At 63.6% G+C, this 54,025-nt stretch carries 61 protein-coding genes (2 of these 61 cut by a window edge); 39 read left to right on the top strand and 22 right to left on the bottom strand.

The annotated features are described in order from the left end of the window. A protein-coding gene (locus GSQ75_RS06640) for a hypothetical protein (protein ID WP_158753665.1) crosses the window boundary here: on the bottom strand, positions 1-367 show its 5' portion. The gene continues 80 nt to the left of window position 1, outside the view; only the first 367 of its 447 coding nucleotides appear in the window; its start codon is at positions 365-367; the stop codon falls past the left edge of the window. A gap of 66 nt (positions 368-433) precedes the next feature. Here GSQ75_RS06640 and GSQ75_RS06635 point away from each other — a divergent pair, with 66 nt between their 5' ends. From GSQ75_RS06635 to GSQ75_RS06615, 5 genes are all read left to right on the top strand, one after another. After that, positions 434-1,504, top strand: a complete 1,071-nt coding sequence (locus GSQ75_RS06635) for a nitronate monooxygenase (RefSeq protein ID WP_158753664.1) — start codon at positions 434-436, stop codon at positions 1,502-1,504. A gap of 86 nt (positions 1,505-1,590) precedes the next feature. Further along, positions 1,591-1,977 carry a ribosome silencing factor gene (gene rsfS / locus GSQ75_RS06630; protein WP_158753663.1) on the top strand — a complete coding sequence of 129 codons (387 nt, stop codon included), beginning with the start codon at positions 1,591-1,593 and terminating at the stop codon, positions 1,975-1,977. Between the two features lie 14 nt (positions 1,978-1,991). After that, on the top strand, positions 1,992-2,462 hold the full coding sequence (gene rlmH, locus GSQ75_RS06625) for a 23S rRNA (pseudouridine(1915)-N(3))-methyltransferase RlmH (protein ID WP_158753662.1): 471 nt from the start codon (positions 1,992-1,994) through the stop codon (positions 2,460-2,462). 30 nt (positions 2,463-2,492) lie between these two features. Continuing rightward, positions 2,493-2,942 (top strand): GNAT family N-acetyltransferase, encoded by a 450-nt coding sequence (locus GSQ75_RS06620; protein ID WP_158753661.1) that lies wholly within the window; start codon positions 2,493-2,495, stop codon positions 2,940-2,942. Between the two features lie 42 nt (positions 2,943-2,984). Continuing rightward, the gene (locus GSQ75_RS06615) at positions 2,985-3,602 is read left to right on the top strand and encodes a Maf family protein (protein WP_158753660.1); all 618 of its coding nucleotides are present in this window, start codon (positions 2,985-2,987) and stop codon (positions 3,600-3,602) included. 3 nt (positions 3,603-3,605) lie between these two features. On the opposite strand, the gene GSQ75_RS06610 is transcribed toward GSQ75_RS06615, so the two are convergent. Further along, complete coding sequence (locus tag GSQ75_RS06610) at positions 3,606-4,448, bottom strand: CPBP family intramembrane glutamic endopeptidase (protein ID WP_158753659.1); 843 nt, start codon at positions 4,446-4,448, stop codon at positions 3,606-3,608. 205 nt (positions 4,449-4,653) lie between these two features. Here GSQ75_RS06610 and GSQ75_RS06605 point away from each other — a divergent pair, with 205 nt between their 5' ends. Next, entirely contained in the window at positions 4,654-5,430 is a 777-nt protein-coding gene (locus tag GSQ75_RS06605; RefSeq protein ID WP_158753658.1) for a class I SAM-dependent methyltransferase, read from the top strand. 18 nt (positions 5,431-5,448) lie between these two features. Here GSQ75_RS06605 and GSQ75_RS06600 read toward each other — a convergent pair whose 3' ends face one another. Next, on the bottom strand, positions 5,449-5,841 hold the full coding sequence (locus GSQ75_RS06600) for an MAPEG family protein (protein WP_158753657.1): 393 nt from the start codon (positions 5,839-5,841) through the stop codon (positions 5,449-5,451). Positions 5,842-5,961: 120 nt separating this feature from the next. Between GSQ75_RS06600 and GSQ75_RS06595 the strand changes: the two genes are divergently transcribed. Both GSQ75_RS06595 and GSQ75_RS06590 read left to right on the top strand, forming a co-directional pair. Further along, the gene (locus GSQ75_RS06595) at positions 5,962-6,822 is read left to right on the top strand and encodes a neutral zinc metallopeptidase (protein ID WP_158753656.1); all 861 of its coding nucleotides are present in this window, start codon (positions 5,962-5,964) and stop codon (positions 6,820-6,822) included. Positions 6,823-6,923: 101 nt separating this feature from the next. Then, positions 6,924-7,307, top strand: a complete 384-nt coding sequence (locus GSQ75_RS06590) for a YkgJ family cysteine cluster protein (protein ID WP_158753655.1) — start codon at positions 6,924-6,926, stop codon at positions 7,305-7,307. A 25-nt stretch (positions 7,308-7,332) separates the two neighbouring features. Here GSQ75_RS06590 and GSQ75_RS06585 read toward each other — a convergent pair whose 3' ends face one another. Continuing rightward, a complete protein-coding gene (locus GSQ75_RS06585) occupies positions 7,333-8,115 on the bottom strand; it encodes a class III extradiol ring-cleavage dioxygenase (RefSeq protein WP_158753654.1) in 783 nt (260 codons plus the stop codon). A gap of 126 nt (positions 8,116-8,241) precedes the next feature. Further along, positions 8,242-10,185, bottom strand: a complete 1,944-nt coding sequence (locus GSQ75_RS06580) for a DEAD/DEAH box helicase (RefSeq protein ID WP_158753653.1) — start codon at positions 10,183-10,185, stop codon at positions 8,242-8,244. A 154-nt stretch (positions 10,186-10,339) separates the two neighbouring features. Here GSQ75_RS06580 and fghA point away from each other — a divergent pair, with 154 nt between their 5' ends. Next, the gene (fghA, locus tag GSQ75_RS06575; protein WP_216840618.1) at positions 10,340-11,182 is read left to right on the top strand and encodes an S-formylglutathione hydrolase; all 843 of its coding nucleotides are present in this window, start codon (positions 10,340-10,342) and stop codon (positions 11,180-11,182) included. 114 nt (positions 11,183-11,296) lie between these two features. Here the strand turns inward: fghA and GSQ75_RS06570 are convergent, their stop codons facing one another. Both GSQ75_RS06570 and GSQ75_RS06565 read right to left on the bottom strand, forming a co-directional pair. Further along, positions 11,297-12,634: a DEAD/DEAH box helicase gene (locus GSQ75_RS06570; protein ID WP_158753651.1), complete on the bottom strand. Its 1,338-nt coding sequence runs from the start codon at positions 12,632-12,634 to the stop codon at positions 11,297-11,299. A 178-nt stretch (positions 12,635-12,812) separates the two neighbouring features. Further along, positions 12,813-13,469: a class I SAM-dependent methyltransferase gene (locus GSQ75_RS06565; protein ID WP_158753650.1), complete on the bottom strand. Its 657-nt coding sequence runs from the start codon at positions 13,467-13,469 to the stop codon at positions 12,813-12,815. 138 nt (positions 13,470-13,607) lie between these two features. Here GSQ75_RS06565 and GSQ75_RS06560 point away from each other — a divergent pair, with 138 nt between their 5' ends. The 4 genes from GSQ75_RS06560 (at position 13,608) to GSQ75_RS06545 (ending at position 18,180) form a co-directional block, all read left to right on the top strand. Then, the gene (locus GSQ75_RS06560; RefSeq protein WP_158753649.1) at positions 13,608-14,840 is read left to right on the top strand and encodes an MFS transporter; all 1,233 of its coding nucleotides are present in this window, start codon (positions 13,608-13,610) and stop codon (positions 14,838-14,840) included. Positions 14,841-14,890: 50 nt separating this feature from the next. Beyond that, positions 14,891-15,376 (top strand): peptidylprolyl isomerase, encoded by a 486-nt coding sequence (locus tag GSQ75_RS06555; RefSeq protein WP_158753648.1) that lies wholly within the window; start codon positions 14,891-14,893, stop codon positions 15,374-15,376. Positions 15,377-15,608: 232 nt separating this feature from the next. Then, positions 15,609-16,931, top strand: a complete 1,323-nt coding sequence (locus GSQ75_RS06550; RefSeq protein WP_158753647.1) for an ABC transporter permease — start codon at positions 15,609-15,611, stop codon at positions 16,929-16,931. A gap of 10 nt (positions 16,932-16,941) precedes the next feature. Then, a complete protein-coding gene (locus GSQ75_RS06545; RefSeq protein WP_158753646.1) occupies positions 16,942-18,180 on the top strand; it encodes an FtsX-like permease family protein in 1,239 nt (412 codons plus the stop codon). Positions 18,181-18,247: 67 nt separating this feature from the next. Here the strand turns inward: GSQ75_RS06545 and GSQ75_RS06540 are convergent, their stop codons facing one another. Beyond that, entirely contained in the window at positions 18,248-18,823 is a 576-nt protein-coding gene (locus GSQ75_RS06540) for a C40 family peptidase (protein ID WP_158753645.1), read from the bottom strand. Positions 18,824-19,015: 192 nt separating this feature from the next. On the opposite strand from GSQ75_RS06540, the gene GSQ75_RS06535 reads away from it, so the two are divergent. From GSQ75_RS06535 to GSQ75_RS06520, 4 genes are all read left to right on the top strand, one after another. Beyond that, entirely contained in the window at positions 19,016-20,275 is a 1,260-nt protein-coding gene (locus GSQ75_RS06535; RefSeq protein ID WP_158753644.1) for an FAD-dependent oxidoreductase, read from the top strand. Between the two features lie 112 nt (positions 20,276-20,387). Continuing rightward, positions 20,388-21,734 carry a glutathione-disulfide reductase gene (gene gorA / locus GSQ75_RS06530; RefSeq protein ID WP_158753643.1) on the top strand — a complete coding sequence of 449 codons (1,347 nt, stop codon included), beginning with the start codon at positions 20,388-20,390 and terminating at the stop codon, positions 21,732-21,734. Between the two features lie 30 nt (positions 21,735-21,764). Next, on the top strand, positions 21,765-22,544 hold the full coding sequence (gene hutG / locus GSQ75_RS06525; protein WP_158753642.1) for an N-formylglutamate deformylase: 780 nt from the start codon (positions 21,765-21,767) through the stop codon (positions 22,542-22,544). Positions 22,545-22,732: 188 nt separating this feature from the next. Next, positions 22,733-22,969, top strand: coding sequence for a hypothetical protein (locus GSQ75_RS06520; protein ID WP_216840617.1), 237 nt, complete (start codon positions 22,733-22,735; stop codon positions 22,967-22,969). Between the two features lie 93 nt (positions 22,970-23,062). Here the strand turns inward: GSQ75_RS06520 and GSQ75_RS06515 are convergent, their stop codons facing one another. The 7 genes from GSQ75_RS06515 to asnS all read right to left on the bottom strand — a co-directional run bounded on the left by GSQ75_RS06515 (position 23,063) and on the right by asnS (position 29,222). Further along, positions 23,063-23,491 carry a Rid family hydrolase gene (locus GSQ75_RS06515; RefSeq protein WP_158753641.1) on the bottom strand — a complete coding sequence of 143 codons (429 nt, stop codon included), beginning with the start codon at positions 23,489-23,491 and terminating at the stop codon, positions 23,063-23,065. After that, positions 23,488-24,147, bottom strand: coding sequence for a carbonate dehydratase (can, locus tag GSQ75_RS06510; RefSeq protein ID WP_254058485.1), 660 nt, complete (start codon positions 24,145-24,147; stop codon positions 23,488-23,490). The genes GSQ75_RS06515 and can overlap by 4 nt, the downstream gene beginning before the upstream one ends. Before the next feature lie 81 nt (positions 24,148-24,228). After that, the gene (locus GSQ75_RS06505; RefSeq protein WP_158753639.1) at positions 24,229-25,695 is read right to left on the bottom strand and encodes an aldehyde dehydrogenase; all 1,467 of its coding nucleotides are present in this window, start codon (positions 25,693-25,695) and stop codon (positions 24,229-24,231) included. Between the two features lie 78 nt (positions 25,696-25,773). Then, entirely contained in the window at positions 25,774-26,565 is a 792-nt protein-coding gene (locus tag GSQ75_RS06500; protein ID WP_158753638.1) for an SDR family NAD(P)-dependent oxidoreductase, read from the bottom strand. A gap of 22 nt (positions 26,566-26,587) precedes the next feature. Further along, positions 26,588-26,902, bottom strand: coding sequence for a hypothetical protein (locus GSQ75_RS06495; protein ID WP_158753637.1), 315 nt, complete (start codon positions 26,900-26,902; stop codon positions 26,588-26,590). Continuing rightward, the gene (locus tag GSQ75_RS06490) at positions 26,902-27,807 is read right to left on the bottom strand and encodes a MalM family protein (RefSeq protein ID WP_158753636.1); all 906 of its coding nucleotides are present in this window, start codon (positions 27,805-27,807) and stop codon (positions 26,902-26,904) included. Before GSQ75_RS06490 ends, GSQ75_RS06495 begins: the two co-directional genes overlap by 1 nt. Positions 27,808-27,821: 14 nt before the next feature. Beyond that, positions 27,822-29,222, bottom strand: coding sequence for an asparagine--tRNA ligase (gene asnS / locus GSQ75_RS06485; RefSeq protein ID WP_158753635.1), 1,401 nt, complete (start codon positions 29,220-29,222; stop codon positions 27,822-27,824). Positions 29,223-29,378: 156 nt separating this feature from the next. On the opposite strand from asnS, the gene GSQ75_RS06480 reads away from it, so the two are divergent. The 7 genes from GSQ75_RS06480 to radA all read left to right on the top strand — a co-directional run bounded on the left by GSQ75_RS06480 (position 29,379) and on the right by radA (position 35,403). Beyond that, positions 29,379-29,705, top strand: a complete 327-nt coding sequence (locus GSQ75_RS06480) for an iron-sulfur cluster assembly accessory protein (RefSeq protein ID WP_158753634.1) — start codon at positions 29,379-29,381, stop codon at positions 29,703-29,705. 159 nt (positions 29,706-29,864) lie between these two features. Further along, positions 29,865-30,308 carry a 30S ribosomal protein S6 gene (rpsF, locus tag GSQ75_RS06475; RefSeq protein ID WP_254058484.1) on the top strand — a complete coding sequence of 148 codons (444 nt, stop codon included), beginning with the start codon at positions 29,865-29,867 and terminating at the stop codon, positions 30,306-30,308. A 12-nt stretch (positions 30,309-30,320) separates the two neighbouring features. Beyond that, complete coding sequence (rpsR, locus tag GSQ75_RS06470) at positions 30,321-30,551, top strand: 30S ribosomal protein S18 (protein WP_007081973.1); 231 nt, start codon at positions 30,321-30,323, stop codon at positions 30,549-30,551. A 134-nt stretch (positions 30,552-30,685) separates the two neighbouring features. Further along, positions 30,686-31,144, top strand: coding sequence for a 50S ribosomal protein L9 (gene rplI / locus GSQ75_RS06465; RefSeq protein WP_158753632.1), 459 nt, complete (start codon positions 30,686-30,688; stop codon positions 31,142-31,144). 256 nt (positions 31,145-31,400) lie between these two features. Further along, complete coding sequence (locus GSQ75_RS06460) at positions 31,401-32,795, top strand: replicative DNA helicase (protein WP_158753631.1); 1,395 nt, start codon at positions 31,401-31,403, stop codon at positions 32,793-32,795. Between the two features lie 19 nt (positions 32,796-32,814). Further along, positions 32,815-33,903 (top strand): alanine racemase, encoded by a 1,089-nt coding sequence (gene alr, locus GSQ75_RS06455; protein WP_158753630.1) that lies wholly within the window; start codon positions 32,815-32,817, stop codon positions 33,901-33,903. Positions 33,904-34,017: 114 nt separating this feature from the next. Next, positions 34,018-35,403, top strand: coding sequence for a DNA repair protein RadA (gene radA, locus GSQ75_RS06450; protein WP_158753629.1), 1,386 nt, complete (start codon positions 34,018-34,020; stop codon positions 35,401-35,403). A 15-nt stretch (positions 35,404-35,418) separates the two neighbouring features. On the opposite strand, the gene ccsA is transcribed toward radA, so the two are convergent. After that, a complete protein-coding gene (ccsA, locus tag GSQ75_RS06445) occupies positions 35,419-36,219 on the bottom strand; it encodes a cytochrome c biogenesis protein CcsA (protein ID WP_158753628.1) in 801 nt (266 codons plus the stop codon). A 96-nt stretch (positions 36,220-36,315) separates the two neighbouring features. Between ccsA and ffh the strand changes: the two genes are divergently transcribed. From ffh to rplS, 5 genes are all read left to right on the top strand, one after another. After that, the gene (ffh, locus tag GSQ75_RS06440) at positions 36,316-37,704 is read left to right on the top strand and encodes a signal recognition particle protein (RefSeq protein WP_158753627.1); all 1,389 of its coding nucleotides are present in this window, start codon (positions 36,316-36,318) and stop codon (positions 37,702-37,704) included. A 194-nt stretch (positions 37,705-37,898) separates the two neighbouring features. Further along, entirely contained in the window at positions 37,899-38,153 is a 255-nt protein-coding gene (rpsP, locus tag GSQ75_RS06435) for a 30S ribosomal protein S16 (RefSeq protein WP_158753626.1), read from the top strand. An 11-nt stretch (positions 38,154-38,164) separates the two neighbouring features. Continuing rightward, positions 38,165-38,686: a ribosome maturation factor RimM gene (gene rimM, locus GSQ75_RS06430; protein ID WP_158753625.1), complete on the top strand. Its 522-nt coding sequence runs from the start codon at positions 38,165-38,167 to the stop codon at positions 38,684-38,686. 35 nt (positions 38,687-38,721) lie between these two features. After that, positions 38,722-39,480, top strand: coding sequence for a tRNA (guanosine(37)-N1)-methyltransferase TrmD (gene trmD / locus GSQ75_RS06425; protein WP_158753624.1), 759 nt, complete (start codon positions 38,722-38,724; stop codon positions 39,478-39,480). A gap of 51 nt (positions 39,481-39,531) precedes the next feature. Then, a complete protein-coding gene (rplS, locus tag GSQ75_RS06420) occupies positions 39,532-39,939 on the top strand; it encodes a 50S ribosomal protein L19 (protein ID WP_158753623.1) in 408 nt (135 codons plus the stop codon). Positions 39,940-40,040: 101 nt separating this feature from the next. Here the strand turns inward: rplS and GSQ75_RS06415 are convergent, their stop codons facing one another. Together GSQ75_RS06415 and epmB are read right to left on the bottom strand one after the other, a co-directional pair. Continuing rightward, entirely contained in the window at positions 40,041-42,083 is a 2,043-nt protein-coding gene (locus GSQ75_RS06415; protein ID WP_158753622.1) for a GGDEF domain-containing phosphodiesterase, read from the bottom strand. Positions 42,084-42,217: 134 nt separating this feature from the next. Beyond that, positions 42,218-43,228 carry an EF-P beta-lysylation protein EpmB gene (gene epmB, locus GSQ75_RS06410; protein WP_158753621.1) on the bottom strand — a complete coding sequence of 337 codons (1,011 nt, stop codon included), beginning with the start codon at positions 43,226-43,228 and terminating at the stop codon, positions 42,218-42,220. Between the two features lie 88 nt (positions 43,229-43,316). On the opposite strand from epmB, the gene efp reads away from it, so the two are divergent. The 7 genes from efp (at position 43,317) to folE2 (ending at position 48,970) form a co-directional block, all read left to right on the top strand. After that, positions 43,317-43,895 (top strand): elongation factor P, encoded by a 579-nt coding sequence (gene efp / locus GSQ75_RS06405; protein WP_158753620.1) that lies wholly within the window; start codon positions 43,317-43,319, stop codon positions 43,893-43,895. Positions 43,896-44,047: 152 nt separating this feature from the next. Continuing rightward, on the top strand, positions 44,048-45,379 hold the full coding sequence (locus GSQ75_RS06400) for a TRZ/ATZ family hydrolase (RefSeq protein WP_158753619.1): 1,332 nt from the start codon (positions 44,048-44,050) through the stop codon (positions 45,377-45,379). A gap of 15 nt (positions 45,380-45,394) precedes the next feature. Further along, complete coding sequence (locus GSQ75_RS06395; RefSeq protein ID WP_158753618.1) at positions 45,395-45,649, top strand: YciI family protein; 255 nt, start codon at positions 45,395-45,397, stop codon at positions 45,647-45,649. 29 nt (positions 45,650-45,678) lie between these two features. After that, positions 45,679-46,386 carry a bifunctional 2-polyprenyl-6-hydroxyphenol methylase/3-demethylubiquinol 3-O-methyltransferase UbiG gene (ubiG, locus tag GSQ75_RS06390; RefSeq protein WP_158753617.1) on the top strand — a complete coding sequence of 236 codons (708 nt, stop codon included), beginning with the start codon at positions 45,679-45,681 and terminating at the stop codon, positions 46,384-46,386. Then, positions 46,383-47,063: a phosphoglycolate phosphatase gene (gene gph, locus GSQ75_RS06385; protein ID WP_158753616.1), complete on the top strand. Its 681-nt coding sequence runs from the start codon at positions 46,383-46,385 to the stop codon at positions 47,061-47,063. The genes ubiG and gph overlap by 4 nt, the downstream gene beginning before the upstream one ends. Next, positions 47,060-47,914, top strand: coding sequence for a squalene/phytoene synthase family protein (locus GSQ75_RS06380; RefSeq protein ID WP_158753615.1), 855 nt, complete (start codon positions 47,060-47,062; stop codon positions 47,912-47,914). Before gph ends, GSQ75_RS06380 begins: the two co-directional genes overlap by 4 nt. A 108-nt stretch (positions 47,915-48,022) precedes the next feature. Beyond that, positions 48,023-48,970, top strand: coding sequence for a GTP cyclohydrolase FolE2 (gene folE2, locus GSQ75_RS06375; protein WP_158753614.1), 948 nt, complete (start codon positions 48,023-48,025; stop codon positions 48,968-48,970). Positions 48,971-49,055: 85 nt separating this feature from the next. Here folE2 and GSQ75_RS06370 read toward each other — a convergent pair whose 3' ends face one another. Beyond that, complete coding sequence (locus tag GSQ75_RS06370; protein WP_158753613.1) at positions 49,056-49,244, bottom strand: hypothetical protein; 189 nt, start codon at positions 49,242-49,244, stop codon at positions 49,056-49,058. After that, positions 49,225-49,497 (bottom strand): membrane protein insertion efficiency factor YidD, encoded by a 273-nt coding sequence (yidD, locus tag GSQ75_RS06365; protein WP_254058483.1) that lies wholly within the window; start codon positions 49,495-49,497, stop codon positions 49,225-49,227. Before yidD ends, GSQ75_RS06370 begins: the two co-directional genes overlap by 20 nt. A gap of 115 nt (positions 49,498-49,612) precedes the next feature. Here yidD and dksA point away from each other — a divergent pair, with 115 nt between their 5' ends. Next, positions 49,613-50,809, top strand: coding sequence for an RNA polymerase-binding protein DksA (dksA, locus tag GSQ75_RS19160; RefSeq protein ID WP_254058458.1), 1,197 nt, complete (start codon positions 49,613-49,615; stop codon positions 50,807-50,809). An 89-nt stretch (positions 50,810-50,898) separates the two neighbouring features. Here dksA and GSQ75_RS06355 read toward each other — a convergent pair whose 3' ends face one another. After that, on the bottom strand, positions 50,899-51,330 hold the full coding sequence (locus GSQ75_RS06355; RefSeq protein WP_158753612.1) for a SufE family protein: 432 nt from the start codon (positions 51,328-51,330) through the stop codon (positions 50,899-50,901). 53 nt (positions 51,331-51,383) lie between these two features. Then, positions 51,384-52,757 (bottom strand): cysteine--tRNA ligase, encoded by a 1,374-nt coding sequence (cysS, locus tag GSQ75_RS06350; RefSeq protein WP_158753611.1) that lies wholly within the window; start codon positions 52,755-52,757, stop codon positions 51,384-51,386. A 180-nt stretch (positions 52,758-52,937) separates the two neighbouring features. Between cysS and GSQ75_RS06345 the strand changes: the two genes are divergently transcribed. After that, positions 52,938-53,453 (top strand): glycine zipper 2TM domain-containing protein, encoded by a 516-nt coding sequence (locus GSQ75_RS06345; protein ID WP_158753610.1) that lies wholly within the window; start codon positions 52,938-52,940, stop codon positions 53,451-53,453. A 340-nt stretch (positions 53,454-53,793) separates the two neighbouring features. Continuing rightward, positions 53,794-54,025: the start of an N-acetylornithine carbamoyltransferase gene (locus GSQ75_RS06340; protein ID WP_158753609.1), read on the top strand. Its footprint extends 776 nt past the window's final position; the window shows 232 of its 1,008 coding nt (coding positions 1-232); the start codon lies at positions 53,794-53,796; its stop codon lies beyond the right edge, outside the window.

Genomic DNA, 54,025 nt, shown 5'->3' with positions numbered 1-54,025 from the left:
TTTCAAGGGCCACTCCGATGAACGCACCCGCTGCCTTTCTTCTCGCTACTGCCATGACCTGCGGCCTGGCTACCACGGCCGTGTTTGCCCAGGACGCGATGCCCGCCAGTGCCAGCACGACGATGTCGCACGACGCCATGCAGAAGGCGCCCATGAAATCTGATTCGATGAAGTCCGGCTCGATGAAGATGGACGCATCGAAGTCGAACATGATGCACACGGACGCCATGAAGCCCGCCGCCATGAAGTCCGATGCGATGAAAAAAGACTCGATGAAGAAGGACGACAGTGCGATGAGCTCCGGCGGCTGAGAAGTCCCATGGCCGCTGGCGAAGGTGTCGCTATGGCGGCGCTCCGCCGGCGGCACTGCTTCACTTCTTCCAGACCCGGCGACAGCGGATACTTGGCATCCATCCGTTGCAGGCCATCACGCATGAACTCGCCCTTCGCCAGTCGCATCGGCATCGAGCATCCGCTGATCCAGGCGCCGATGTCCGGCTCGACGCCACCAGCCCTGGTAGCGTCCGTATCGAATGCGGGCGGACTGGGTTCGCTGGGTGCCGGTTATCTCGAGCCGCAGGCGATCCTCGATCAGGCGGCGCAGATACGCGCACTGGGCGACCAGCCTTACGCGATCGGCCTGTTCGTGCTGCCGGATGAATTCGAGGCCGACATGGCGGCCGTGGCGAAGGCGCGCGAGCAACTCGATGCGCTGATGGCGCAGGAAGGTCTCGATGTCCGCACCAACCTGCCGACACGCTGGGCGCCGCGTTTTTCCGATCAATTCGCCGCCCTGTGCGAGGCACGCCCGGCGGTGGCGAGTTTTGCATTCGGCGTGATCAGTCCGGCGCAGTTGCGCGAGCTGCGCCAGCGCGACATTTACGTGATCGGCACCGCCACCACGGTGGCCGAAGCGCGCGCCTGGGCCGAAGGCGGCGCGGATGCCGTCTGCGTGCAGGGCGCCGAGGCTGGTGGCCATCGCGGCACCTTCCTGCACGAGGCCGAGGACGCCATGATCGGCCTGTTCGCCCTGCTGCCGCTTACCGTGCGCGCGCTGGGGGATGTTCCGGTGATTGCCGCCGGCGGCATCATGGATGGCCGCGGCATGCTTGCAGCGGAAATCCTCGGTGCGGCGGCCAGCCAGCTGGGTACCGCTTTCCTTGCCTGCCCGGAATCTTCGGCGGCCGAGGCGTGGAAGCAGGATCTGCCTCGGGTCGAGGAACACCAGGTCACCACCATCCGGGGTTTCTCCGGGCGCGCCGCCCGGGGCTTGCGCAACCGTTTTGTCCAGGCCATGCCGGAAGCCGCGCAGGGACTGCCGTATCCAGTGCTGAACGCGCTCACCGCACCATTGCGCCGGGCTGCTGCTGCCGCCGGGCGGAGCGACCTGCTGTCCGAATGGTGCGGGCAGGCCGCTGGCTTGGTACGCCCTCAGCCGGCGGCCGAGCTGGTGGCGCGCCTGATGCACGAGTACCGGCTGGCCAGACGGATGCCGGCGCCCTGAGGAGCGCCCGAAGCACCCTTGACGGCAGGCGGTTATACTGCGCCCGCGCCATTTTGCGCTGCGATCACGCATTGAGGCTCCCCCTCTTGAGTACTGCCCGTACGAACAAGTCCGTCACCACGGCCACCCTGCGCAAGTCCGTCATCGACGCGCTGGAAGAATTGAAAGCCAAGGACGTTCGCGAGATCGACGTTCGCGGCAAGACCTCCATCGCCGATCTGCTGGTCATCGCCTCCGGCACCTCGGCACGCCACGTCAAATCCATCGCCGACGAAGTCAGCAAGTTCGCCAAGAAGGCGGGCGTGATGCCGCTGGGCGTGGAAGGCGAGCTGGAAGGCGAATGGGTACTGGTGGATCTGGGCGACGTGATCGTCCACGTGATGCTGCCGCGCATCCGCGAGTTCTATGGCCTGGAACGGTTGTGGACGGTGGGCGACCACGGGCACGAAGTCGATACCATGCAAGCCGGCTGAGCTGAACCTTCGGCATGCGCGCACGCCTGATCGCCGTCGGCGAACGCATGCCTGGCTGGGTCGCCGAGGGCTTCGCCGAATACCGCAAGCGGCTCTCGCACGAGCTGCCGCTGGAACTGATCGAACTGAAACCCGGTATTCGCGGCAAAGGTCGCGACGATGCGCGGGCGATCCAGGACGAAGGCGCGGCGATCCTCGCCGCCTTGCCACACGACATCCACGTGGTCGCGCTCGATGGGCGCGGCAAGACCTGGTCCAGCGAAGAGCTGGCCGAACAACTGGCGCGCTGGCGCATGGCTGGACGTGATCTGGCGTTCCTGATCGGTGGTCCGGACGGCCACGCAGCCGACGTGCTGGCGCGTGCCGACCAGCGCTGGTCACTCGGCCCGCTGACCCTGCCGCACATGCTGGTGCGGCTGGTACTGGCCGAGCAGTTGTATCGTGCTACCACGATCATGGCCGGACATCCTTATCATCGGGCCTGATCACTGACCTGCCCAAGGAACTCACTCGTCATGTCCTTCCAGATCCGGCAAGCCACGATTCTCGACCTCGACACGCTGGCACCGCTGTTCGACGGCTATCGCCAGTTCTATGGCCAGCCGGCTGATCTGGCGCGGGCGCACGACTTTCTGGCGGAACGCTTCCGGCATCACGAGTCGCTGATCCTGCTGGCGCGCGACGAACACGGCGGCGGACTCGGCTTCACCCAGCTCTATCCACTGTTTTCCTCGGTGCGCACTGTACGCACGTGGCTGCTCAACGACCTATTTGTGGTGTCATCGGCACGTCGGCAGGGGGTAGCCGCGGCGCTGCTCACGGCGGCGGCGGAACATGCGCGGGCGTTGGGTGCAGCCAGCCTCTCGCTGTCGACCGCGCTGGACAACGCACCGGCGCAGGCCTTGTACGAATCGCTCGGCTGGCAACGCGACCGGCAGTTCTGCGAGTACGGCCTCACGCTTTGATCGCCGCTATGCTTGTGACTGCTTGCTGATCCGGTATCCCGAATGCTTTATCTCGCCTCGCAGTCGCCGCGTCGTCGCCAGTTGCTGGAGCAGATCGGGGTGGATTTCAGCGTGCTCGATGTCGACGTGCTCGAGCAACGCATGCGCGGTGAGTCGCCGCACGACTATGTGAGCCGGGTAGCGCGCGACAAGGCATGTGCCGGATTGGCCAGTCTGGATCATGCCAATCAGGATCAGGCCAATCAGAATCGGGCCAATCAGAATCGGGCCAGCGATGCCATCGTGCTCGGCGCCGATACCGAAGTGGTGCTGGACGACGAAGTGTTCGGCAAGCCGCAGGATGCGGACGATGCTGCCGCGATGCTGCGCCGCCTGTCCGGTCGCACGCACGAGGTGATCTCGGTGGTATGGCTGGTCGGCGCCGCACGCGAGGAGTGTGCGGTGTGCATATCGCAGGTACGTTTCGCGCCGTTGGACGAGTCGACCGTCGCCACTTATGTAGCCACTGGCGAGCCGTTCGGCAAGGCCGGTGCATATGCGATCCAGGGGCGCGGTGCGGCGTTGGTCGAGCATCTGCAGGGCAGCTATTCCGGCGTAATGGGCTTGCCGGTATTCGAGACTGCGCGACTGCTGCGTGATTTCAACGCACCGGCGGCGTGAGCTTCAGCCGGACAGGTGCGCCACCACAAACCACGCCACCACCGCCAGCAGGTTGTTTATGCCGTGGGCCAACACGCCTGGCCAGATCGATCTCGAGCGCAGCCGCAGCCACGCCAGCAGCAACGCCAGCAACAGCAGGTCCGGTAGCCCGAACCATTGCCATTGCAGGCCCGGCAGGTGCACCAGCGCAAACATCAGCGAACTGATCGCCACCGCCCAGCCCGCCCCCCAGCGTTGCAGCAGGGTCGACAGCAGCACGCCGCGGAACAGCAATTCCTCCACCACGGGCCCCAGGCTCACCACGATCAACACCAGAGGAATCCGCCATGCCAGCGGGGTGTTGGCGCCAAGTTGCTGGATGTCCTGGCTTACTGTCTGTCCGTTTGCGAACAACTGGGTCAGCTGTGCCCCAAGCAGCGGTGCGGCCACACCGACCACGATGGCCAGCGCGATATACAGCAGCCGTGACGGCCTCACGAAACCGAATCCCGGTGGCTGTGCCAGCGACCAAAGATGTGACCAGCGACGCTGGGCCAGCAGCAGGATCGATGACGCGGCCAGACCCAGCGTGAGCATTACCAGCAACGCCTGCATGCCAGGTTGTTCCAGCATGGTGTTGATGCCATTGCCGACCTGGGTCATACCCTGGTTCAGGTGAACGAAGCCCAGGGTCACAGCGAGGATCAGCGCGAGCAGGGTGCTGCCGAAGGCCTGCAGGACGAAATACAGCACGATCAATCCCAGCGCAGTCCACAGGTTGGGCGCACGCGTGGTGGCGGCCGACACGAGTGGTGCCGGCGGTATCGCAGGTGGCAGCAGAGAAGTGTCGGTATACATGGCATCCATGGTGAAGCTGATCCTGGGCGAGCGCGAAGTTCCTTTGACCAGAAGACACACGCGACGTTCATCGTAGCCAAGCTAGCTGGGTGCTGACTGCTGACGCAATCGGCTGATCGGCACGGTTGTCACGATAATCATCGTTGCCGGCGGCGGCTTGCAGCGGCGGATCATCCCGGTAACATCGGGACACTGATCTGATCAGGGGACATCGATGACAATCGATTTTGGCAGGACTGCCAGTGATTACGCGCGCCATCGCGCAGGTTTTCCGGACGCTTTCTTCGAGCGCCTGTTTGTTGACGGCACGCTGCAGAAGGGCAACCACGTGCTGGATCTGGGCACCGGCACAGGTACCGTCGCCCGCGGATTGGCCATACGTGGTTGCGAGGTGACCGCCCTGGATCATTCCGCCCCGTTGCTGGCGGAGGCTGCCGAACTCGATCGCAAGGCGGGTGTGCAGGTGAAGCAGGTACGCGCGCGGGTCGAGAATGCCGATTTCCCGCCGGCATCGTTCGACGTGATCACTGCCGGACAATGCTGGCACTGGTTCGAGCGGCAGCGCACGGCGGCGCTATCACGCGGCTGGCTGAAACCTGGCGGCCGACTGGTGATTGCACACTTCGACTGGCTGCCGCTGAACGGCAACATGGTGCAGGACACCGAGCGGTTGATCCTTGCCTGCAACCCCGGCTGGACCCTGCACAGTGGCAGTGGCCTGTACCCGGCGTGGCTGAAAGATGTTGCCGAGGCCGGCTTCACCGACCTGCGCACGTATTCGTTCGATCTCGATGTGCCCTACAGCCACGCAGACTGGCGTGGCCGCATCCGCGCCTGCGCCGGCATCGGCGCGGTGCTGGACAAGGCCAAGGTGCAGCGCTTCGACAGCGAGCTGGCCAAGATGCTGGCTACCCGCCATGCAGTGGAACCGATGGCGGTACCGCATCGCGTGTGGGTACTGAGTGCGGTGGCGCCTGGCCTGCTTGTCTGATCCCGAAGTGGCAGCGTGTCAGCCGAGCACCAGTACGCGAAAGACGCCGATGCCGGCCATCACGAGCGCTGCCACCCAGCCGATCATGCTGACTGCAAAGCCAGGGCCACGCTTGCCCGCATCCTGCAGATAGGCCAGCGCATACCACACGCGCCCGACGATCCAGACCAGTCCCGCTATGCCCGCCCAGCCACTGAAGCCGTAACTGGCGGCCAGCCACAGCGTGGGCAGGAACATGACGGTGCTTTCCAGCGTATTCATCTGCACTCGGTAGGCGCGTTCGAACGCCGGGTCGCCACTGATCGCTGGTGCCTTGATGTTGTACTTGCTGCGGGCGTGGCCCACGGCCCACATGGTGCCGAATAGCAGCAAGACGGTGAGCAGGGTAACCAGGGCAGGCAGATGGGTCATGGCGGATCCTCGGGAAAGATCGCCTACTGTAGCCGCAGCGCACGGTTGGCGTGATCCCGGTCGAGGCGCTATCGTCGCGGTGCGGCACCGGGGCGAGGTGCATCAATCTGCGAGGGGCGTATGGATTGGCAGAAAGGTGGCAGCAGCGACAACGTCGAAGTCGACAGTGGCAACGGTGGTGGCGGAGGTGGAGGTTTCGGCGGCGGCCGCATGGGGCTGGGCGGGCTGATCGTGCTGGCGATCCTGGGCTGGGTCTTCTTCAAGAATCCGCTGGCACTGTTGAATCAGGGTGGCACCCAGTCGAACGTGCCCGCGCAGAGTGCGCCGGTGCAGATCGATCCACAGCAGAAAGCGTTTGTCAGCGCGATCCTGCATTCGACCGAGCAGACCTGGGGCGAGATCTTTCAGGCGAAGGGGATGACCTATGTCGATCCCAAGCTGCACCTGTTCAGCGGTGGCGTGAACACGGCCTGTGGTGGCGCCACGACCGCGGTGGGACCGTTCTACTGCCCGGGTGATCAGAAGGTTTATCTGGACGTGGCGTTCTTCCAGCAACTGCAGGATGAGCTGCATTCTTCCGGTGATTTCGCCCGCGCTTATGTGATCGCGCATGAGGTAGGTCATCACGTGCAGAAACTGACCGGCGTGTTCGACAAGGTCCAACAGTTGCAGCGCCAGGGGCAGCCGATGGATGGCGCAGATGGCCTGTCCGTGCGGCAGGAGCTGCAGGCGGACTGCTATGCCGGCGTGTGGGCGAACCACAGCCAGAAGGATCTGAACTGGCTGCAGCCCGGTGATATCGAGTCGGCACTCAACGCGGCCAGCCATATCGGTGACGACACCTTGCAGCAGCAGGCGCAGGGACGGGTGCGGCCGGATACGTTCACCCATGGCACTTCGGCGCAGCGGGTGAAGTGGTTCAAGACCGGCTTCAGCAGCGGCGACATGGACCAGTGCAACACGTTTGCCGGCGAACCGTAGAAAAGTTCGGCGTTGGTGAAGATAAGGCCTGCCACATGGCCGGCCTTTTACGCTCTAGACTCCGCAGGCTGCGTGCCTCGGGGTGCGCCATGGTCAGCTTGATGAAACATCCCTGTCTGCGTTGCGGTGTCTGCTGCGCCTTCTTCCGCGTGTCATTCCACTGGTCGGAGGCGGATGCATCGCTGGGTGGATGCGTGCCACCGGAGCTCACCGAGAAGCTGGATCCGCACCGATTGGTGATGCTCGGCACCGATGAGGCGCAGCCACGCTGCGTGGCGCTGCAGGGCACGCTCGGTGTGGCGGCGCATTGCGGCATCTATGCGCGGCGGCCGTCGGTATGCCGCGAAGTGCAGCCATCGTGGGAGTTCGGCACGAGCAGCCCGCAATGCGACAAGGCACGGCTTGCACATGGGTTGGCGCTGCTGACGCCGCAGGACTGGCTCGAGCCGTTCGATACCGACACGCCGCTGCCGCAGATCGCCTGAGCGCCGCTGTCGGCGTCATATCTGCTCAATCGAACCGATAGATATCCATCGCCAGCAGGCCCATGTCGATGCCTGCATCGATCCGTTGTGCATGGGCTTTTGCACCGGCCGCGCCCAACGCCACGAACAGCGGCAGCAGATGTTCGTCGGTGGGATGCGCACGTTCGGCGAACGGTGCCTGTCGGCGGTAATCGAGCAACGCAGCGATGTCGCCGACGGCAAGCTTCTGCTCGATCCAGTCGATGAACGGCTTCACATACGGCGCCTGCCGTTCGTCGCTGTAGCCAGCGCGTAGGTCGTGCAGGTTGTGGGTGATGCTACCTGAGCCGATCACCAGCACACCCTCGTCGCGCAATGGCGCCAGCGCCTGCCCCAGCGCGTACTGATGCGCTGGGCCGAGCTCGGGCTGGATCGAAATCGGCACCACCGGAATATCTGCCGCCGGATACAGCAAGCGCAGCGGCACCCAGGCGCCATGATCCAGTCCGCGTTCGGGATCGGCGATCGGCGTCAGGCCCGCGTGATCCAGCAACTGCATGACGCTCTCGGCCAGTGCGGGCGCGCCAGGGGCCGGATAGCGCAGCTGATACAGCACAGCGGGAAAGCCACCGAAATCATGGATGGTCTCGAGAGCGGCCGAACTGCCAACCAGTGGCCGCCGTGACAGCCAGTGCGCGCTGGCCATCACGATCGCCCGCGGGCGCGGCAGCACGGCGGCCAGCTCGGCCAGCCGCTCACCGGTGAGGCCGGGTTGCAGCGCGGTCATCGGCGAGCCGTGCGAGATGTACAGACTGGGCAGGGTGGTCATGGCGCTACACATTGACGAAGGTGACCCATGAAGTATGGGCGCCAATGAGTTTTTCAGCAGTGCGCGCTGGAAACATGCTGTTGCCCGATCGAAACGACCGGGCAATCCAGGCAGGACGCTTGCGGATTACTTGTGCGGCGGTTTCCCACCACCGTGCCGCGGCTTGAACCCCCCAGGCTTGGGGCCGCCGGGTTTGAATCCGCCGGGCTTCTTGAAGCCGCCCGGCTTGTGCGCTGGCGGGGCATTGCCGGCGTCGGTGTCGTTGCCGTCCCACTCATGGATACGCAATTGCTGCTGCACCACCCAGACCTTCTTCAGATGCTCGAACACTTCCTTCGGCATGCCATCGGGCAGGTCGATCAGGCTGTAGTGGTCGCGGATGCTGAGGCGGCCGATGAAACTGCTTTCCAGTCCGGCTTCGTTGGCGATCGCGCCGACGATGTTGCCTGGCTTCACGCCGTGCTCGTGACCTACCTCGATGCGGTAGGTGCGCTTGCCTTCTTCGGTGGCATGCGCGCGTGCCGGGCGATGGCCGAAGTCGCGCGGCGGCGCATTCTCTTGTGCGCCGTGCTCGCGTGGCCGATGTTCATGCGGCCTGGCCTCGCGGGCGGGACGGCTCGCCGCACCCTCGCGCTCGAACGACGGACGGCGCTCGCTGCTGGTGCGTTCGCGCGGTGCCGCGCGCTCGACGCGCTCGCGCGAGGCGGGTTCGTATTTCTCGCGTTTCGGCGGCGGTGCCAGCAGCAACGGCTGATCGCCCTGCGCGATGCGCGCCAGTGCGGCGGCAATCTCGAGCGCCGGCACGTTGTGCTCCTGCTCGTACTGTTCGATCAGCTGCTGGAACTGGCCGAGGTTGCCCTGCGCCAGCATGTCGCTGATGCGCTGCTTGAACTTGCCGATGCGCACGTCGTTGACTACCTCGACCGACGGCAACTGCATCTGCTCGATCGGCTGGCGGGTGGCACGCTCGATCGCGTTCAGCATGCCGCGCTCGCGCGGGCTGACGAACAGGATCGCATCACCGGCGCGGCCGGCGCGGCCGGTACGGCCAATGCGGTGCACGTAGCTTTCGGTGTCGTAGGGAATGTCGTAATTGAACACGTGGCTGATGCGATCCACGTCGAGGCCACGCGCGGCCACGTCGGTGGCGACCAGGATGTCCAACTTGCCATCCTTCAGCTGCTGGATCACGCGCTCGCGCTGTGGCTGGGCGATATCACCGTTGATCGCGGCAGCGGCCAGGCCGCGTGCCTGCAGTTTGCCGGCCAGTTCCTCGGTAGCCTGCTTGGTGCGCGCGAAGATGATCATCGCGTCGAACGGTTCGGCTTCCAGGATGCGCGTCAATGCATCGAGCTTGTGCATGCCGCTGACAAACCAGTAGCGCTGGCGAATGTTCGGCGCGGTGGTGGTGGAGGACTTGATCGTGACCTCGACCGGATCCTTCAGGTGGCGCTGTGCGATCTTGCGGATGACGCTGGGCATGGTCGCGGAAAACAGCGCGACCTGACGCTCGGGTGGCGTTGCCTGCAGCACCTTCTCGACGTCGTCGATGAAGCCCATGCGCAGCATCTCGTCGGCTTCGTCGAGCACCAGGTACTTCAGTTCGGACAGATCCAGCGTGCCCTTGTCCATGTGGTCGATCACGCGACCGGGCGTGCCGACCACGACGTGCACGCCGCGCTTGAGCGAGTGCAACTGCGGGCCGTAACTCTGGCCGCCGTAGATCGGCAGTACCTGGAAACCGGGGATGTGTGCGGCGTAGCGCTGGAACGCTTCGGCGACCTGGATCGCCAGTTCGCGCGTAGGCGCCAACACCAGCGCCTGCGGCTTGCCGGCGCGTGGGTTGATCCGCGACAGGATCGGCAGCGCGAACGCGGCGGTCTTGCCGGTGCCGGTTTGCGCCTGGCCCAGCACGTCACGGCCTTCCATCAGTGGCGGGATCGTGGCGGCCTGGATCGGCGAGGGCGATTCATAGCCGACATCGGCCAGGACGCGCAGAACGTCGGGGTGCAGAGCGAGTGCGCCAAAGCCGGACGGGACCGGGGCGTTGTCGGAAACGGGGGATGACATGGGAACCTCGGGAACAGAGAGCAGCACCGGGAATGCGGCGCGCAAGCCGTGCATTCTACCAGTCCGCGCGCCTGCGCGCCGCCGTGCTGGCTGAACACGATGCCGCGGCTGCGCGCGGTTATGCTTTGGGGCGGATACATGGATGGCGACAGGCATGCTCGAAACGATCTCCGAACAGCGGCTGCATGGCGGTGTGCAGGGCTTTTACCGGCATTACTCAGAAGCCTGCGCCGGCCCGATGCGCTTTGCGGTCTATCAGCCGCCGCAGGCCACGCAGCAGCGTTGCCCGGTGCTGTACTTCCTGGCGGGGCTGACCTGCACCGAGGAAACCGCCACGCTCAAGGCCGGCGCGCAGAGGCTGGCTGCGGAGCTGGGCATGGTGCTGGTGATGCCCGATACCAGCCCGCGTGCCACCGGCATCGACGGCGCCACCGGCGACTGGGAGTTCGGCGAAGGCGCCGGCTTTTACCTCGATGCGACCGAGGCGCCGTGGTCGTCACGGTTTCGCATGCACAGCTACGTGGCGGACGAGTTGCCGGCACTGATCGCCGCGCATTTTCCGGTGGATGCGCAGCGCAGCAGTATCTGCGGTCACTCGATGGGCGGTCATGGCGCGTTGACGATCGCGCTGAAGCACCCAGCACGTTATCGCTCGGTGTCGGCCTTTGCGCCGATCGTGGCGCCGAGCCAGGTACCGTGGGGTCTGAAGGCGCTGCCGCGTTATCTCGGATCCGACCCGCAGGCGTGGGCCGATGTCGACGCCTGCGCATTGGTGCAGCGGCAGACCTTTCCCGGCACGATTCTGATCGACCAGGGCGAGGCCGACCCGTTTCTCGAAGCCCAGCTGAAACCCGAACTGTTCGATCAGGCCTGCGCGGAAGCGGGCCAGGCCTTGCTGCTGCGCCGGCATCCCGGTTACGACCACAGCTACTGGTTCATCACCAGCTTTATCGACGATCACCTGCGCCATCACGCTGCAGCGCTGGGGTTGCTCTGAGTATCGCGATGACCGCTTACGGCGTCTGAGCGCAATGCGGCGACGGGATCCGGGCCCCACATACAAACGTGGCGGCCATCAGGCCGCCACGTTTGGCATAGCTCGAATAATCGCTCAGGCCTTGGCGGCCGGTCGCGAATTCGAGCGGCGGCGCTGGTTGCCGGCGGCGTGGTCGCCACGACCCTGCGGCGCATAGCCACTCGGTCGGGCCGAACCGGACGGCTTGCCCTGGCGCGGCGCGCGCGATTGACGCTGCCCACCACCATTGCCACCACCACCTTGCTTCGGGCGCGGTGCACCGGCATCCAGGCGCAGCGGGGTGGACGGCTCGTAACCGGCAATCGGCGTGATCGCAATGTCCTGCTTGAGCAGTTTGCGGATGTCATGCAACAGGCCGGACTCGTCGTGGCTGACCAGCGACACCGCCAGGCCTTCCATGCCGGCACGGCCAGTACGGCCGATGCGATGCACATAGTCTTCGGCTACGGATGGCAGGTCGAAATTGATCACGATCGGCAGCTGCTCGATATCGATGCCGCGCGCGGCGATATCAGTGGCCACCATCACGGTGATGCGGCCGCTCTTGAAGTCGCTCAGTGCGCGGGTACGCGCGTTCTGGCTCTTGTTGCCGTGGATCGCGGCGGTACGCAGGCCGGAGGCATTCAGGAACGTCACCAGCTTGTCGGCGCCATGCTTGGTGCGGCTGAACACCAGCGACTGGCGGCGGCTGTCGGCCGACAGCAGGTGCAGCAGCAGATCGCGCTTGCGCGAGGTGTCGACCGGGTGCACCTGATGGCTGACCAGGGTGGCGACCGCGTTCGGCGTCGAGACCGAGATCTCGCGCGGGTTGTGCATGAACTCCATCGCCAGCGTCTTGATCGCCGGTGCGAAGGTGGCCGAGAACAGCAGCGTCTGGCGCTTCTTCGGCAGCGCGACGAGGATGCGCTTCAGTGCCGGCAGGAAGCCCATGTCGAGCATGCGGTCGGCTTCATCCAGGATCAGTGTTTCCACGCCGGACAGGTCCAGCGTGCGCTGCTGCATGTGGTCCATCAAGCGACCGGGGGTGGCGATGACGATATCCACGCCGCGACGCAGTGCGTTGATCTGCGGGCCCATGCTGACGCCGCCGAAGATGGTGGTGGCGCTGACCTGCATGTGCTTGCCGTAGTCGCGCAGGTTCTCATGTACCTGGGCGGCCAGCTCGCGGGTCGGGGTCAGCACCAGCGCACGCGGGCGACGGGTCATGGTCTGGCCGCTGGTGGACAGCTTCTGCAGCAGCGGCAGTGCGAAAGCGGCGGTTTTGCCGGTGCCGGTCTGGGCAGCAGCAAGCAGGTCGTGACCTTCCAGCGCCGGCGGAATCGCGGCGGTCTGGATCGGGGTAGCCTGGGTGTAGCCGTAATCGGCAAGCGCACGCAACAACGCGGGCGCAAGGCCCAGCGAATCGAAAGACATGTAACACTCCTGAGCAACCCGGAGTGTTCATACCGTGTTGCAAACTTGGGGAAAGGGCGGCGGTGTGCCGCAGCAGTCAGAGCGACTGCGCTGACAAGTATAGCAGGACATTGGCACGATGCCTGCCTTTGCGGAGGTGAACCTGAACAGAGGCACGTCGACCGCGACGGAATGCCTGTCAGGACAACGCTCGTGCCACGATCAGGTAACTGTTGAACGGCGTACGCCCTCGCAATGGTTCGATACGCACGTCGAGCCCGGCGTTTTCCAGCGGTACACGCAATTCGCCGGCCGTCGGATAGTGCTGAGCGCCATCGGGAATCCAGCCGGATGTGCGCAGGAAAAATTCCCCCAGCCGGGTGACATGGAAGCGCCAGTTCGGTTCGCGCAACACGTTGCGGATGATAAGACAGCCTTGTGGTGCCAGGTGTCGGATCGCCGCCTGCAGCAGCGCAGGCTGCCGCTCGGCTGGCAGGTAGTGCAGCACGTCGAGCAAGGCGACGTGGCCGTGCAGCGCGGGAAGTTCGGCCGCATCGGCATGGCGCAAGGTCATCGTCGCATTCAGTCCGGCGCGTTGTGCAGCGCGTTGTGCGGCCGCGATCTTGCGTTCGTCATGATCAAGTCCGACGTAGGGCTGTCGATGGCCTTCCGCGCTCAGATACTGTCCGAGCAGGCCGATCCCGCAGCCAAGATCGAGCAACGGCAGCTGTGTGTCGGCAATCGCCGCGACCGTGGCGGCATAGACTGGATCGTTGGCCAACTTGCCCATGACATAGCCGCGCTGCAGCCGGCTGTCATACAGCTTGGCGATCCGTGCGCACGTGGTTCGATCCATCCGGGTTCCACATATCGAGGGCGCAGAAAGTCAGCCTAGGTCATCGGATGCCTGCGTGTCATGCATGGCAGTTGCGCGCCTTGAGCATGCCATGCATACGATAGCGACGATTTGCCGGTCCTGTCCGAGGAGCTCCAGATGTCATTGCTTGCACCCTTGCGTGAACTTGACACCACCCAGCGGCATACCGTGCTGGCAAGTTTCCTCGGCTGGACGCTGGATGCATTCGACTACTTCCTGCTGACCTTCGTCATTGTCGCTGTATCGAAGGAATTCGGCGTGGACAATGCCAAGGTCACCTACGGCCTGTTCCTGACCCTGGCCGCGCGGCCGCTGGGTGCGATGCTGTTCGGACGGCTGGCCGATCGCTTCGGCCGGCGCCCGATCCTGATGCTGGACGTGATCCTGTTCTCGCTGTTCGAGCTGGCCACCGCGTTCTCGACCTCACTTACGATGCTGCTGGTGTTGCGCTTCCTGTTCGGTATCGCGATGGGTGGCGAGTGGGGCATCGGTGCCTCGCTCGCGATGGAGTCGATCCCGGCCAAGTCGCGCGGACTGATTTCCGGTCTGCTGCAGAGTGGTTACCCCTGTGGGTTTTTCCTCGCCGCGCTGGCGAACTGGCTGCTGTTCGATCACATCGGCTGGCGCGGGCTTTTCGTGGTCGGCGCCGTACCGGCGCTGCTGGTGCTGTACATCCGCCGCAGCGTGCCCGAGTCGCCGGTGTGGCAGAGCGGTCAGGCGCAGCAGCAGAAGACGGGCGTGCTTGAATCCATGCGCGGTCACTGGAAGCTGGCGATCTATCTGATGCTGTTGATGGCGGCCTTCAACATGTTCAGCCATGGCTCGCAGGACATGTATCACACCTTCGAGGAAGTGAACCTGCACCTGGATACCAGCTCCGGTGCGGCCTTCATGCTGGTCGCACTGCTCAATCTCGGTGCGCTGGTCGGCGGTTTGTTCTTCGGTGGATTGTCCGAGCGGATCGGTCGGCGCAAGGCGATGATCATTGCCGCGCTGCTCGCGATCCCGGTGATTCCATTATGGACCTACGGCGGCTCGTTGCTGCTGCTCGGCCTCGGTGCGTTCCTGATCCAGGTGATGGTGCAGGGCGCATGGGGCGTGGTGCCAACGCATCTCAACGAACTCTCGCCGGGTTCGATGCGCGCCACCTTGCCGGGGTTTGCCTATCAGATGGGCAACCTGCTGGCGGCCGGCACGGCCACGGCGCAGACCTGGATCGCTCATTGGCGCGGCGGTGACTATGCCTTCGCGATGTCGCTGTGGATTGCCGTGGTCGCGGTGATCCTGGCGCTGCTGGTGTGGCTGGGTCCGGAAGCGCGCGGGCTGGATTTCGAGAAGACGCGGCCATGATCCGGATGCACTGATAGAATTGCGTTCTTTACTTCTTCGAGAGACAGGCAATGAAGGCTGGCAAGGACAAGGTCATCGCGATCCACTACACGCTGACGGTGGACGGCGAGAAGGTTGAGAGCTCGCATGACAACGACGAGCAGTTGTGGATCCTGCTTGGCCACGGTCAGCTGATCCCGGGTCTCGAAACGGCGCTGGAAGGCCATGAGGCTGGCGAGACGCTGCAGGTCGAGGTGGCGGCGGCCGATGGCTATGGCGAACGCCAGGAAGACCAGATCCAGCGCATGTCGAAAAAGTATTTTCCGCAGGCCAGCCGCCTCAAGGCCGGCATGGTTACCGTGCTTAAGCTGAAGGATGGTAACCAGCGCGCGGTGACGGTGCACAAGGTCGGCATGAGCGCGATCGACGTCGACCTGAACCATCCGATGGCTGGAAAGACGCTCAACTTCGACGTGGTCATCAACGATGTGCGCGATGCCACCGAGGAAGAGGTGGTGCATGGTCACGCGCATCCGCCGGGTGCTGAAGCGCACTGAGTCTGAGTACATTCGTAAACAACAACGGCGCCTGCGGGCGCCGTTGTTTGTTGTGGTTTCGCAGGGCTGCTGCATGGAGAATCGGGTGAAGGCAGCTTTGCCTCGTAGTTCCATCTACACACTACACACAGGTGGCTCTCAACACCGGGTAGGCTTGCAATAGTATTTCGTGAAGCGGTTTGGTCGAAGTCAGGCCGGATCAACACGGGGTTAGTGACGCAAGGGGAAACGGATGTTTGGTTACTACCTCGAACTGGCTGTGCGCAGCCTTAGGCGCAGCCCTGGCCTCACGGCACTGATGATTCTGTCGATCGGCTTCGGCGTAGCGGCGTCGATGACAACGTATTCGGTATTCCGAGGCCTGTCCGGCGATCCGATCCCATGGAAGTCGTCACGGCTGTTCATGCCACAGATCGACTCGTGGGGGCCCGGCGACCGCTTCCATGACGAGCCCCCCGATGCACTGGACTACGCCGATGCGATGGCGCTGATGCGTCAACATCGGGCCACCCGGCAATCGGCGATTTATCCGATTGGACCGTCGCTGATGCCGACCAACACAGGCCGGAACCGCGGCCCGGTCGAACTCGATGGCTATGCGGTCTACAGCGAATTCTTCCCCATGCTGGATGTGCCGTTTCATTACGGCAATGGCTGGAGTGTCGACGACGATGTCAGTCAGTTGCCGGTGGCGGTGATCAGCGACAAGCTCAACCAGCAGGTTTTCGGTGGCGGCAACAGCGTCGGCAAGACGATCGATATCGACAACCACGACTATCGTATCGTCGGCGTCATGCGCGACTGGAATCTGCAGCCGCGCTTCTTCGATATCGAAGGTGGCTACTACAGTGTCGACGGCCCCGACGTGTTCCTGTCGTTCCGGCACTCGGTGGCGATCAATATGATCAACGCGGGCTGGGACGGTTGCAGGAAGGGCGCGAGCGATCCTCAAGGCGATTTCGTCGGACTGCAAAACTCCGATTGCGTATGGATCGCCTATATGGCCGAACTTGATGATGTCGCAGCCGTACAACGGTATCGGCAATATCTCGATGATTATGCAAGCGAGCAGCAAAAGGCCGGTCGCTTCCGCTGGGCGCCGAACAATCGTCTGCGCGACGTGCCGGCGTTTCTCGATCACGAGCACATCGTACCCAGCGACACCAAGGTCTCGCTGCTGGTAGCGCAGGGCCTGTTGATTGTGTGCCTTGTGAATACGGTTGGCTTGCTGCTGGCCAAGTTCCTGCGTCGAAGCGGCGAGATCGCCGTGCGACGCGCGCTGGGTGCATCGCGCAAGGCCATTTATGCGCAATTCCTAACCGAGGCAGGCGTGATTGGGGTTGGCGGCGGCGTCCTGGGGTTGCTGTTTACGATCATGGGCGTGTTCAGTGTCGACCAGGTCTTGCCAGCGTCATACGCTGTGCTGGCGAGGATCGACCCCAGCTTACTCTTGCTCACGCTGCTGCTTGCCGTGACCGCCACTTTGGTTGCAGGCGTTTACCCCACCTATCGTGCCTCGCGTGTACAGCCCGCGTGGCAGTTGAAAGCATCGTGAGGATCACGCCATGACCGTTCATCCGATCGTGGCCGCATTGCGGCGACACAAGGCTGCCGTGCTGCTGATCGTGCTGCAAATCGCGCTGACGCTGGCGATCGTCGCCAATGCGATCTTCATCATCGGTCAGCGTATCGAGCGAATGGATCGCCCGACCGGTGCCGATGAGAACGGTCTGATCTGGATTTTGCAGGGATGGCCAGCGGCGCCTGCCGGCGATGATGCCGCCACCATCGAGCAGCTCGATGCCCTGCAGCGTACGGATCTCGCTACGTTACGGAGCCTGCCTGATGTGCAGGATGTTGCCGCATCGACAAGCATCCCCTTGCTGAGCGGGTATACGACCGGCGATATCACCCTCAATGCGGATCAGAAAGGGTTATCCGTGCATGCGGCCTATTATTACTGCGACCAGCACTTGCGGCCCACCTTGGGCCTGCAACTGATCGCCGGCCGCGACTTCGACGCCAGCGAGATCCGACATGGACGCGCTCACGCCGACTCACCCGTCATCATCGTGAGCAAACCCGTGGCCGATGCACTCTTTCCGAACGGCGATGCGCTCGGCCAGACGGTGTATCAGGATGATGGCAAGCCATCATCCATCGTGGGCATCGTCGAACGCTTGCAGACACCGAGGAGGTCGGAGAGCACCTGGGCCTTCAACTCGGTGCTGGAGCCGTTCCGCGATGATGAAAGCTGGTCAGGCTATGTGGTGCGTGCGCGGCCGGGGCGCGTACAAGCGGCGATGCGTGAAGTGCGCCAGGCACTGTTCGCAGTCAACCCGATGCGCCTCATGCCAGGACCCTTGGGCGGGATCCACGCGTTTACCGAAATGCGCGCCCGGGCTTATCGGTCGGATCGTGGTATGGCGCTGCTGATGAGCGTGATTTGCGTCATTCTTCTGAGTGTTACCGCCGCAGGTATCGTCGGCCTGACCAGTTTCTGGGTGGGTCAACGAACCCGGCAGATCGGCGTGCGGCGTGCACTCGGTGCCCGCAGGATCGACATCCGGCGTTACTTTCAGATTGAGAACCTGCTGATCGCCGGTGGTGGCGTGGTAGCCGGCGCGCTGTTTGCCTTTGGTCTCAACGAATGGTTGATGACGCATTACGAGATGACGCGTCTTCCGTTGCGCTACGTAGGCATAGGCGTACTTGCCATGCTCGCGCTCGGTCAGGCGGCGGTGCTGGTACCGGCGCGCCGTGCTTCCAACGTGCCGCCGGTGGTGGCGACACGGTCGGTTTGAACTCGGCAGCTCCATGCCCTGGCCACAGAGGGGATTCCATGCGTTTGGCATTCGCCTGCTGTTGATCTCAATCGAGCAGTCGCTTGCCGTATTCGAAATGGTCGCGCCAGTACGGTCCGTCGATATCGTCCAGCCGCACCGTGCCGCCGCTGTTCGGCGCATGCACGAAGCGGCCCTTGCCCACGTACACGCCGACATGGCTGATGCCGCCTCGGCTGCCAAAGAACACGAGGTCGCCACTGGCCAGCTCGGTCATCCGTGACACCTTCAGTCCGCTCATCGCGGCCATTTCGCGCGAGCTGTGCGGCAGCAGGATGTCGGTTGCCTGTCGATAGATGTAATCGACCAGCCCGCTGCAGTCGAAACCACCTGCCGGCGTGTTGCCGCCCCAATGGTAAGGCGTACCGACCAGGGCCATGGCGCGGAACAGCACATCGTTTGCAGCGCCGGCACTGGCAGCCGAAGGTGCGCGGGCCGGCAGATCGGCCAGCGAGGAATGCGAGTCGGTGAAGGTCGGCTCGCGTCGATGCGGGTTGCTGGCGCACGCGGCCAGCAGCAGGAGCGCGGTCACCAGCAACGACTGACGCACGATGCGCCATGGCGAGGGCGTGGACGCGAAGCTGGCAGTGGATTCCAGGCGCATGGAGCAACCTCGGCGTGAGTCGCGCCGAGGTTATCAAATCAATCACTTGTAAGGAAGTCCTGAGAAATTAGACGAATCATTGGATGCAAGCTTTGATCGATCGCGCACTTTTCAGGAGGATTGAAGCAGCGCATGTCTCAAACATGCTGCCGCCACCCCGATGCGCGCAGATCAGCCCGCTACAATTTGCGGATGAATGCTTCGCACAGTGATGTACTGATTCTCGGCGGCGGTGTCATCGGCCTGGCAAGTGCGCTGTACCTGCTCAAGGCGGGTGCCAGCGTACGGGTGCTTGAACAGGGCACGCCAGGTTGCGGCAGTTCGCACGGCAATTGCGGCACGATCACGCCGAGCCATGCACCGCCGTTGGCGATGCCGGGAGTCATCGGCATTGCCCTGCGATCAATGCTGACTGCGGATGCGCCGCTGTATCTCAATCCGCGCTTCGACGGACCGCGGCTGCGCTGGCTGCTGGGTTTCGCGCGACACTGCAATTGGCGTGACTTTGCCCGTGCCACCACCGCACGCGCGGCGATCCTGCAGCGCTCGCGCCAGCTGCTGGCCGAGCTCGTGCGCGACGAGCCGCTCGATTGCGAATTCGTCGAGGAAGGTGACTTGTACGTCTATCGCACGGCAAAGCGGCAAGCGGCGGACGCGCGCGATCACGTCGCCGTGCTGGAGCGTTTGGGCATCGAGGTGCAGCGCTTGCATGGTGAGCAGGTCGAGGCGATGGAGCCGGCACTGAAACCGGGCGTGGTCGGCGGCCTGTTGCATCCCGGCGATGCGCGGCTTCGGCCGGATCGCTATGCGGCTGAACTGGCACGACGCGTGGTCGAGTTGGGCGGTGTGATCGAGACCGGCGCGCGGGTCGAGCGTTTCAGCACCGCCAATGGCCGCATCAGCGACGTGCATACCAACCGCGGCGCCTTCCAGGGCGATCGAGTCGTGATGGCACTCGGCGCTTGGTCGCCGCTGCTGGCGAAGACGTTGGATCTGCGGTTGCCGATGCAGCCAGGCAAGGGTTATTCGCTGACTTATTCGCGCCCGGTACATGCGCCACGCCATGCGCTGGTGCTGCGTGAGGCCTCGGTCTGCGTCACGACCTGGGCCAGCGGTTACCGGCTGGGCAGCACGATGGAGTTTTCCGGTTATGCGGAGGGTCTCAACCGCACCCGCCTCGATGCACTGCGACGCGGCGCTGCCAGTGGCCTGCGTGAGCCCGAAGGTCCCGAATTGCTCGAAGAGTGGTGGGGTTGGCGGCCGATGAGCGTGGACGAAGTGCCGATCATCGGACCTTGCGCACGTTGGTCGAACCTGCTGTTGGCGACTGCGCACGGCATGCTTGGCGTGAGCATGTCGGCGGCGACGGGCGAGCTGGTTGCCTCGATGCTTGGGGGGCCAGCCTCGCCTGTCGACACAGCACCATATGCACCGGCGCGATTCGGGTTGTAGACGATTCGCCTGTAGACAGCGCACTGAAACAAGCATGGCATCGTGGCGAGCGGTTTGACGGCAACTTCGCTTACCGTCAGCTAGCTTCGAGCGAATTCCCAGGGGCGTACCGATGACCGCAAGCCATGACCTGATCGTGCTGGGTGCCGGATCCGGTGGCCTGGCCACCGCTTTTCGTGCCGCTCAGCATGGTGCCCGCGTGGTGTTGCTCGATCCCGCTGCACTGGGTGGCACCTGTGTGCATCGCGGTTGTGTGCCCAAGAAGGCGTTGTGGTTTGCCGCACAGCTGGCGCAGGCACAGCAACTTGCAGTCGAATTTGGTTTTGCCTCGCAACCCGGCTTGCTCGACTGGGAACACTTCCGTGGTTTGCGTCAGCGCTACATCGACGCGATCGATCAACGCTATGCGCAGCGCCTGCAGGAAGCGGGTGTGCAACTGCTCCGTCAGGCCGGACACTTCGTCGCTTCCGATACGATCGAGTTGTCGGACGGCAACCGATTGCAGGCTGCGCAGATCGTGATTGCCACGGGCGCACGGCCACGTCGGCTTGAGTTACCAGGTTTCGAGCTGGGCATGGTCTCTGACGATATATTTGCGCTGCATGCCTTGCCGCGTCGCATCGGCATCGTGGGCGGTGGTTATGTTGCGATGGAATTTGCCGGCCTGCTGCGCGCGCTCGGCAGCGAGGTGGAAGTGCTGGCGCATGGCCCGCTGTTGCAGGGTTTCGATGACGAGCTGGTACAGGCATTGATGCTGCAGATGCAGGCGCATGGCATTCGTTTCAGCTCTCACAGCGCCATCCAGGCCGCGCATCGCACGGACGACGGCATCATGTTGGCCGATGCGTCGACTGCGTCACACGGCCCCTACGACGCCGTGCTATGGGCGGTGGGTCGCGTACCCAATACGGAGGCATTGGCGCTCGACACAGCAGGTGTGCGCACCGGCGATCACGGCCACGTGCTGACCAACACGCGGCAGGACACTAACGTGGCGGGCATCCATGCGTTAGGTGATGTCACCGCACGCAAGGCGCTGACACCGGTGGCGGTCGCCGCCGGTCGGCGGCTAGCGGATCGGTTGTTTGGCGGTCAGCCGGATGCGCAGCTGGACTACGAGAATATCCCCAGCGTGGTCTTTGCCGAGCCGCCACTCGGCATGGTCGGGCTCACCGAAGCGCAGGCCCGCAGCCAATACGGTGATGCCGTCAGGGTTCATTGCAGCCGCTTCACTCCGATGCAGTGGGCGCTGGGCGGCAGGCACGAGCAGAGCCTGATGAAGTTGATCAGCGTGGGCGTCGAGGAGCGGGTGGTCGGCATCCACGCGTTGGGTCCGGGCGTCGATGAAATGCTGCAGGGTTTCGCGGTGGCGCTGAAGCTCGGCCTACGCAAGCGTGACCTGGATGCCACCGTGGCGATTCATCCGACTTCGGCGGAAGAACTGATACTGATGGGGTGAACGCGAGCCCGCGCAAGTAGAATGGCGCGCATGGCCAATTTCACCTTGCAGCGCGGCCGCGTGCCGCTGTTGATCAGCCTGCCGCATGACGGCAGCTTCATTCCCGACGACATCGCCGCACGCATGCACCCGGCGGCGTGCCGCTCGCCGGACACAGACTGGCATGTGGGGCGGCTCTACGAACCACTGGCCGAGGCACTGGGCGCCAGCGTGCTGAAGCCGCTGGCCTCGCGCTACGTGGTTGACTTGAACCGGCCTGCTGATGGTCACGCCCTGTATCCGGGTCAACGCGAGACCGGTCTGGTATCGACCATCGGTTTCGATGGCGAGCCGCTGTATCAAGACGGTGGTTTGCCCGATGCCGCCGAAGTGCAACAGCGGATAAATGACTACTGGCAGCCTTACCATCAGGCCATTTCGCAAGAAATTGCCAGATTGCATGCCGAGCATGGCCGGGTGGTGCTGTGGGAGGGCCACTCCATTCGCAGCCATGTGCCGATGCTGTTCGAGGGCCAGTTGCCGGATTTCAATCTCGGCACGGCATCGGGAGCCAGCTGCGGCACACCACTGCAGGGGCGGCTGCAGGCCTGCCTGGAGTCACAGTCCCGCTTCAGTTTTGCCGTCAACGGACGTTTCAAGGGTGGTTACATCACCCGTCATTACGGCCATCCCGCTGCGGGTGTGCAGGCAATACAGCTGGAGCTGGCGCAGTTCAATTACATGGACGAAGAAAGCTTTGCATATGACGAAGGCCGGGCGGTCGCGGTGCAGGCCTTGATCAGTCAATTGCTGCAGGTCAGTTTGCAATAATCGCAAATTATTGCGTGTGAAATTGACGCGAATCAATGTCAAGAACCAGCGGCCCGGCGACCGTGAAAGTCCCGTGTTCTGTTCAGTCGTCGTACGGCGTTGCTGCTGCTATTGTTGGGTCGTCGCGCCACCCGAGTTGCCGGGTTCCGGCCGGGTTCGCGATACCTAAATTCTCCGAGGCTGAACATATGATGCGTAAACTTGCGATCGCTTCCCTGCTCGTGGCTGGCGTGGCTCTTTCCGGTTCTGTGCTGGCCCAGACTGCTGCAGCTCCGCAGGCCGCCGCGCCTGCTGCAGCCCCGGCTTCCGCCATGGCTGCCCCGGCTGCCGATACTGCCCCGAAGGCAGCTGCCACAACGACGACTCACCACAAAGCGAAGCACAAGAAGGCAGCAGCTCCGGCCGCTGCCAGCACGGCTGGCTGATAGTCAGTTCGGTTGTTGTGAATCGAAACCCCGCCGGTATGCCGGCGGGGTTTTTCATGGGCGATGCATGGTGTGAATGACCGAGCCGACGACTCAGCGTGTGGCTGCCGGCAGCGCCGCAATACACTTCAGTTCGATCGCGATCAGCGTCGGCAACGCGCTGATGCCCAGCGTGGTGCGGCAGGCGTCGACGCCCACGAAATACTCGGCATACAGCCGGTTGTAGGTCGCGAAATCCCGCTGCATGTCGGTCAGGAATACGGTGACATCGACCAAGTCAGCCCACGCTGCGCCACTGGCTGTCAGCACCGCGCGCACATTGGCGAAGACCTGGCGGCATTGCGCTTCGAAGTCGTAGGCGACCAGCTGGCCGTGCTCGTCGCAGACATTCCCGGGAATCGCGTTGCTGCCGGGCTGGCGCGGGCCGACGCCAGACAGGAACAGCAGGTCGCCGACGCGTCGCGCGTGCGGGTAGGCGCCGACGGGCGCAGGGGCGGCGTCGGTGCGAATGATCCCACTCATGGCCGATACGCTGCCGGTAGCCGCACCAATCGCTGCAGGGCGTTTTCGTAGGCGGGCTCCAGCGCGTCGCGCGAGTCGACGTGCATGTTCAGATCGCTCATGTGGCCATTGTCGAGGCTGTAACACCACGCGTGTACCGCGAGTTTCTGGCCGCGTTCCCAGGCGTCCATCACCACCGTGGTGCGGCAGGTATTGGTCACCTGCTCGATCGCGTTGAGCTCGCACAGGCGGGTGTTGCGCAACGACATCAGGTCCAGTGAAGCGAGCAGTGAGGAATGCTTTTCCGCCACGTCGCCGACATGTCGCAGCCAGTTGTCGACCAGGCCAAGCCGGCGCTCGTCCAGTACGGCCTGGATGCCGCCGCAGCCGTAATGGCCGACGATGATGATGTGCTCGACTTTGAGGATGTCCACCGCGAACTGGATCGCGCTGAGGCAATTGAGGTCACTGTGCGAGACCACGTTGGCCACGTTGCGTTGCACGAAGATCTCGCCTGGCGGCAGGTCGACGATCTGGGTGGCTGGCACGCGTGAGTCGGAACAGCCGATCCACAGATATTTCGGCGACTGCTGCTTCGCCAGATGCTCGAAGAAATGCGGGTCTTCCGCATGCCTGGCAGCAGACCAGCGGCGGTTGCCATCAAGCAGTTCTTGCAGGGGACTGGTCACGGTTGGGTACTCGTCGATGCGACTTGCGCCGCGGGGTGGATCAAAAGCATCTGATTAGGTAACACCTGATCAATAGCGGATGCAGATGTTTTTCGGCTCGGTGAAAAAGTGCAACGCATCACTGCCGCCCTCGCGGCCAAGTCCGGATTGCTTGGCGCCGCCGAACGGCGTGCGCAGGTCGCGCAGCAGCCAGCAGTTGATCCAGACGATACCGAACTCGAGCTGGGCGGCGAACCGGTGCGCACGCGAAAGGTCCTGCGTCCATAGCGAGGCGGCGAGGCCATAGCGGCTGTCGTTGGCGATCGCCAGCGCTTCGTCCTCGTCCTCGAACGGGATCAGGCTGACCACCGGGCCGAAGATTTCCTGCTGGTTGGTCTGCGCGGAGTACGGCAGTCCGTCGATGACTGTGGGCGCGATGAACCAGCCTTCGGCGCAGCGGCCAGGTACGCTGACCGCATGGCCGCCGCAGAGTACGCGACCACCCTCGGCCCGGGCCTGTTCGATGCAGCCGATCACTTTGTCAAAGTGCACTTTCGAGACCATCGCCCCAAGGTCGTTGCCGGCATCATCCGGGTCGCCGACCCGTAGCGCCTGCACCCGTGCAAGGTAACGTTCGCGGAAGGTTTCGTAGATCGAGCGCTGCACCAGCAGGCGCGAACCGCACAGGCAGATTTCACCCTGGTTGGCGAAACCCGAGCGCACGATGGTGTCCAGGTTCGCATCGGAAAGATCGGCATCGGCGAACACGATCGCCGGATTCTTGCCGCCCATCTCCAGCGAGAGTTTCTTGAATTTTTTGGCAGCACCGTCGGCGATCTGTGCACCCGTGGTGGTGCTGCCGGTGAAGGAGATCGCCTTCACCCGCGCATGCTCCACGATCGCGTGGCCCACCGTCGGACCACGACCTTGGACGATGTTCAACACGCCAGGTGGAAAACCTGCCGCGATGCTCAGTTCGCCGAGCAGCGCGGCCGTGCAGGGCGTCACTTCCGATGGCTTGGCGACCACCGTGTTACCCGCGGCCAGTGCCGGCGCGATTTTCCAGGTGAACAGGTACAGCGGCAGGTTCCATGGACTGATGCAGCCGACCACGCCAAGCGGCTGATGCAAGGTGTAGTTGATGGCGCCGGTGCCCGTGGCGCCGGTTTCCATCGCGTGCGACTCGCTGCCCCAGGTCATGATCGCGGCGGCAAAATGGCGCAGGTTGCTGATCGCGCGCGGGATGTCGAGCTTGCGTGCGAGGCTCAGCGGCTTGCCGCTGTCGCGTGACTCCAGTGCCGCGAACTCCTCCAGCCTCGCCTCGATCAGGTCGGCCAGTTGCTGCAGCAATTGCGCGCGCTGTTCAATCGGGGTGTTGGCCCAGCCGGCGGCGGCTCGGCTGGCGGCGACGACGGCGGCATCGACATCGTCGGCGCTGGAATCGGGGCAGTGCGCGAACACGGCGCCGGCGGCCGGCTCATGCACATCGAGCCATGCGTCGTGCTGTGGCGCCTGCAGGCGACCGTCGATCAGATTGGCTAGGCGCAGGATGGGCATCTGCACAAGCTTAAAACCAGCGTGTGGCAAATGCACCGGACGCCGGTGTATGCGTGACGCCGGCGTGGGATGCCAGGCTCAACTCAGCGCCCGCGTCCGCCCGCCATCCACCGCGATGCTGACGCCGTTGACGTAGGCCGCCGCCGGCGTGCACAGGAACGCGATGACCGCCGCGATTTCGCCTGCTTCGGCGAAGCGTCGAGCCGGCACGGTGGCCAGCATGCCCTGGGCAACCTCATCTTCGCTGCGGCCGCTGGCGGCGGCTTGTGCGGCAAGCAGGCCATCGAGGCGTTGGGTGCGGGTATAACCGGGCAGCACGTTGTTGACGGTGATGCCATCCGCAGCGAGTTCCGCAGACAGGGTCTTGGCCCAGCCGGCGACGGCGGCGCGTACGGTGTTAGAGACGCCCAGTCCGGCGATCGGCTCCTTCACCGAGGTGGAGATCACGTTGACGATGCGGCCGTAGCCGCTGGTGCGCATGCCCGGCAGCAGCGCCTGCAGCAGGGTCTGGCCAGCGAGCAGGTGCTGGCGGAATGCCATTTCGAACGCGGCTGGTGTCGCTGCGTACGCGGGGCCGCCGGGCGGCCCCCCGGTATTGTTGATCAGGATATGTACGGGCTGACTTGCGGCCAGTTCGTTGGCGACGGACTGCAGACTGGCGGTATCCAGCATGTCGACACTGCGCCAGTCATGCTGCTGGCTGGCATGCGCTCGCGGCAGACTCGCGGCGATGCTGCTGAGCTTGTCAGCCGAACGCGCCAGCAGGGTGACATTCGCGCCCAGTTCGGCCAGTTCGATCGCACTGGCGCGGCCGATGCCTTGCGACGCGCCGCAGACCAGTGCGTGGCGCCCACTCAGATCCAGTTGCATGCGGCTCTCTCCGGTCGGTTGTTCAGTGCAACAGCAGGCGCATCGCCAGTGCGGCGAGCCAGCATAGCCAGCCTAGCCACGGACTGTAGCGCCATATGCGTTGCCAGCCGTTGATACTCGCATCATCCAGAGCAGCCAGCGCGGGTGAGCGCAACGCATGTTGCATGCGAACCCAGGTGCGGAAGGCGCTTGCTTTGCCGTGTTCCGGTTCGGCAATGATCTTCCAGTGTTGCGGATAGCGACTGCGCATCAAGGCGGCGATCCGGAACTGTGCCAGGTAGGACAGCACAAACAGGCCGATGCCAGCGAGCAGCAAAGCGAGATAAAGGATGATCATCAGGGATTGCTGTTGTTACTGGTGCTGCTGCCACTGCTGCCACTGCCGCCACTGCTGGAGCTGGAGCTGTTGCTTGCGTTGCTGGTGCTCGCTTTGCTGTTGTCATTGATCCAGGGGAGCGGTATCGCCGTGCGCAAGGTGTTGAGTACGCCATCGCCTTGCGCCGCCTTTTTGCAGACGGAACTGTCCACGGCCTTGGCGTAAGCCTTGTTCATCATGCCGACCCAGAGCGTGCCATCCGGGCCGTGCGGCACGCTGAAGCTGCCAGTGGCGTCGAGACTGGCCGGGGTCGCGGCTACGGTATTGGAGGTGGTGGAAAACGTTGTCGGCGACTGTTCCCAGTAGGTCTTGCCCGACTGTTGCGCAGCGGAGCTGTAGACCAGCAGGTAACGTGCCTTGTCACTGCTGACCTCGAGGCTGCCCAGGGCGCCGCTGGTTTCATCGCTCCAGCCCATGTGTTCGCACAGGTCGATGTTGTCAGTGCGGATCGGCTGGAAGCCGGCATCCAGCAGCACAATGGTGGGCGCAAACAGGTAGCTGGAGCGCAGCCAGCGGCCATTCAATTCCGATTTCATGGCTACCCGATATGGCAGCTTGACGTCGGTCGGCAGGCGGAACGCGAGGAAATAACTGTGCGTGCCGTCGAGGTTGGCGACCATGCTGCCGTTGCCCATCGTGAACTTCTGCGGCTGCCACGGCAGCATGTTCTGATAGGAGAAATCCGCGAAGCTGCTACAGCAGGGCGACGCCTGTTGCAGCTGCTGTTTGGCCTTTTTCAGGGCGGCAGCGGGATCTTCCGTCGGTGGCCGAAGATTCGGTGGAATCAGCATTTTCGCGCTGTGGCAACCAGTCAGCAGAACAGCGAAGGCCAGAGCGCAGATGAGGGCGGAAAATCGATGCGACATTGCGGGCAGGGTACTCAGAATTCGGCTGTTCCAGCAGCACGGGGGAAGGGGATGGCATCGCGGATGTTGGACAGCCCGCACACGTAGACCAGCAGGCGCTCGAAGCCAAGGCCGAAGCCGGCATGCGGCACCGTGCCATAACGACGCAGGTCGCGGTACCAGCCATAAGTCACGGGGTCGAGGCTGAACTGGGCCATGCGGCGGTCGAGATAGTCCAGCCGCTCTTCGCGTTGCGCACCACCGATGATCTCGCCAATGCCCGGCGCCAGCACGTCCATCGCCGCAACGGTCTTTTCGTCATCGTTCAAACGCATGTAGAACGCCTTGATCGCCTCGGGGTAGTTCATTACGACCACCGGACGGCCGATATGTTTCTCGGCAAGGTAACGCTCGTGTTCAGTTTGCAGGTCGATGCCCCAGGCCACCGGGTAGTCGAACTTCTGCCCGGACTTCTGCAGGATCGTGATCGCGTCGGTGTAGTCGATGCGCTCGAATGGCTGCGCGATGAACGCCTCCAGGCGGCTGATCGCATCGGGCTGCACGCGTTCGGCGAAGAACGCCATGTCGTCGGCACGCTCGTCCAGCACCGCCTTGAAGATGGCCTTGAGGAAGGCTTCGGCGCAGTCCGCATTGGCGGTGAGGTCGGCAAACGCGATCTCCGGCTCGACCATCCAGAACTCGGCCAGGTGGCGCGGCGTGTTGGAGTTCTCCGCGCGGAAAGTCGGACCGAAGGTGTAGACCTTGCTCATCGCCAGGCAATAGGCCTCGACGTTGAGCTGGCCGGACACGGTGAGGAACGCTTCGCGGCCGAAGAAATCCTTGCGGAAGTCGATCTTGCCCTTGTCGTCGCGCGGCAGGTTGGCCAGGTCCAGCGTGGACAGGCGGAACATGTCGCCGGCACCCTCGGCATCCGAGGTGGTGATGATCGGCGTGTTGATCCAGAAGAACCCTTGCTCGGTGAGGTGGCGGTGGATCGCCATCATCATCGTGTGGCGCACCCGGGTCACCGCGCCGAACAGGTTGGTGCGCGGGCGCAGGTGGGCGACCTCGCGCAGGAACTCCATCGAGTGCTGCTTGGGCTGGATCGGGTAGGTTTCCGGATCGTCGACCAGGCCGGTGACGATCACCTCGTCGGCCTGCAGCTCGAAGCTCTGGCCCTTGCCCTGCGATGGCACCAGGGTGCCGGAGACGATCACGCCGGCGCCGGCGGTGAGATGCAGTACTTCGCTGTGGTAGTTGCCCAGCGTGGCCGGCACCACCGCCTGGATCGGGTCGAAGCAGGAGCCGTCGGTGACATTGACGAAGGACAGGCCAGCCTTGGAATCGCGGCGTGTGCGCACCCAGCCGCGCACGGTCACCGTGCTGCCGGCTTCGAGCTTGCCGGATAAAGCCTGCTTCACACTTGCCACTGTCATGAATTGAAACTCCTGCTGGAGCGCCGCATATCGACGCATGAGTCGTTGATGAAGGGCGCGCGCAGACAAAACGCGCGCGCAAGACCTCCATGATAATGTAGCTGTTGCCCGCACTGCGACTTCCCGGGCCATTAAACGAGGTTGGATCCACCCGCCATGAGCATCAGCATCACCCCCGCCGCCAACGAACGCATGCGCCATTTCCTGGCAGCCACCCCGGCAGCAGCCGGCGTGCGCTTCGGCGTCAAGCGCACCGGCTGCTCCGGATTCGCCTATGTGGTGGATCTGGCGGATGCCGTCGGTGAGGGCGACCGGCTGGTCGACGTGGACGGTGTGCCGCTGATCGTCAACGACAAGAACCTGGCCCTGGTTGAGGGTACGGTGATCGACTTCCAGCGCCAGGGCCTCAACGCCAGCTTCGTGTTCCACAATCCCAATGCCACCGGCGAATGTGGCTGCGGCGAGAGCTTCACGGTCGGCTGAGCCTTTGCTTTCAGTCACTTGCGCGAAACCCCTGCGACATCCTACAATTCCGCTTCTGTCCATGCCCGAAAGGTTATGGATGGGCACTTGCCTCACCGCATCGGCGGGAGGCTGCAAGGCCGCAAGGCCGCATCCACAAGGAGTCAAACCACAATGACCCTGCGTCATTACGAAGTTGTGTTCATGGTCCACCCTGACCAGAGCGAGCAGGTTCCGGCGATGCTCGAGCGCTACAAGGCGCTGATCGAGACCGACGGCGGCAAGATTCACCGTCTGGAAGATTGGGGCCGTCGTCAGCTGGCCTATCCGATCGTGAACCTGGCCAAGGCACATTACGTGCTGCTCAACATCGAAGTGAGCCAGAACGCGCTGAACGAGCTTGAGTCGGGTTTCCGCTTCAACGACGCGGTGCTGCGCCATCTGGTCGTGCGCCGTGACGAAGCCGACACCGAGCCGTCCTTCATCCTGAAGTCGAAGGAAAAGGATGACGCCAAGTCCTCGCGTCGCCGCGACGACGATGACGGCGACGGTGAAGGCGAGGGCCGCCCGCGTGGGCGTGACCGCGACGACCGCGACAACGATCGCGACAGCGACGACCGATAAGGAATCCAGACCATGTCCAAGTTTTTCCGCCGCCGCAAATTCTGCCGCTTCACTGCCGAAGACGTGAAGGAGATCGACTACAAGGATCTCAACACCCTGCGTCAGTACGTCACCGAGAACGGCAAGATCGTGCCGAGCCGCATCACCGGTACCAAGGCGCGCTACCAGCGTCAGCTGGCCACCGCGATAAAGCGCGCACGCTTCCTTTCGCTGCTGCCTTACACCGACAACCACGACGTCTGATCGTGACTGACCGCAGCCTTGGTGCTGCGGTCAGTGGTTTCGCCCGGCCTGGCCGGGCGAAACCTCGGACATCCTTCGGACAACCGTCCTCTGGCTGCGTCGGGCCACACCGGCGCTAACGAAAAGGAATCAACATGGAACTCATTCTTCTGCAGAAAGTCCGCAACCTCGGCACGCTTGGCGACAAGGTCAACGTGAAGCCGGGCTACGGCCGCAATTTCCTCCTGCCGCAGGGCAAGGCCGTACGCGTCAATGCCGCCAACCTGGCTGCGTTCGAACAGCGTCGCGCCGAATACGAAGCCAAGGCCAACACCGCATTGACTGATGCCGAGGCACGCAAGGCCAAGCTGGCCGATGTGTCGGTGACGATCTCCGCGCATTCCAGTGCGGAAGGCAAGCTGTTCGGTTCGGTGGGTCCGCGTGATATCGCCGAGGCGCTGGCTGCCGCCGGTCACACCGTCCACAAGGGCGAAGTGATCCTGGGTGAAGGCCCGCTGCGTCACACCGGTGAATTCGACGTGGCGATCCACCTGCATGCCGACGTGCACACCAGCGTCAAGGTGATCGTGGTCAGCGACAAGAGCGACAAGTAAGCCATACGCCATCCATGCGATGGAAACCGACAGGCGCCGCGAGGCGCCTGTTTGTTTTTTGAGGAACAGGTTGCGGGCAACGACGGCCGCAACGCTCTTCGCCGTGCCACCTTATCCCCATCAACCCACAGCTTATCCACAGAGTTATTGTCTCGACGGGTGAGACGCCACCGCGCATGATGTGTCGGTGTGACCAGTCGTGGGTTGTCGGCGCGCCGCCTGCTGGTCGTGAGGCAATCTTCCCTGAGGTAAATCGATGTCCTTCGTGCCCGAGCGCAAATCCTCATCTCCTGCCATCGAGGCATTGCGGATACCACCGCATTCCATCGATGCCGAACAGGCGGTGCTCGGTGGCCTGATGCTGGCGCCGGATGCGCTCGACAAGGTGGCCGACCGGCTGGCCGAGGGTGACTTCTATCGCAAGGATCACCGCCTGATCTGGCGCGCGATCAACGAGCTGGCGAACAAGGGCATGCCGTGCGACGCGGTGACCTTGGGCGACTGGTTCGAGACCAACGGCCTGGCCGAGATGGTCGGCGGTGCCGGCTACCTGATCGAGCTGGCCAACAGCACGCCGAGTGCCGCGAACATCGGCGCGTATGCCGAGATCGTGCGCGAGAAGTCGGTGATGCGCCAGCTGATCGATGCCGGCACCTCGATCACCGAGGATGGCTACCGGCCCGAAGGCAAGAGCGTGCAGGAGGTACTGGAAAGCGCCGAGCAGCGCGTGTTCCACATCGCCGAATCCGGTGCGCGCGGCAAGAAGGATTCGGTCTCGATGCGCGAGGCGGTGAAGGATGCCTTCCGCCTGCTGCACGAACGCTACCAGAACCGTGGCCAGCTCACCGGCATCACCACCGGCTTCACCGACCTGGACAACCTCACCTCCGGCCTGCAGCCGTCGGACCTGATCATCGTCGCGGCGCGCCCGTCGATGGGCAAGACCGCGTTCGCGCTGAACATCGCCGAGACCGCCGCGATTCGCAGCAAGAAGGCGGTGGTAGTGTTCTCGATGGAAATGTCCGCCTCGCAGCTGGCGTTCCGCCTGATCTCCTCGGTCGGGCGCATCCACCAGCAGCACCTGCGCAACGGTGACCTGCAGGAAGAGGACTGGCCGCGAGTCTCCAACGCCATCTCGATCCTGTCCGAGGCGAAGATCTTCATCGACGACACGCCCAGCCTGTCGCCGGTGGAGCTGCGCTCGCGCTCGCGCCGGCTGCACCGCGAACATGGTGGCCTGGGCCTGATCGTGATCGATTACCTGCAGCTGATGCAGGTGCCCGGGAACAAGGAGAATCGCGCCACCGAAATTTCAGAAATTTCGCGTTCACTCAAGGGCCTCGCCAAGGAGTTGAACGTGCCGGTGATCGCCCTCTCGCAGTTGAACCGCTCGCTGGAACAGCGTGCCGACAAGCGTCCGATGATGTCCGACCTGCGCGAATCCGGCGCGATCGAGCAGGACGCCGACGTGATCATGTTCATCTACCGCGACGACTACTACAACAAGGAATCGCCGGACAAGGGCATGGCCGAAATCATCATCGGCAAGCAGCGTAACGGTCCCACGGATACCTGCAAGCTGACCTTCCTCGGCCACTACACCAAGTTCGAGAATTACGCGACGGATTCCTTCGTCGGGTCGTTCGATTGATGACAGGCTCACGTTCACGATGAGCCGCACCACCGTCGCCACCATCCATCTTGGCGCACTGCGCCACAACCTCGCGCGCATCAAGGCACTCGCCGCACCGGCCAAGGTGATGGCCGTGGTCAAGGCCGATGCCTACGGGCATGGGCTGGAGCGGGTTGCCCGCGCGCTGGATGACGAGGCCGATGCGTTTGCGGTGGCTGCGCTCGGCGATGGCCTGCGCCTGCGTGCGGCGGGACACCGGCAACGCATCGTGGTGTTGTCCGGCCCGGACAATGCCAGCGACATCGCCGAAATGCAGCGGCTGCAACTGGATGCGGCGATCCATCACGATGCACAACTGCAGTGGCTGGCACAGGCGTCATCAACCCGTGGCCGCTTGCGTGTATGGCTGAAAGTCGACAGCGGCATGCATCGGCTCGGCTTTGCACCGGAGCGTGTGGCTGAGGTGCATGCTCAGCTTGCAGTGATGCCTGGCATCGATCCCGAAATCGGCCTGCTCACGCATTTCTCCGATTCCGAAGTATTCGACGGTACGCAGACGCCGCGGCAAATCGCCCGCTTCGCCGAAGCCACGCGCGACCTGCCGGGGCCGCGTTCGCTGTCCAATTCCGCGGCTGTGCTCGGCTGGCCTGACGCGCGTGCCGACTGGGTGCGCACGGGCGGCCTGCTGTATGGACTGTCGGTGGTGGATGGCAAGACCGGCGCTGACTTCGGTTTTCGTCCGGCGATGACTTTGAGTACGCGTTTGATTGCAATCAATTCGATCAAGCGTGGCGAGCGGATTGGCTACAACGGCACCTGGACCTGTCCGGAAGACATGCTGGTCGGTGTCGCTGCCGTCGGCTACGGCGACGGTTATCCGCGCAGCGCGGCGGCCGGTACGTCGGTACTGGTGGGCGATCAGCGCGTGCCGCTGATCGGTCGCGTCTCGATGGACCTGATCACGCTCGACTTGCGCGAAGCGCCGCGAGCAAAGGTTGGCGATCGCGTGACCCTGTGGGGGCCAGAGCTGCCGGTGGAAATCATCGCCGCACAGGCCGGCACGATCTCCTATGACCTCACTTGCGGCATGACCCGCCGCGTGCTGTTCGTCGAAGACGAAAGCTGATTGGGGCGCTGTAGAGGGCGAGTGCTGACAGCGTCATGCGCCGAAGCGTCTCGCGATTTGCGATGACGGCAGGCTAAGCTCACGGTCATTACAGCCTTCCAGCCGGAAATCCACATGGCCAAAGCCAAGACCGCCTATGTCTGCACCGAGTGCGGCGCCGAGCACAGCAAGTGGCAGGGGCAGTGTATCGAGTGCGGGGTGTGGAATACGCTCAGCGCGATCGTACTGACGCCAGCATCGGCGACGAATGCGTCGATGAATGCGCAACGTTCCAATTACGCCGGCAATGCGGCCGGCGCGGCACGCATTACCCCGCTAACCGCCGTGGCGCTGACGACCGAGGCACGCACGCTGACCGGCATTGGCGAGCTGGATCGGGTCCTCGGTGGTGGCCTGGTGCAAGGCTCGGTGGTACTGATCGGCGGTGATCCGGGTATCGGCAAATCGACCTTGCTGTTGCAGATGCTTGGCACGCTGGGTGCGCATCTACCCAGCGTGTACGTCACCGGCGAGGAATCGTTGTCGCAAGTGGCTTCGCGCGCACAGCGCCTGGGCCTGCCGCTGGAGCCGCTGCAGGCGCTGGCGGAAACCTGCATCGAGCGGATTCTCGAGCAGGCGATGGCGACCCGTCCGCGGGTATTGGTGATCGATTCGATCCAGACGATCTGGACCGAGCTGCTGGCCGCGGCGCCTGGTTCGGTTAGCCAGGTGCGCGAATCCGCAGCCAAACTCACCCGCTTCGCCAAAGAGACCGGCACCTCGGTGTTCCTGGTTGGCCATGTCACCAAGGACGGCGGCATCGCCGGCCCGCGCGTGCTCGAGCACATGGTCGATGCGGTGCTGTATTTCGAGGGCGAATCCGGTAGCCGCTTCCGCATCCTGCGTGCGTTCAAGAACCGCTTCGGCGCGGTGAACGAGCTGGGCGTGTTTGCGATGTCGGACAAGGGACTGCGCGAAGTACCGAATCCCTCGGCGATCTTCCTGTCGGCACATAGCGGGCCGACCTCGGGTAGTGCCGTGATGGTCACCCGCGAAGGCACCCGCCCGCTGCTTGTCGAGGTGCAGGCGCTGGTCGATCAGTCTTCGCTGGGCAACCCGCGCCGCGTCGCGCTGGGCCTGGAACAGAACCGCCTGGCCATGCTGCTCGCCGTGCTGCACCGGCATGGTGGTGTGGCCGCGTACGATCAGGACGTGTTCGTCAATGTGGTCGGCGGCATCCGCGTGCAGGAGACCGCGGCGGATTTGCCGGTGCTGTTGGCGGTGTTGTCGTCCCTGCGCGACCGGCCGCTGCCGGAGCAGACCATCGCGTTCGGCGAGGTTGGCTTGTCCGGCGAGATCCGCCCCGTGCCGAACGGCGAGGAACGCCTGAAGGAAGCTGCCACGCACGGCTTCAAGCGCGCGATCGTGCCGAAGGCGAATGCACCGAAAAAAGGCCGCGTCGGCGAGATGGAAGTGATTGGCGTGGAACGATTGGCGGAAGCGATCGACGCCTGTCGTTGAGTGCCGGCGCGGCGCTCAGCCCACCGGGCGATGCAGGATCAGCTCTAGCACGAACTTCGAGCCGAAGAACGCCAGCACAAGGGTAGCCATGCCGATCAGCGTGAGGTTGACCGCACGCTGGCCGCGCCAGCCGTGCCGCCAGCGGCCATAGAGCAGGACGCCAAACACCAGCCACGCCACGATCGACAGGATCGTCTTGTGTGCGAGGTGCTGGCCAAACAGGTTGTCGACAAACAGAGCGCCGGTGAGCAGGGTCAGCGTCAGCAGCAGGAATCCGGCACCGATCAGTCGGAACAGCAGGGTTTCGGTCAATGTCAGCGGCGGAAGCGCACGCAGCCATGGGCCAAACTGGCGGTGGCGCAAGGCGCGCTCCTGCACGGCAAGCAGGATTGCCAGCACGGTCGCGATCGACAGCACGCTGAACGCGATCAGCGCCACCGTGACATGCAGCTTGATCTGCCAGTCCATCGTCAGCGGCAATGTCGGCGGTGCCAGGAAGCTGTCTACCGCAACCAGTAGCGCGGTGAGCGGAAATACGATCACGCCGAGTGCCGCGACCGGGCGCGAAATATTCACCAGCAAGGTCAGCGTCGACACCACGAAGGCGACCAGCGACAGCGCGGCGAAGAAGTGCAGGTCCAGTGCGCCGCGATGCATGCCGAGCAGGATGCCGGCATGGATCAGTACCGCACAGCCGGCGAGGCTCAGCGCCAGCCGATTCAGCGGCTGGCCACCGCTCAGTAGCGGGCGCGCCAGGCCGCCCGCGGCAGCGAGGTAGAGCACGATGGCGAGCAGGGCGAAGACGTGGATGACCATAGCCGCGGAGTGTCGCACAGGCTCCGCCGGGCGTGCATGCGGAGCAGGCCGCTTGGTCCGCTATAATCGAATACTTTCCTGTACGCCGGTCCCGTCATGTTCGAGTCGCTCAGCCAACGTCTTTCCACCACCGTCAATCGCCTGCGCGGCCGCGGCCGGCTGACCGAGGAGAACATCCGCGAATCGTTGCGCGAGGTGCGCATCGCGTTGCTTGAGGCCGACGTGGCGCTGCCGGTGGTACAGGCGCTGATCCAGCGGATCAAGGTGCGCGCGGTTGGTCAGGATGTGATGAAGAGCCTGTCGCCGGGTCAGGCGCTGGTGAAGGTGGTCAGCGATGAACTGACCGTGGTGATGGGTACCGCCAACACCGAACTGAACCTGGCCCAGACACCGCCGGCGGTGGTGCTGATGGCTGGCCTGCAGGGCGCCGGCAAGACCACCACGGTGGCCAAGCTGGCGCGGCTGCTGACCGAGCGCAAGAAGAAAAAGGTGATGGTGGTCAGCTGCGACGTCTATCGTCCGGCGGCGATCGAGCAGTTGCGCACGCTGGCCGAACAGGTCGGGGTGAAGTTCTTCCCGTCCGAGGCGGGGCAGGATCCGGTCGCCATCGCCAAGGCGGCTGTTGCCGCGGCCCGCCGCGAAGTGGTCGATGTGCTGATTGTCGATACCGCCGGCCGCCTGCACGTGGACGAGGCGATGATGGCCGAGATCAAGGCACTGCATGTCGCGATCACGCCGGTCGAAACGCTGTTCGTGGTCGATTCGATGACCGGCCAGGACGCCGCCAACACCGCCAAGGCGTTCAGCGAGGCGCTGCCGCTGACCGGCGTGATCCTGACCAAGACCGACGGCGATGCCCGCGGCGGTGCTGCATTGTCGGTGCGTTATGTCACGGGAAAGCCGATCAAGTTCCTCGGCGCCGGCGAGAAGACCGATGCGCTGGAGCCGTTCCACCCGGATCGCCTGGCACAGCGCATCCTCGGCATGGGCGACGTGCTGTCGCTGGTCGAGGAAGTCGAGCGCAAGGTCGACCAGGAGAAGGCGCAAAAGCTGGCCCAGAAGGTGATGAAGGGCAAGCGCTTCGACCTGAACGACATGAAGGATCAGCTCGAGCAGATGAGCAACATGGGCGGTCTGGCTGGCCTGATGGACAAGCTGCCGGGCGTGGGCAACCTGCCGGACAGCGTCAAGTCCAAGGTCAACGACGGCGAGATGAGCCGGATGGTCGCGATCATCAATTCGATGACCAAGAAGGAACGCCGCCATCCTGATCTGCTGAACGGTTCGCGCCGTGCACGCGTGGCGCGTGGTTCAGGTACCCAGCCGGCCGACGTCAATCGCCTGCTGAAGCAGTACATGCAGATGGAAAAGATGATGTCCAAGTTGTCCAAGGGTGGCAGCAAAGGCCTGATGCGGCAGATGCGCGGTGCCATGAAGGGCATGGGTGGGATGGGCGGCATGGGCGGTTTGCCGCCGCCGCGCTGAAGGCAAGGAACGAGTGGAAAGGAGTGAGAAACGAGTGGAAGCCAGCCCTGACACCCCTCTCTCGTTTCTTACTCCTCCTCTCCTCACTTCTCGCCCTGGGCCTTCCCTTTTCCCGAAAAACCGCTAAAATGCCCCGTTTACCGCGCACGTCTCTCGTGTGCCTGCCGCTCATTCGGCAATTCTGGAGTTTTACCATGGTCAAGATTCGTCTTTCGCGCGGTGGCGCCAAGGGCCGTCCGTTCTACCACGTCGTCGTGACCGATCAGCGCAGCAAGCGCGACGGCCGCAACATCGAGAACATCGGCTACTACAACCCGGTTGCGTCGGGCAAGGACAAGCGCCTTGAGCTGAACGTCGACCGCGTCAAGGAATGGGTAAGCAAGGGCGCCCAGCTGACCGATAAGGTCGCCGCGCTGGTCAAGGAAGCTGGCAAGCAGCAGGCTGCCTGAGTACGGTACTTATGAGTGCCGCTGCAGCCAGTCGACGGGTCCTGATCGGGCGCATCGTCGGGCTGTACGGTGTGCAGGGCTGGCTCAAGATCGAATCCTGGGCTGAACCGCGCATGCGGATCTTCGACTACCAGCCGTGGCTGCTCACTGCAGCGCCGGGTGTGGAGACGCAGATCTCGGGAGTGAAAGGTCGTGCACAAGGCAAGGGCATGGTGGCCCAATTGCCTGGAGTGGACGACCGGGAACAGGCGGCAGCGCTGATCGGCCAAGACATCTATGTCACCCGTGACCAGTTGCCCCCTCCCGCGAAAGATGAGTATTACTGGGTCGATCTCGAAGGAGTTGAGGTCGTCACCACGGAAGACGTGAAGCTGGGGCGGGTCAGTCACCTGTTCGCCACCGGTGCCAACGACGTCGTGGTAGTGAGGGACGGCGAGCGCGAGCGGCTGATTCCTTTCATCCAGGGCTCGTATGTGCGTTCGGTGGACTTGTCCGCAGGGCGCATGGTGGTGGACTGGGATCCTGAATTCTGACGTTGCATCGCATCGCGACAAAGGGTTGAGGATTCATGCGCATTGACGTAGTCACCTTGTTTCCGGACTTCGTGCGCCAGTGTGCTGCCGTCGGTGTGGTGGGACGCGCACAGCAACGCGAGTTGCTGCAGGTGGAAACCTGGAATCCGCGCGATTACGCCACGGACAAGCACCGCACCGTGGACGCCAGCTCGTATGGAGGCGGCCCCGGCATGGTGATGATGATTGAACCGTTGCGCACGACCCTGGTGGCCATGCGTGATGCTGCACCGGAGCCGGTGCATGTGATTTATCTCAGTCCGCAGGGAGCGCGGCTGACGCAGGGACGGGTGGAAGCGCTGGCGAAAAGGCCGCGCATCGCCTTGCTCTGTGGACGTTACGAAGGTGTGGATGAGCGTCTGCTGGCGCACGAGGTCGACGAGGAGCTTTCCATCGGCGATTATGTGTTGTCCGGTGGTGAGTTGGCTGCCGCGGTGATCATCGATGCGGTGGGTCGCTTGCAGGACGGCGCGTTGAACGACGCGCAGTCGGCCGGGCAGGATTCATTCTCGGATGGCCTGCTGGATTGTCCACATTATGCGAAACCGGTGCACGATGCGCTGGGTTCCGTGCCGGAGGTATTGTTGTCCGGTGACCACGCGGCGATTGCCCGCTGGCGCCTGAAGCAATCGCTGGGACGAACCTGGTTGCGGCGTCCCGAGCTGTTGTCACAGCGTGCGCTGGATGCCACATCCCGTGCACTGCTGGATGAATTCCGCCGCGAACACATGCGGCAAAACGATGCGGTCGAGTGACGACCGCAGCTCTTGATTGACATCGATTTACGTGAACCGAACAGGTGCGCCATGAACAAGATCATTGAACAGTTCGAATCCGAGCAGATCACCCGCCAGTTGCCGGAATTCAGCCCCGGCGACACCGTGGTGGTCAACGTGAAGGTGAAGGAAGGCAACCGCGAGCGCGTGCAGGCGTTCGAGGGCATCGTCATCGCCAAGCGCAGCCGCGGCCTGCATTCGGCCTTCACGGTGCGCAAGATTTCGCACGGCACCGGCGTGGAGCGCGTGTTCCAGGCGCACAGCCAGGCGATCGATTCGCTGACCGTGAAGCGCAAGGGCAAGGTACGCGGCGCCAAGCTGTACTACCTGCGTGGTCTGGAAGGCAAGGCAGCGCGCATCAAGGAAGACGTTGCCGCCGCCGCAGCCGCCAAGGCCAATGCGAAGGCCGCTGCTGCTGCAGCTTCAGCCGCCGAGTAAGCTGGGTCGCTGGTTGTTGCAACATAAAAAACCCGCGGAGCGATCCGCGGGTTTTTTGCTGCTGGTCAGTCGAGGATGCGGTTGAGCCGATCTCCCGGTACTTAGTCCAGCCGCTGTGGCACCTGCAGGAAATTGCCCTGCACGAAGTCCACGCCGCAGGCGAACAGCAGTGATGTGCTGTTGGCGTCCTCGACCCATTCGGCGATGGTCTGGCGCTTCAGCTCGCGTGCCTGCTGGCAGATCTCGGCGATCTTCTTCTGGCTGTCCGCGTGCTGCGGCAATTCGGCCATGTAGCTGCGATCGATCTTCAGGTAGTCCGCATCGATGTGGTTGAGCAACTGGAATGAGTTCAGGCCGGAGCCGAACTGCTCCAGCGCAAAACGGCCACCCAGTTTCTTCCAGCCATTGACGAATTCCTGTGCCGGGCGCAGCAGGGTCATCACCTTGCTCTCGGTCATTTCCAGCACGAGCTGGCCGCGCTTGAGGGCCGCCTGGCCGAGCCGCTCAGCCAGCCACGGCAGCAGCGTGTTGTCCTGCAGTGAGGCCGCGGTGATCTTGATGAAGAAGGTGGTCTGCTGGCCCTGGCTTTCGCGCGCCTGCAGCGTACTGATGGCCTTGCCGAGCACCCAGCGATCGATCGCGCAGGTGAGGTTGTGTTTCTCGGCGATCGGCATGAAGAAGCCTGGCAGCACCTCGCCTTGCGGACCATTCATGCGCAGCAGGATTTCCGAGTAGTCGCCTTCGGCATCCTGCAGGCTGATGGTCTGCTGGTGATAGAGCACCAGGTCGTCCTGCGCCAACGCCTTCTGCAGCAGTTCCAGCCAGTAGCGATCGCGCTCCTCGTCAGCCTTTTCGCGTGCGGCGGGATCGTGCAGCTCCACCTTGCTGCCGCCAAGGCTTTGCGCGGTACGCAGGGCCTGGCTGGCCTGATTGAGCAGTAGTTCGGTATTGGCGTTCTTTTCGCCCAGCAGGCTGCCGCCGATACTGGCGGTGACGGTGATCGAACGTGCGCCGGCATCGAAGATTTCGTTGCTTATGCTGTGCTGGAGCTTGGCAATCCATTCCCTGATCGCGTCGTCCTGGCGCGAGTCCAGCACGATACCCAGCGTATGGTCGGCGAGCATGCCGGCGACATCGTCGGCACCCAGCAGCATGCGGATACGACCGGCGAAACCGGCCAGCAACTCATCGGCCTTGCCAATACCGACGCCGGCCACGATCGAGGTCCAGTTGTCGGGTTCGACCAGCAACAAGGACTGGCCCTTGGTGCCCTTTGCCGCCGCCGCCACGGCATGGTCGACGCACTCAAGCATGCGCGCGCGGTTGAACAGGCCGGTGACCGGGTCGCGTTGCAGCTGTTCCAGCACGGCCGGGTCGACCAGTTGGCGGCGAAACACGATTTGCAGACAGGGCTCGCCCTCGAAGGTGGCTGGTGCAAATTCCACGGTGGCATCGAAAAGACTGCCATCGGCGCGACGGGCGCGCAGGGCAAGCTGCGACGGCATTTTTTCCTGGCGTGCATGGCCCCTGAGCAGGGTCTTGAATTCGTCCGCGTTGGCCGGGTCGATCATGTCCAGCACTGGCAGCCCGAGCAGGTCATCGAAATCGTCGTAGCCGAAGGTTTCCAGATAGGCGGTATTGGCGCGCACATACATGCCTTCATGCACGTAGGCAATCGCATCGGTGGAGGAGTCCAGCAAGGCGTCGCAGCGGCGCTCCGATTCTCGCAGCGAGGTTTCCAGCCGGCGTACCTGGCGGCGTGTCTGCAGCGAATCGAATTCGCGCTGCAACACCGCAATCAGCTGCTTCGGCTGGCTGCGCGAAGCAACGCCGCGGGCGCCCTGGACGAACAGATCCGCCACACTCTGATTGTCCATCGTGTGAACCAGGCCGAGCAGTGAGTAATCTCGACCGTACGCATCGAGCACCTTCACTGTTTCGGCAAGGGTGATGGTGGTGACTGCCGGATCGAACATCACAATGTCCGGCTCCAGTTCGTTCACCGCAGCCTGCAGCTGTTCGACCTGGGTGGCACGGGCTGGCCGTATGGCAATGCCGGTATTGCGCAACAGGCTGATGATTTGTTCCGCTTCCTCGAGCGAGCTTTCGACGAAGAGGATCTTGATGACGTAATCTTTTTTCATGGGGCGTTGAGCTGTCCGTTGATCACCGCGGGCTGTATGAGGCTGTCGGCATGGTCGATCGCCATCGATGTTTGTAACGGATTCCGGCAGTGGCCGCTAGCGGAAAACCGCGTAACAGTGACCATTGGCCTAGATCATAGTGGTCGCTTGGAGGCATCGCCGCCCACTTCGCGCACCAGTCGGGGTACCAGATAGCCCGGCAGCCGTGTACGAAGCGTATCCATCAAGGCCTGTGCGCGAAGGTCGTTCACCTCGAAATGCGCCGTGCCTTGCACCCGGTCGAGCTGATGCAGGTAGTAGGGCAACACGCCGGCAGCGAACAGTCGCTCGGACAGCTGGGCAAGGACGTCCGCATCGTCATTGACCCCACGCAGCAGTACCGACTGGTTGAGCAGGCTGGCGCCAGCGTCGCGCAGGCGTGCGCAGGCGGCATCGACGCTGGCGTCCAGTTCATTGGTATGGTTGGCATGCAGTACCACCACCTTTTGCAATGGCAACGCGGCCAGCCAGGCGACGAAAGCATCGTCGATCCGTTCGGGCAGCACTACCGGCAGGCGGGTATGGATGCGCAGGCGGATCACATGGGGCAGATCGGCCAAGCCTTGGGTCAGCTCCTCGAGCTTGTGCGTAGCCAGTGCCAGCGGATCGCCACCGGAAAGGATCAGTTCGCGGATCGACAGGTCGGCCTTCAGGTGAGCCAAGGCATCGCGCCACTGCGACGCAGCGGCGATCTCCTCGCCATAGGGGAAGTGCCGGCGGAAGCAATAGCGGCAGTTCACCGCACAGCTGCCGCTGGCGATCAGCAGCGCGCGGCCGTCGTACTTGTGCAGGATGCCGTGCCCGGCTTTGGACGGCAGGTCACCCACGGCGTCCATCGTGAAACCCTCGACCTGATTGTGCTCGGCCCGTTGTGGAAGCACTTGCAGCAGCAGCGGGTCGGTCGGGTCGTTGCGGCGCATCCGCGCGACGAATCCACGCGGAACGCGCAAGACGAAGCCGGCGTCGTCGGTCGGTAGCAGATCGGTGCGGTCGCCCAGGCCCACCGCCTGCAGCAGCTCCCCGGCGTCGGTGATGGCATCTCGCCATAGCTCGCGCCATCCGGGAGCAGGCGACAATAGGCGGGGATGGGGGCTTGCGGTTATCATGATGGGCCTTGGAGCGGGCGCTGAAGCCCGTGACAGATATCCATTTTAGCCGCCCATTGGGCGAAATTGACTCCGGAGCAGATAGCGCATGGCGACCCTTGGCCTCAATGATGTCAAAACGGGTAAGAAGATCCTTCATAACGGCGATCCCTGGCTCATTACAGAAGCGGACTTCGTCAAGCCGGGCAAGGGCCAGGCGTTCACCCGTATCCGCATCCGCAATCTGAAGGACGGCCGCACCACCGAGCAGACGCTGAAGTCCAGCGACTCCTTCGAGGAAGCCGATGCCACCGATACCGACATGCAGCTTTCGTTTATCGACGGCATTGGCAAGGATCGCGTCTGGCACTTCATGAACATGGAGACCTTCGAGATCACGCCCGCCTCCCTGGCCGCGATGGGCGATGCGTGGAAGTGGCTCAAGGGCGAGGAAGAGTGCGTCGTCACCGTGTTCAACGGCGGCATCATTGCCGTACAGGCGCCGAAGTTCGTCGAGCTGAAAATCACCGAGACCGATCCGGGCGTGCGTGGCGATACCTCCGGCGGCGGTGGCAAGCCGGCCACGCTGGAGACCGGTGCCGTGGTGCGCGTGCCGCTGTTCGTCAATCAGGACGAAATCATCAAGGTCGATACCCGCACCGGCGATTACGACAGCCGCGTGAAATAACGAGTTGGCGCGCGAACGCAGGTTCGCGCCTTTGCCAGCCGTCATCCCGAAGAGACCGGAATGACGATCCAAAGCATGGGGCGGCCGCCGCAAGGTACCGCCCCATATCGTATACAAACTGGTCGTATCCAAACTGACAGAGCGAGTTGATGATGAGTCCGACGACACCGCAGCCAGTCGACCTGATGATCGAGGCACGCTGGGTGGTGCCGGTCGAACCCCATGCGGTGGTGCTGGAAGACCACGCCGTGGTGGTGCAGGGCGATCACATCATTGCGCTGTTGCCGATCGCCGAGGCCCGGGCCGCCTATGCGCCGCGCGAGCGCATCGAGCTCGGTGAGCACGCGCTGATCCCGGGCCTGATCAATGCGCATACGCACAACCCGATGACTCTGTTGCGCGGTCTTGCCGACGACCTGCCGCTGATGGTGTGGCTGCAGCAGCACATCTGGCCGGCCGAGGCGAAGGTGATCGGGCCGGAGTTCGTGCGTGACGGCGTCGAACTGGCGGTGGCCGAGATGCTGCGCGGTGGCACCACCTGCGCCAACGAGAACTATTTCTTCCCCGACGTGATTGGCGCGACCTACCGCAAGCTCGGCTTCCGTGCCGTGATCGGTCTGCCGGTGATCGAGTTTCCGACCGCGTGGGCCAAGAGCCAGGACGAATACTTCGAGCGTGCCGGCGAGGTGCATGACAGCTTTCGGGCCGATGCGCTGATCAGCACCGCATTCGCGCCGCATGCCCCGTACACGGTGTCGGACGAGAGTTTCGAGCGTATCCGCGTGCTGGCCGACCAGCTCGATATCCCGGTGCACCTGCATACGCACGAGACCGCGCACGAGGTCGAGGAAGAAAAGAAGAAGAGCGGACTGCGTCCGTTCCAGCGACTGCAGAAACTTGGTCTGGTCAACGATCGCCTGATCGCGGTGCACATGACCCAGCTCACCGATGGCGAGATCGCCGCCTGCGCGGAGGCTGGTGTGTCGGTGGTGCATTGCCCTGAATCCAACCTCAAGCTGGCCTCCGGCTTCTGCCCGGCGGAAAAGCTGCGCCAGGCCGGTGTCAATGTGGCGCTGGGCACCGACGGCTGCGCGTCGAACAACGATCTGGACATGTTCGGCGAGATGCGCACCGCGGCATTGCTGGCCAAGGCGGTGGCGGAGGATGCGTCCGCGTTTGACGCGGCCTACGCGCTGCGTGCCGCCACCCTCAACAGCGCCAAGGCGATGGGGTTGGAGGCGAAGATTGGCTCGATCGAAGTCGGCAAGCAGGCCGACCTTACCGCCGTACGATTGAGTGATCTGGAAACCCAGCCGCTTTTCCACGTGGTCTCCCAGCTGATCTACGCCAGCGGTCGGCATCAGGTCAGTGACGTTTGGATCGCCGGTCGGCGCAAGCTGGCCGAACGCGTGCTGATCGGCATGGATACCGACGCCATCCTTGCCCGCACTCGCGCCTGGCGCGAGCGCATCATCGCTGGTTGAATGCGGAGCGAGTCCATGAACCGCTATCTCGTCATCCTGCTGCGCAAGCCGCATGTCGATCCAGCCATGGTGTCGGCGCACCGTGACTTTCTCGCCGAGTTGCGCGTCCAGGGCCGCAATGAAATGAATGGGCCGTTCGGTGATGGATACGGCGGTGCGTATCTGCTGCGCGCGAACGATCTGGACGAGGCCATGACCATCGTGCAGCGCGATCCGGCGTCGGTCAGTGGCGGTTGGGAGATCACCGTCCATGAATGGCAGGCCAGCTAGGCTTGTCCGTACCTTTTGAGCACACGACCATGTCACAGACCGCCAATGTCAGTCCCGAGGAAATCGCCCGTTTTGACCAGCTGGCTGCACGCTGGTGGGACCCGGACGGTGAATCGCGTCCACTGCACGACCTCAACCCGGTGCGCGCGGCCTATATCGCAGCCCGTGTCGATCTGCGTGGTGCCCGGGTGGCTGATGTCGGTTGCGGCGGCGGCCTGTTGAGCGAGGCGCTGGCGCGCGCTGGCGCGAAGGTCACTGGCATCGACCTGGGGCAGAAGGTGATCGACGTCGCCCGCTTGCATCTGCATGAGTCGAATCTCGACGTCGATTACCGCGTGCAATCCTCGGACGAGTTGGCCGCCGCGGAGCCGGCCAGTTTCGATGCGGTGTGTTGCATGGAGCTGATCGAGCACGTGCCTGATCCAGCGGCGCTGGTGCATGATCTGGCGACGATGCTGAAGCCTGGCGGTCGGCTGTTCATGTCCACCTTGAATCGCACACCGGCCGCGTTCGGTGCAGCCATCCTCGGTGCCGAATACGTCATGCGCATGTTGCCGCGTGGCACCCATCACTACGCGCAATTCCTGAAGCCGTCCGAACTCGCCCGATTGCTGCGGCAGGCCGGACTGGAGTTGGAGGACGTATCCGGGCTGGGCTACAACCCGTTGCAGCGCAAGGCTTGGCTCAGCCGCTTCACCGCGGTGAACTACCTGCTCAGCGCGTGCAAACCAGCATGAAGCCACTACCAGAAAACATCCAGGGCGTGCTGTTCGATCTGGATGGCACCTTGCTCGACAGCGCGCCGGATCTGTACGCAGCGCTGGTCGCGCAGTGCGCGGAAGAGGGCGTGCCATCACCGCCGTATGCACCGGTGCGCGAGGTGGTTTCACGCGGCGCGCGGGCGGTTCTGCGCTGCGCCTTCGCCGACCGTGGCGAGCCTGCGCTCGATGAGCTGATACCGCGTTATCTCGAGTTGTACCAGCAAGTGATGGCGCAGCAGACCAGCGCATTCGAAGGCATCGACGACCTGCTCGTACGCATCGAAGCGCAGGGTCTGCGCTGGGGCATCGTTACCAACAAGGCGGCGTTCCTCACCGACGAACTGGTCAGTCGTATCGGTTGGGCCAGTCGTGCCAGTGCGGTGGTGTCCGGCGACACGCTGCCGGTGAAGAAGCCCGATCCGGCGCCGGTGCTGTTGGCCTGCGAACGCGCCGGTGTGGAACCGGCGCGTTGCCTGTTCATCGGCGACGACCGTCGCGACATACAGGCCGGCGTCGCCGCCGGCCTGTACACGGTCGCGGTGAGCTGGGGCTATCTGGACGGTGGCGATCCGCATACGTGGGGCGCCGACGCGGTACTCGATCACCCGGCCCAGCTGGCTGATCTGTTGCAACTACAACCGGTCGTAGCATGATCGAGCTGGTCGAACAGAGTGCCGTGCTGCAGGGCTTCATCGACAAATGGTTGGCGGTGCAGCCGCAACAGCGTGTGGCGCTGGCGTTTGTCGATGGCCGACGCTATCCCGGGCACGTCGCGCTGGCCGCGCTGGAGCAGGAGCTGCTGGGCGCCGCTTACGGCATCCGCGAACCCCAGGTGGCGGTGGCCAAGCTCAACTGGTGGGCCGAGGAGCTGAATGGCGCAGCGGCCAGTGGCGGCCGGCATCCGCTGACCCAGGTGCTGTTCGACGACGAACGTGCCCACACCATCGCCAGCGATCTCTGGCTGGCGCCGGTACTGACCGCGATGGCTCAGCTGGAGCAGGGCACCGCCGCGGATTTCTCCGCCCAGCTCGATGCCGCGATGCCGTTGCATGGTGCGTTGGCTGCACTAGAAACCGCTTGGTGGTATGGCAGCGAGGCGTCGCCGGCGCGCGCGGCACGGGTCGCCACGCTCAATCACCTGCTGTATGCGCTGCTGCGGCTGGAGCAGGACGCCGAGCGCGACCGTCTGCCGCTGCCGATGGCGCAGCTGGCGCGGCATGGCCTGAGCCGTGCGCAACTGCGTACACCCAGTGAAGCGCGGCAGCAGGCGGTCAAGGCGCAACTGGACGATCTGCTGGCCAGCTGGCGCGGGTCAGCCGCTCTGGACGGGCCACTCAGCGTGTTTCGTGCCTTGGAGTCGTGTCACGGCAGCAAGCTGACGCAGCGTGCGGTCTGTGCTGAAGATGCCCTGGCCACCTTGCAGGCAGGACAGCCGCATACCGGGTTGGCCACCGCGTTGCAGGCATGGCAGGCCGCGCGGGCGTGGCAGCGGCAGCTGCCCTGACACGTGCAAGACGCAGTGTTTCCACCGCACCACTATTGCGCAGTGGCCCGTCTGCCCCAAACTTGATGCACTTCACGGCGACCTGTTCGCCGATGCCAGGATTTCCCCATGCCGAATCAGGAAAATACCGCCCGCCTGCTCCCCGACGTTGCCGTCCACGCGCAGCCGCATCTCGCCGGCGCGCTGGATTGGGTCGGCATGGCCGATATCCAGGTGCCGGTGCGTTTCGATGCCGGTGACGGCGATGTACAGCGAGCCAGTGCCAAGGTCGGTGCCTTCGTCAATCTGAAGCGGCCGGACAAGCGTGGCATCCACATGTCGCGCCTGTACCTGCAGGTCGAGCAGGCACTGAGCACGCAGACGCTCACCGCCGATTCGCTGCACGCGCTGCTGCGCGGCTTCCTGGATTCGCACAAGGATCTGTCCGATCGCGCCTGCCTCAGCATCCATTTCGAGCACCTGGTGCGCCGCCCCGCTTTGCGCAGTGACAACAGCGGCTGGCGCGCGTACCCGGTCTGCATCGAAGCCAGCCTGACCGGCGACGACTTCCTGCTCGAATTCGGCACAGAGGTGGTTTATTCCTCCACCTGCCCAGCCTCGGCGGCGTTGTCGCGCCAACTGATCCAGGAGCAGTTCGCCAGCGACTTCGATGCTGCCAAGTCGATCGATCACGCGGCCGTGCTGGCGTGGCTCGGCAGTGAACGCGGCATCGTCGCTACCCCGCATGCCCAGCGCAGCGTGGCGCGCTTGCGCACGCGCCCCGTCGCCGGTGCCACTTTTCACCTAATCAGCCTGATCGATCGCGTCGAACACGCACTCGGCACGCCGGTGCAGACCGCGGTGAAGCGCGAGGACGAACAGGCCTTCGCGCTGGCCAACGGCAGCAACCTGATGTTCTGCGAGGACGCCGCCCGGCGCATACAGAAGGCACTTGATGCCGATGTCGCATTGAGCGACTTCCACATCCGTGTCGAGCATCAGGAAAGCCTGCATCCGCATGACGCAGTGGCATATGCGAGCAAGGGTGTAGATGGGGGTTACGGCTCGACGCCGTGAGCCGCTGCACAGGGTAGCCATTACCCGGCAGCTTTTGATGCCGTAAGAGTGCGACATGAGCGGCTGGTAGTCGCCGTCCTGGTGCTTAGTGGTCGAGAGTCGACCGCTGGCCGCACACACGGTCGTCGATCATCTGCTCGCCGAGGCACCCATCGAGATTGCTGGCAGTCGTCTTGAGGAGGCCGTCTTTCACGCGCAGGTCGGCGTGGAGGCGGCGGTCTTCGTTGACGAGCTCGGCGTTCTTGATCAGCCAGTCAGTGGATATCGGGGGCATCGCCCTGGCAGCGACAGCGGGGGTAATGAAAGTGTTCGGGTACCGGGTCCTCGCCACCGGTGCACAATGGCTGGCAGCGCAGCAGCCGCCAGCCGCTCAGCAGGCTGCCGCGCCACGGACCAAAACGCGTGACCGCAATCCGTGCATAATCAGAGCAATTGGGGTGGAATCGGCACCGCTGTCCCAGCAATGGGCTTAGCCACCGCTTGTAGAAACGAAGCAACCACAGTATCAATCGGGTCAGGACATTCACGTTGCCGGAACGGCTTGCAGTATGTAGTAGTACAAGTATTCCAGAAGCAAGCTTGCTGGTGTAGGACACATGGGCTATAACACCCGGCCGTCACGGCCAAAAACGGTGAAGGGATATGGCGAAAACGACCCGTAGTTCGACCGCCGCGACGGCGCAGAAGAAGGCTTCGACCAAGGCACAGGTTGCCAAGGCCGGCAAATCGAAAGCAGCTGCCGCAAAAGGACATGCCGTGAAGAGCACCAGCAAGACATCCGCAAAGGCAACCCGTTCCGTGGCCAAGCCAGTGAGTAAAGTCAATACGAAGAAGGTGGCGGCGAAGAAGCCGGCAGCCAAGCCGGTAGCCAAGAAAGTCGCTGCCAAGCCGCAGCCGAAAAAGGCCAGTCCGGCCAAAAAGCCGGTGGCCAAGAAGGCCGCAGTGAAAAAAGTCGCCGTCAAGAAGCCGGCGCCAAAGAAAGTTGCTGTCAAGAACACCAAGGTCAAGAGCAGCCCGGTCAGCAAGAAGGCTGCGAAGCCCGCCATCAAGCCGGTCGCCAAGAAGGCAGCTGCACCGGTCAATCCCACGGTGAAGCATGCTGCGAAAGCAGTAGCCAAGCCGGTCAGCAAGCCGGTTGCGCCAGCCAAGGTTCCGGCCAAGCCGATTGCCAAGCCGGCACCGGCACCCGTACCAGTTCATCACGTGGTCAAAAGCATATCCCCGTCACCCGCCAGCACCCTGTTCAAGGGCAAGGTGGCGAGTGCCACCGCCATGGTGACGCCGCGTGCAGCTCCGGCTGCCGAGCGTCACGCCTCTCCTCAGAAAAATCAGAAAAACTCGTCGTCCTCAATGAATAAACTTGCTACAAAAAAACTCGATAACGGTGTCACCCGTGAAGACGGGCGCTACGCGCTGCCGTCCACCAGCACCATCGCATTGCCCAAGGGTTATCACCCCTCTAGCACAGAGGAGTACATGAACCCGATGCATCTGGCCTACTTCCGCAACAAGCTGCGCGACTGGCGCGATCAGCTGGTGGAAGAGTCACGCCAGACCATGGACAACCTGCGTGATGAGGTGCGTGACGTTGGCGACGAAGCCGAACGTGCCACCCGCGAAACCGAGAACTCGCTCGAACTGCGTACACGTGACCGTTACCGCAAGCTGATCTCCAAGATCGACAAGGCGCTGCGCCGGATCGAGGAAGGCAGCTACGGCTTCTGCGAAGAGACCGACGAGGAGATCGGCGTCGATCGTCTCGATGCGCGTCCGATCGCCACGCTGTCGCTGGATGCGCAGGAGCGCCGCGAGCATCTGCAGAAGCAGATGGGCGACTGAGTCTGCCTGGATTCGCTGGTAATGCCGAGGCCCCGCCCTGTGCGGGGCTTCGCTTTTTCAGGTGCTTGATGGCTGGCTGGAGTTGGAGATCAGGCCAGCGTCTGCGCCGCATAACCCTTCAGTTTCGCCAGCATCGCGGCCAGACCATTGGAGCGAGTGGGCGAGAGATGCTTGGCCAGCCCGATCGTGGCGATGAACTCCGGTTCGGTGGCGACGATCTCCTGCGCGGAGCGGTCCGAATAAACCCGCAGCACCAGGGCGATCAGGCCGGAGACGATCGCGGAGTCGCTGATCGCCTCAAAATGCATCTTCGCCGCATCACCGCTGGGTACCAGCCATACCATCGACTGGCAGCCGTGCACGCGGTGCTCCTCGGTCTTCGAGGCTTCGGGAAACGTCGGCAACTGCTTGCCGAGATCGATCAGGTACTGGTAGCGCTCGGTCCAGTCGCCAAAGAACGCGAATTCTTCGGCGATATCGAGTTGCGCCTGGGCGGCGCTGGGTGTGGCGATGGCGTTCATGCGGGCATTATCGCGCAGCGCGGGGAAAGCTGCGAAAAAACGGGCATTATTGCTCAGCTTTTCAGCACGCTCCAGCGTGTCCCCTGCGCACCATCCTCGATCTCGATGTTCATGGCCGCCAGCTCATCGCGGATGGCATCGGCACGCTTGAAGTCGCGGGCAGCACGGGCAACGCGGCGTTCTTCCAGCAGTGCATCGATGTGTGCGGCATCGATGGCCTGCTCGCCGCCGCGCTTGAACCATGCTTCCGCATCCTGTTGCAGCAGGCCCAGCAAGGCGCCGCCACCGAGCAGGGCTGCTTTCGCCTCGGCCGTGCCGGACTGACGGGCGGCGTCGGCCAGCACGGACAGTTCGGCCAGCGCCTGCGGCGTATTGAGGTCGTCGCACAAGGCTGCCTCCATCCGTGCCGGCACCGGCAACGCACCGGCGGGCAGCTCGACAGCGGCCATGTCGCGCAGCACACGGTACCAGCCGTCCAGCGTGTTCACAGCCTGCCCGATGGCACCTTCGGACCAGTCCAGCGGCTGCCGGTAATGACCACGCAGCAGCAGCAGGCGCAACGCTTCCGGCGGATGCAGCTTCAGCAGTTCGTGCACCAGCAGCACGTTGCCCAGCGACTTGCTCATCTTGGCGCCGCCAAAGGTGAGCATGCCGTTGTGCATCCACCAGCGCGCGAACACCTTGCCACCGTGCGCGCAGGTGGACTGGGCGATCTCGTTCTCGTGATGCGGAAACTGCAGGTCGACGCCGCCAGCGTGGATGTCGATGGTCTCGCCGAGATGGGCGGCGCTCATCGCCGAGCACTCGATATGCCAGCCGGGGCGACCGCGACCCCACGGGCTGTCCCAGCCGGGCAGCTCGGGTGTGGACGGTTTCCACAGCACGAAGTCTGCCGGGTTCTTCTTGTAGGGAGCCACTTCCACACGGGCACCGGCGATCATGTCCTCGGTATCGCGTCCGGAGAGCTTGCCGTAGTCGGCGTAGGCAGCTACGTCAAACAGCGCATGGCCCTCGGCGACATAGGCATGCCCGTTGGCGATCAGCGCTTCAATCATCGTGATGATTTCGCCGATGTGAGCGGTTGCGTGCGGCTCGATGTCCGGCGGGGCGATGCCCAGGGCTGCCATGTCCTCGCGGTAGGCTGCAGTGAAGCGCTCGGTAATCGTGCCGATCGCCACGCCCTGTGCAAGCGCGGCTGCGTTGATCTTGTCGTCCACGTCGGTGATGTTGCGTGCGTAGACCACGTGAGGGTAATGCCGGCGCAGCAGCCGCGCCAGCACGTCGAACACCACTGGGCCGCGCGCGTTGCCGATGTGCACGTAGTTGTAGACCGTAGGGCCGCACAGATACATCGTCACTCGCGCGGGATCGAGCGGTGCGAATGCTTCGGTACGACGGGTCAGACTGTTGTAGAGCGAAATCGGCATGAAGGGGAAATCCACAGCGTGGGCCGCGCGCCGGCACGGCACGATTGGCCCGGCATCTTAACAAGGTGTAAGCAGCATGGTTACGAAAGGTTAATTCTAAGCCTGTATTCAGCGTGAATTTGTTGGAATGCAATCAGCACGTGCGCAAGCGCGCCTAATGTTCTCCCATCGGAGGTCGCAATGACCAAGAGCAAGATAATTCTTTCCGCACTGGCGCTGGTTCTGACAGCCTCCAGCGCTTTTGCACAGGGTGTGCCTGGCCCGAATGGCGGCAATGCTCATTACGGTTGGGCCGATGTGTTGCGCGTGGATCCTGTTTATGGCGCAGGTGCACCTCAACAGCAATGCCAGGACCAGACCGTGGTCCAGCAAAATCCGGCCAATACCACCGGTGGCACCATTCTGGGTGCGGTGATCGGTGGCGTGCTCGGCAACACGATTGGTCATGGTCGTGGTCGCGTGGCTACAACAGCCGTGGGCGCGGTCGCCGGCGGTGCAGTCGGTGGCCAGGTTGCCGCCAATAGCGCGGGCCAGTCCGTACAGACCGTAACGACTTGCCAACAGCTGCCACAACAGCGCCAGGTCATGGGCTACGACGTCGAGTACCGCTATCGCGGTGAGGTGTACCAGTCGCGCTTGAATTACGATCCGGGCGAGCGCCTGCGTGTCCTGGTCAACGTGGCTCCAGCCGAATGACAACCACCGCCGCCTCCGGGCGGCGGTTTGCTGTGGGCGTCCTGCTTCTGAAGCACAGGCCCTCTCAGATTTTTGTTGCACAGCAGCGAAATTATCGCCATCATGCACGCCAACCATCTGGAATCTGCATGTCCGCAGCCGTCTATACCGCTACCGTACTCACCAGCGCCCGCGCGGCTGCTGGCATGACGTCGCGTGCGCGCCGACCGCTGTATCGACATTCGGCCGGGTAGGCTGTCGCGCGCGTTTCATGTGTATCGACTATAAAACCCGGCCCTGTGCCGGGTTTTTTGTTTTGGGGTTTTGACTTCACGCGGCGGGAGCCGCAGGGAAAAGATCGATGACCATTCGCCACTTCATCACCACCCAGGATTACAGCCGCGCCGAGATCGATGCGCTGCTGGAGCAGGCTGCTGCATTCAAGCGCTCGCCGCGCGGCCAGCAGCTGGCCGGCAAATCCATCGCGCTGCTGTTCTTCAATCCCTCGATGCGTACCCGCACCAGCTTCGAGCTGGGCGCTTTCCATCTGGGGGCGCACGCCATCGTGCTGTCTCCGGGCAAGGACGCCTGGC

Source organism: Dyella sp. S184 (assembly GCF_009766065.1).
Classification (GTDB): Bacteria; Pseudomonadota; Gammaproteobacteria; order Xanthomonadales; family Rhodanobacteraceae; genus Rhodanobacter.
Note: the sequence above shows the minus strand (reverse complement) of the source record. Positions and strands in the feature narration are given on the sequence as shown.

Excerpts from the sequence above, each read along its gene's own strand:
- alr (WP_158753630.1), top strand. The coding sequence starts at position 32,815 with ATGAGCCGCACCACCGTCGCCACCATCCATCTTGGCGCACTGCGCCAC.
- GSQ75_RS06610 (WP_158753659.1), bottom strand. The coding sequence starts at position 4,448 with ATGGATGCCATGTATACCGACACTTCTCTGCTGCCACCTGCGATACCG.
- rplI (WP_158753632.1), top strand. The coding sequence starts at position 30,686 with ATGGAACTCATTCTTCTGCAGAAAGTCCGCAACCTCGGCACGCTTGGC.
- ccsA (WP_158753628.1), bottom strand. The coding sequence starts at position 36,219 with ATGGTCATCCACGTCTTCGCCCTGCTCGCCATCGTGCTCTACCTCGCT.
- gph (WP_158753616.1), top strand. The coding sequence starts at position 46,383 with ATGAAGCCACTACCAGAAAACATCCAGGGCGTGCTGTTCGATCTGGAT.
- folE2 (WP_158753614.1), top strand. The coding sequence starts at position 48,023 with ATGCCGAATCAGGAAAATACCGCCCGCCTGCTCCCCGACGTTGCCGTC.
- asnS (WP_158753635.1), bottom strand. The coding sequence starts at position 29,222 with ATGACAGTGGCAAGTGTGAAGCAGGCTTTATCCGGCAAGCTCGAAGCC.
- rplS (WP_158753623.1), top strand. The coding sequence starts at position 39,532 with ATGAACAAGATCATTGAACAGTTCGAATCCGAGCAGATCACCCGCCAG.
- ffh (WP_158753627.1), top strand. The coding sequence starts at position 36,316 with ATGTTCGAGTCGCTCAGCCAACGTCTTTCCACCACCGTCAATCGCCTG.
- GSQ75_RS06560 (WP_158753649.1), top strand. The coding sequence starts at position 13,608 with ATGTCATTGCTTGCACCCTTGCGTGAACTTGACACCACCCAGCGGCAT.
- GSQ75_RS06520 (WP_216840617.1), top strand. The coding sequence starts at position 22,733 with ATGATGCGTAAACTTGCGATCGCTTCCCTGCTCGTGGCTGGCGTGGCT.
- trmD (WP_158753624.1), top strand. The coding sequence starts at position 38,722 with ATGCGCATTGACGTAGTCACCTTGTTTCCGGACTTCGTGCGCCAGTGT.
- GSQ75_RS06600 (WP_158753657.1), bottom strand. The coding sequence starts at position 5,841 with ATGACCCATCTGCCTGCCCTGGTTACCCTGCTCACCGTCTTGCTGCTA.
- GSQ75_RS06580 (WP_158753653.1), bottom strand. The coding sequence starts at position 10,185 with ATGTCATCCCCCGTTTCCGACAACGCCCCGGTCCCGTCCGGCTTTGGC.
- rlmH (WP_158753662.1), top strand. The coding sequence starts at position 1,992 with ATGCGCGCACGCCTGATCGCCGTCGGCGAACGCATGCCTGGCTGGGTC.
- GSQ75_RS06480 (WP_158753634.1), top strand. The coding sequence starts at position 29,379 with ATGAGCATCAGCATCACCCCCGCCGCCAACGAACGCATGCGCCATTTC.
- efp (WP_158753620.1), top strand. The coding sequence starts at position 43,317 with ATGGCGACCCTTGGCCTCAATGATGTCAAAACGGGTAAGAAGATCCTT.
- GSQ75_RS06370 (WP_158753613.1), bottom strand. The coding sequence starts at position 49,244 with ATGCCCCCGATATCCACTGACTGGCTGATCAAGAACGCCGAGCTCGTC.
- GSQ75_RS06355 (WP_158753612.1), bottom strand. The coding sequence starts at position 51,330 with ATGAACGCCATCGCCACACCCAGCGCCGCCCAGGCGCAACTCGATATC.
- GSQ75_RS06595 (WP_158753656.1), top strand. The coding sequence starts at position 5,962 with ATGGATTGGCAGAAAGGTGGCAGCAGCGACAACGTCGAAGTCGACAGT.
- GSQ75_RS06380 (WP_158753615.1), top strand. The coding sequence starts at position 47,060 with ATGATCGAGCTGGTCGAACAGAGTGCCGTGCTGCAGGGCTTCATCGAC.
- GSQ75_RS06570 (WP_158753651.1), bottom strand. The coding sequence starts at position 12,634 with ATGTCTTTCGATTCGCTGGGCCTTGCGCCCGCGTTGTTGCGTGCGCTT.
- dksA (WP_254058458.1), top strand. The coding sequence starts at position 49,613 with ATGGCGAAAACGACCCGTAGTTCGACCGCCGCGACGGCGCAGAAGAAG.
- GSQ75_RS06555 (WP_158753648.1), top strand. The coding sequence starts at position 14,891 with ATGAAGGCTGGCAAGGACAAGGTCATCGCGATCCACTACACGCTGACG.
- radA (WP_158753629.1), top strand. The coding sequence starts at position 34,018 with ATGGCCAAAGCCAAGACCGCCTATGTCTGCACCGAGTGCGGCGCCGAG.
- rpsR (WP_007081973.1), top strand. The coding sequence starts at position 30,321 with ATGTCCAAGTTTTTCCGCCGCCGCAAATTCTGCCGCTTCACTGCCGAA.
- GSQ75_RS06565 (WP_158753650.1), bottom strand. The coding sequence starts at position 13,469 with ATGGATCGAACCACGTGCGCACGGATCGCCAAGCTGTATGACAGCCGG.
- GSQ75_RS06505 (WP_158753639.1), bottom strand. The coding sequence starts at position 25,695 with ATGCCCATCCTGCGCCTAGCCAATCTGATCGACGGTCGCCTGCAGGCG.
- GSQ75_RS06345 (WP_158753610.1), top strand. The coding sequence starts at position 52,938 with ATGACCAAGAGCAAGATAATTCTTTCCGCACTGGCGCTGGTTCTGACA.
- epmB (WP_158753621.1), bottom strand. The coding sequence starts at position 43,228 with ATGATAACCGCAAGCCCCCATCCCCGCCTATTGTCGCCTGCTCCCGGA.
- ubiG (WP_158753617.1), top strand. The coding sequence starts at position 45,679 with ATGTCACAGACCGCCAATGTCAGTCCCGAGGAAATCGCCCGTTTTGAC.
- GSQ75_RS06395 (WP_158753618.1), top strand. The coding sequence starts at position 45,395 with ATGAACCGCTATCTCGTCATCCTGCTGCGCAAGCCGCATGTCGATCCA.
- gorA (WP_158753643.1), top strand. The coding sequence starts at position 20,388 with ATGACCGCAAGCCATGACCTGATCGTGCTGGGTGCCGGATCCGGTGGC.
- rpsP (WP_158753626.1), top strand. The coding sequence starts at position 37,899 with ATGGTCAAGATTCGTCTTTCGCGCGGTGGCGCCAAGGGCCGTCCGTTC.
- GSQ75_RS06550 (WP_158753647.1), top strand. The coding sequence starts at position 15,609 with ATGTTTGGTTACTACCTCGAACTGGCTGTGCGCAGCCTTAGGCGCAGC.
- GSQ75_RS06635 (WP_158753664.1), top strand. The coding sequence starts at position 434 with ATGAACTCGCCCTTCGCCAGTCGCATCGGCATCGAGCATCCGCTGATC.
- GSQ75_RS06585 (WP_158753654.1), bottom strand. The coding sequence starts at position 8,115 with ATGACCACCCTGCCCAGTCTGTACATCTCGCACGGCTCGCCGATGACC.
- GSQ75_RS06500 (WP_158753638.1), bottom strand. The coding sequence starts at position 26,565 with ATGCAACTGGATCTGAGTGGGCGCCACGCACTGGTCTGCGGCGCGTCG.
- GSQ75_RS06400 (WP_158753619.1), top strand. The coding sequence starts at position 44,048 with ATGAGTCCGACGACACCGCAGCCAGTCGACCTGATGATCGAGGCACGC.
- GSQ75_RS06605 (WP_158753658.1), top strand. The coding sequence starts at position 4,654 with ATGACAATCGATTTTGGCAGGACTGCCAGTGATTACGCGCGCCATCGC.
- GSQ75_RS06540 (WP_158753645.1), bottom strand. The coding sequence starts at position 18,823 with ATGCGCCTGGAATCCACTGCCAGCTTCGCGTCCACGCCCTCGCCATGG.
- GSQ75_RS06545 (WP_158753646.1), top strand. The coding sequence starts at position 16,942 with ATGACCGTTCATCCGATCGTGGCCGCATTGCGGCGACACAAGGCTGCC.
- GSQ75_RS06490 (WP_158753636.1), bottom strand. The coding sequence starts at position 27,807 with ATGTCGCATCGATTTTCCGCCCTCATCTGCGCTCTGGCCTTCGCTGTT.
- GSQ75_RS06620 (WP_158753661.1), top strand. The coding sequence starts at position 2,493 with ATGTCCTTCCAGATCCGGCAAGCCACGATTCTCGACCTCGACACGCTG.
- GSQ75_RS06415 (WP_158753622.1), bottom strand. The coding sequence starts at position 42,083 with ATGAAAAAAGATTACGTCATCAAGATCCTCTTCGTCGAAAGCTCGCTC.
- cysS (WP_158753611.1), bottom strand. The coding sequence starts at position 52,757 with ATGCCGATTTCGCTCTACAACAGTCTGACCCGTCGTACCGAAGCATTC.
- GSQ75_RS06535 (WP_158753644.1), top strand. The coding sequence starts at position 19,016 with ATGAATGCTTCGCACAGTGATGTACTGATTCTCGGCGGCGGTGTCATC.
- GSQ75_RS06495 (WP_158753637.1), bottom strand. The coding sequence starts at position 26,902 with ATGATCATCCTTTATCTCGCTTTGCTGCTCGCTGGCATCGGCCTGTTT.
- fghA (WP_216840618.1), top strand. The coding sequence starts at position 10,340 with ATGCTCGAAACGATCTCCGAACAGCGGCTGCATGGCGGTGTGCAGGGC.
- hutG (WP_158753642.1), top strand. The coding sequence starts at position 21,765 with ATGGCCAATTTCACCTTGCAGCGCGGCCGCGTGCCGCTGTTGATCAGC.
- GSQ75_RS06615 (WP_158753660.1), top strand. The coding sequence starts at position 2,985 with ATGCTTTATCTCGCCTCGCAGTCGCCGCGTCGTCGCCAGTTGCTGGAG.
- rimM (WP_158753625.1), top strand. The coding sequence starts at position 38,165 with ATGAGTGCCGCTGCAGCCAGTCGACGGGTCCTGATCGGGCGCATCGTC.
- GSQ75_RS06515 (WP_158753641.1), bottom strand. The coding sequence starts at position 23,491 with ATGAGTGGGATCATTCGCACCGACGCCGCCCCTGCGCCCGTCGGCGCC.
- GSQ75_RS06590 (WP_158753655.1), top strand. The coding sequence starts at position 6,924 with ATGAAACATCCCTGTCTGCGTTGCGGTGTCTGCTGCGCCTTCTTCCGC.
- GSQ75_RS06460 (WP_158753631.1), top strand. The coding sequence starts at position 31,401 with ATGTCCTTCGTGCCCGAGCGCAAATCCTCATCTCCTGCCATCGAGGCA.